The 53,750-nt window shown below is 68.2% G+C and carries 50 protein-coding genes and 2 tRNA genes (1 of these 52 only partly in view); 24 read left to right on the top strand and 28 right to left on the bottom strand.

The window, feature by feature from the left end; genetic code table 11:
• Window positions 1-216 (top strand): IS3 family transposase (locus tag CSC71_RS07335; RefSeq protein ID WP_162373230.1); only part of this gene is annotated, 216 nt, incomplete at its 5' end.
• Between the two features lie 700 nt (window positions 217-916).
• Here CSC71_RS07335 and CSC71_RS07330 read toward each other — a convergent pair.
• The 3 genes from CSC71_RS07330 to CSC71_RS07320 all read right to left on the bottom strand — a co-directional run bounded on the left by CSC71_RS07330 (window position 917) and on the right by CSC71_RS07320 (window position 4,242).
• Window positions 917-1,951: a copper resistance protein B gene (locus tag CSC71_RS07330; protein ID WP_162373706.1), complete on the bottom strand. Its 1,035-nt coding sequence runs from the start codon at window positions 1,949-1,951 to the stop codon at window positions 917-919.
• Window positions 1,952-1,956: 5 nt separating this feature from the next.
• Window positions 1,957-3,702, bottom strand: coding sequence for a copper resistance system multicopper oxidase (locus CSC71_RS07325; RefSeq protein ID WP_162373705.1), 1,746 nt, complete (start codon window positions 3,700-3,702; stop codon window positions 1,957-1,959).
• Between the two features lie 102 nt (window positions 3,703-3,804).
• The gene (locus CSC71_RS07320; RefSeq protein WP_162373704.1) at window positions 3,805-4,242 is read right to left on the bottom strand and encodes a CopL family metal-binding regulatory protein; all 438 of its coding nucleotides are present in this window, start codon (window positions 4,240-4,242) and stop codon (window positions 3,805-3,807) included.
• Window positions 4,243-4,392: 150 nt separating this feature from the next.
• Between CSC71_RS07320 and CSC71_RS07315 the strand changes: the two genes are divergently transcribed.
• From CSC71_RS07315 to CSC71_RS07285, 7 genes are all read left to right on the top strand, one after another.
• Window positions 4,393-5,205: a phytanoyl-CoA dioxygenase family protein gene (locus tag CSC71_RS07315; protein WP_162373703.1), complete on the top strand. Its 813-nt coding sequence runs from the start codon at window positions 4,393-4,395 to the stop codon at window positions 5,203-5,205.
• Window positions 5,202-6,320, top strand: a complete 1,119-nt coding sequence (locus CSC71_RS07310; protein WP_162373702.1) for a Zn-dependent alcohol dehydrogenase — start codon at window positions 5,202-5,204, stop codon at window positions 6,318-6,320. Before CSC71_RS07315 ends, CSC71_RS07310 begins: the two co-directional genes overlap by 4 nt.
• On the top strand, window positions 6,317-7,129 hold the full coding sequence (locus CSC71_RS07305) for an alpha/beta hydrolase (protein WP_162373701.1): 813 nt from the start codon (window positions 6,317-6,319) through the stop codon (window positions 7,127-7,129). The genes CSC71_RS07310 and CSC71_RS07305 overlap by 4 nt, the downstream gene beginning before the upstream one ends.
• Before the next feature lie 11 nt (window positions 7,130-7,140).
• Window positions 7,141-8,724 carry an alpha-amylase family glycosyl hydrolase gene (locus CSC71_RS07300; RefSeq protein WP_162373700.1) on the top strand — a complete coding sequence of 528 codons (1,584 nt, stop codon included), beginning with the start codon at window positions 7,141-7,143 and terminating at the stop codon, window positions 8,722-8,724.
• A 78-nt stretch (window positions 8,725-8,802) separates the two neighbouring features.
• Window positions 8,803-9,633, top strand: a complete 831-nt coding sequence (locus CSC71_RS07295) for a helix-turn-helix transcriptional regulator (protein WP_246192062.1) — start codon at window positions 8,803-8,805, stop codon at window positions 9,631-9,633.
• Window positions 9,634-9,711: 78 nt separating this feature from the next.
• Window positions 9,712-9,787 (top strand) — tRNA-Ala (locus tag CSC71_RS07290).
• A 44-nt stretch (window positions 9,788-9,831) separates the two neighbouring features.
• Window positions 9,832-9,907 (top strand) — tRNA-Glu (locus CSC71_RS07285).
• Between the two features lie 72 nt (window positions 9,908-9,979).
• Here the strand turns inward: CSC71_RS07285 and CSC71_RS07280 are convergent.
• Window positions 9,980-10,471 carry a DUF1249 domain-containing protein gene (locus CSC71_RS07280; RefSeq protein ID WP_162373698.1) on the bottom strand — a complete coding sequence of 164 codons (492 nt, stop codon included), beginning with the start codon at window positions 10,469-10,471 and terminating at the stop codon, window positions 9,980-9,982.
• 129 nt (window positions 10,472-10,600) lie between these two features.
• On the opposite strand from CSC71_RS07280, the gene CSC71_RS07275 reads away from it, so the two are divergent.
• On the top strand, window positions 10,601-10,981 hold the full coding sequence (locus CSC71_RS07275) for a VOC family protein (protein WP_162373697.1): 381 nt from the start codon (window positions 10,601-10,603) through the stop codon (window positions 10,979-10,981).
• Window positions 10,982-10,997: 16 nt separating this feature from the next.
• Here CSC71_RS07275 and ppsR read toward each other — a convergent pair whose 3' ends face one another.
• The gene (gene ppsR / locus CSC71_RS07270; RefSeq protein WP_425501925.1) at window positions 10,998-11,831 is read right to left on the bottom strand and encodes a posphoenolpyruvate synthetase regulatory kinase/phosphorylase PpsR; all 834 of its coding nucleotides are present in this window, start codon (window positions 11,829-11,831) and stop codon (window positions 10,998-11,000) included.
• A 149-nt stretch (window positions 11,832-11,980) separates the two neighbouring features.
• Here ppsR and ppsA point away from each other — a divergent pair, with 149 nt between their 5' ends.
• Both ppsA and CSC71_RS07260 read left to right on the top strand, forming a co-directional pair.
• Window positions 11,981-14,377, top strand: coding sequence for a phosphoenolpyruvate synthase (ppsA, locus tag CSC71_RS07265; RefSeq protein ID WP_162373696.1), 2,397 nt, complete (start codon window positions 11,981-11,983; stop codon window positions 14,375-14,377).
• 110 nt (window positions 14,378-14,487) lie between these two features.
• On the top strand, window positions 14,488-15,426 hold the full coding sequence (locus CSC71_RS07260; protein ID WP_246192060.1) for a mechanosensitive ion channel family protein: 939 nt from the start codon (window positions 14,488-14,490) through the stop codon (window positions 15,424-15,426).
• A gap of 57 nt (window positions 15,427-15,483) precedes the next feature.
• Here CSC71_RS07260 and CSC71_RS15785 read toward each other — a convergent pair whose 3' ends face one another.
• Together CSC71_RS15785 and orn are read right to left on the bottom strand one after the other, a co-directional pair.
• Window positions 15,484-15,915, bottom strand: a complete 432-nt coding sequence (locus CSC71_RS15785) for a GFA family protein (protein ID WP_162373695.1) — start codon at window positions 15,913-15,915, stop codon at window positions 15,484-15,486.
• 3 nt (window positions 15,916-15,918) lie between these two features.
• The gene (gene orn, locus CSC71_RS07250; RefSeq protein ID WP_162373694.1) at window positions 15,919-16,476 is read right to left on the bottom strand and encodes an oligoribonuclease; all 558 of its coding nucleotides are present in this window, start codon (window positions 16,474-16,476) and stop codon (window positions 15,919-15,921) included.
• Window positions 16,477-16,537: 61 nt separating this feature from the next.
• On the opposite strand from orn, the gene CSC71_RS07245 reads away from it, so the two are divergent.
• Window positions 16,538-17,017, top strand: coding sequence for a DUF2721 domain-containing protein (locus CSC71_RS07245; RefSeq protein WP_162373693.1), 480 nt, complete (start codon window positions 16,538-16,540; stop codon window positions 17,015-17,017).
• A gap of 4 nt (window positions 17,018-17,021) precedes the next feature.
• Here the strand turns inward: CSC71_RS07245 and tadA are convergent, their stop codons facing one another.
• The 17 genes from tadA to ndk all read right to left on the bottom strand — a co-directional run bounded on the left by tadA (window position 17,022) and on the right by ndk (window position 34,491).
• On the bottom strand, window positions 17,022-17,501 hold the full coding sequence (gene tadA / locus CSC71_RS07240) for a tRNA adenosine(34) deaminase TadA (protein WP_162373713.1): 480 nt from the start codon (window positions 17,499-17,501) through the stop codon (window positions 17,022-17,024).
• 5 nt (window positions 17,502-17,506) lie between these two features.
• Window positions 17,507-18,493, bottom strand: a complete 987-nt coding sequence (locus CSC71_RS07235) for an aldo/keto reductase (RefSeq protein ID WP_162373692.1) — start codon at window positions 18,491-18,493, stop codon at window positions 17,507-17,509.
• Window positions 18,494-18,657: 164 nt separating this feature from the next.
• Window positions 18,658-18,816 carry a hypothetical protein gene (locus CSC71_RS15400; protein ID WP_170295391.1) on the bottom strand — a complete coding sequence of 53 codons (159 nt, stop codon included), beginning with the start codon at window positions 18,814-18,816 and terminating at the stop codon, window positions 18,658-18,660.
• Window positions 18,817-18,828: 12 nt separating this feature from the next.
• Window positions 18,829-20,394 carry a glutamine-hydrolyzing GMP synthase gene (gene guaA, locus CSC71_RS07230; RefSeq protein WP_162373691.1) on the bottom strand — a complete coding sequence of 522 codons (1,566 nt, stop codon included), beginning with the start codon at window positions 20,392-20,394 and terminating at the stop codon, window positions 18,829-18,831.
• Window positions 20,394-20,756 carry a hypothetical protein gene (locus CSC71_RS07225; RefSeq protein ID WP_162373690.1) on the bottom strand — a complete coding sequence of 121 codons (363 nt, stop codon included), beginning with the start codon at window positions 20,754-20,756 and terminating at the stop codon, window positions 20,394-20,396. The genes guaA and CSC71_RS07225 overlap by 1 nt, the downstream gene beginning before the upstream one ends.
• 34 nt (window positions 20,757-20,790) lie before the next feature.
• Window positions 20,791-22,251: an IMP dehydrogenase gene (guaB, locus tag CSC71_RS07220; RefSeq protein ID WP_162373689.1), complete on the bottom strand. Its 1,461-nt coding sequence runs from the start codon at window positions 22,249-22,251 to the stop codon at window positions 20,791-20,793.
• A 180-nt stretch (window positions 22,252-22,431) separates the two neighbouring features.
• Window positions 22,432-23,289 carry a bifunctional methylenetetrahydrofolate dehydrogenase/methenyltetrahydrofolate cyclohydrolase FolD gene (folD, locus tag CSC71_RS07215; protein WP_162373688.1) on the bottom strand — a complete coding sequence of 286 codons (858 nt, stop codon included), beginning with the start codon at window positions 23,287-23,289 and terminating at the stop codon, window positions 22,432-22,434.
• Between the two features lie 64 nt (window positions 23,290-23,353).
• Window positions 23,354-25,186 (bottom strand): monovalent cation:proton antiporter-2 (CPA2) family protein, encoded by a 1,833-nt coding sequence (locus tag CSC71_RS07210; protein WP_162373687.1) that lies wholly within the window; start codon window positions 25,184-25,186, stop codon window positions 23,354-23,356.
• 46 nt (window positions 25,187-25,232) lie between these two features.
• Window positions 25,233-26,249, bottom strand: a complete 1,017-nt coding sequence (locus CSC71_RS07205; protein WP_162373686.1) for a DUF2272 domain-containing protein — start codon at window positions 26,247-26,249, stop codon at window positions 25,233-25,235.
• A 105-nt stretch (window positions 26,250-26,354) separates the two neighbouring features.
• Window positions 26,355-27,506 carry a molybdopterin-synthase adenylyltransferase MoeB gene (gene moeB, locus CSC71_RS07200; RefSeq protein WP_162373685.1) on the bottom strand — a complete coding sequence of 384 codons (1,152 nt, stop codon included), beginning with the start codon at window positions 27,504-27,506 and terminating at the stop codon, window positions 26,355-26,357.
• 58 nt (window positions 27,507-27,564) lie between these two features.
• The gene (der, locus tag CSC71_RS07195) at window positions 27,565-28,965 is read right to left on the bottom strand and encodes a ribosome biogenesis GTPase Der (protein WP_162373684.1); all 1,401 of its coding nucleotides are present in this window, start codon (window positions 28,963-28,965) and stop codon (window positions 27,565-27,567) included.
• A gap of 132 nt (window positions 28,966-29,097) precedes the next feature.
• Window positions 29,098-30,498, bottom strand: a complete 1,401-nt coding sequence (gene bamB, locus CSC71_RS07190; protein ID WP_162373683.1) for an outer membrane protein assembly factor BamB — start codon at window positions 30,496-30,498, stop codon at window positions 29,098-29,100.
• Window positions 30,498-31,139 (bottom strand): YfgM family protein, encoded by a 642-nt coding sequence (locus CSC71_RS07185; protein WP_162373682.1) that lies wholly within the window; start codon window positions 31,137-31,139, stop codon window positions 30,498-30,500. Before CSC71_RS07185 ends, bamB begins: the two co-directional genes overlap by 1 nt.
• Before the next feature lie 80 nt (window positions 31,140-31,219).
• Complete coding sequence (locus CSC71_RS07180; RefSeq protein ID WP_162373681.1) at window positions 31,220-32,023, bottom strand: helix-turn-helix domain-containing protein; 804 nt, start codon at window positions 32,021-32,023, stop codon at window positions 31,220-31,222.
• Window positions 32,020-32,847 (bottom strand): type IV pilus biogenesis/stability protein PilW, encoded by an 828-nt coding sequence (gene pilW, locus CSC71_RS07175; RefSeq protein ID WP_162373680.1) that lies wholly within the window; start codon window positions 32,845-32,847, stop codon window positions 32,020-32,022. The genes CSC71_RS07180 and pilW overlap by 4 nt, the downstream gene beginning before the upstream one ends.
• A complete protein-coding gene (gene rlmN / locus CSC71_RS07170) occupies window positions 32,834-34,030 on the bottom strand; it encodes a dual-specificity RNA methyltransferase RlmN (protein WP_425501928.1) in 1,197 nt (398 codons plus the stop codon). Before rlmN ends, pilW begins: the two co-directional genes overlap by 14 nt.
• A 35-nt stretch (window positions 34,031-34,065) precedes the next feature.
• On the bottom strand, window positions 34,066-34,491 hold the full coding sequence (ndk, locus tag CSC71_RS07165; protein WP_162373678.1) for a nucleoside-diphosphate kinase: 426 nt from the start codon (window positions 34,489-34,491) through the stop codon (window positions 34,066-34,068).
• A gap of 237 nt (window positions 34,492-34,728) precedes the next feature.
• Between ndk and CSC71_RS07160 the strand changes: the two genes are divergently transcribed.
• Genes CSC71_RS07160 through CSC71_RS07150 form a run of 3 tightly spaced genes read left to right on the top strand, consistent with a single transcriptional unit; the run spans window position 34,729 to window position 38,988 of the window.
• Window positions 34,729-35,349: a TetR/AcrR family transcriptional regulator gene (locus CSC71_RS07160; protein WP_162373677.1), complete on the top strand. Its 621-nt coding sequence runs from the start codon at window positions 34,729-34,731 to the stop codon at window positions 35,347-35,349.
• Between the two features lie 34 nt (window positions 35,350-35,383).
• Window positions 35,384-37,756, top strand: coding sequence for a 3-hydroxyacyl-CoA dehydrogenase/enoyl-CoA hydratase family protein (locus CSC71_RS07155; protein WP_162373676.1), 2,373 nt, complete (start codon window positions 35,384-35,386; stop codon window positions 37,754-37,756).
• A gap of 23 nt (window positions 37,757-37,779) precedes the next feature.
• Window positions 37,780-38,988 (top strand): acetyl-CoA C-acyltransferase, encoded by a 1,209-nt coding sequence (locus CSC71_RS07150; RefSeq protein ID WP_162373675.1) that lies wholly within the window; start codon window positions 37,780-37,782, stop codon window positions 38,986-38,988.
• Window positions 38,989-39,085: 97 nt separating this feature from the next.
• Here CSC71_RS07150 and CSC71_RS07145 read toward each other — a convergent pair whose 3' ends face one another.
• The gene (locus CSC71_RS07145) at window positions 39,086-41,002 is read right to left on the bottom strand and encodes a DUF3857 domain-containing transglutaminase family protein (protein ID WP_425501927.1); all 1,917 of its coding nucleotides are present in this window, start codon (window positions 41,000-41,002) and stop codon (window positions 39,086-39,088) included.
• Window positions 41,003-41,036: 34 nt separating this feature from the next.
• A complete protein-coding gene (locus CSC71_RS07140; RefSeq protein WP_162373673.1) occupies window positions 41,037-43,400 on the bottom strand; it encodes a DNA translocase FtsK in 2,364 nt (787 codons plus the stop codon).
• Between the two features lie 277 nt (window positions 43,401-43,677).
• On the opposite strand from CSC71_RS07140, the gene trxB reads away from it, so the two are divergent.
• From trxB to infA, 4 genes are all read left to right on the top strand, one after another.
• On the top strand, window positions 43,678-44,643 hold the full coding sequence (gene trxB / locus CSC71_RS07135; RefSeq protein ID WP_162373672.1) for a thioredoxin-disulfide reductase: 966 nt from the start codon (window positions 43,678-43,680) through the stop codon (window positions 44,641-44,643).
• Window positions 44,644-44,668: 25 nt separating this feature from the next.
• A complete protein-coding gene (locus CSC71_RS07130; RefSeq protein WP_162373671.1) occupies window positions 44,669-45,829 on the top strand; it encodes a GNAT family N-acetyltransferase in 1,161 nt (386 codons plus the stop codon).
• Window positions 45,830-45,898: 69 nt separating this feature from the next.
• Window positions 45,899-46,588 (top strand): leucyl/phenylalanyl-tRNA--protein transferase, encoded by a 690-nt coding sequence (gene aat / locus CSC71_RS07125; protein WP_211367926.1) that lies wholly within the window; start codon window positions 45,899-45,901, stop codon window positions 46,586-46,588.
• Between the two features lie 85 nt (window positions 46,589-46,673).
• On the top strand, window positions 46,674-46,892 hold the full coding sequence (gene infA, locus CSC71_RS07120) for a translation initiation factor IF-1 (RefSeq protein WP_162373669.1): 219 nt from the start codon (window positions 46,674-46,676) through the stop codon (window positions 46,890-46,892).
• Between the two features lie 103 nt (window positions 46,893-46,995).
• Here the strand turns inward: infA and clpA are convergent, their stop codons facing one another.
• On the bottom strand, window positions 46,996-49,275 hold the full coding sequence (gene clpA, locus CSC71_RS07115; RefSeq protein ID WP_162373668.1) for an ATP-dependent Clp protease ATP-binding subunit ClpA: 2,280 nt from the start codon (window positions 49,273-49,275) through the stop codon (window positions 46,996-46,998).
• A 123-nt stretch (window positions 49,276-49,398) separates the two neighbouring features.
• Entirely contained in the window at window positions 49,399-49,719 is a 321-nt protein-coding gene (gene clpS, locus CSC71_RS07110) for an ATP-dependent Clp protease adapter ClpS (RefSeq protein ID WP_162373667.1), read from the bottom strand.
• 98 nt (window positions 49,720-49,817) lie between these two features.
• Here clpS and CSC71_RS07105 point away from each other — a divergent pair, with 98 nt between their 5' ends.
• From CSC71_RS07105 to CSC71_RS07085, 5 genes are all read left to right on the top strand, one after another.
• Window positions 49,818-50,315 (top strand): hypothetical protein, encoded by a 498-nt coding sequence (locus CSC71_RS07105; protein ID WP_162373666.1) that lies wholly within the window; start codon window positions 49,818-49,820, stop codon window positions 50,313-50,315.
• Window positions 50,316-50,783, top strand: a complete 468-nt coding sequence (locus tag CSC71_RS07100; RefSeq protein ID WP_162373665.1) for an NUDIX hydrolase — start codon at window positions 50,316-50,318, stop codon at window positions 50,781-50,783.
• Window positions 50,780-51,901, top strand: coding sequence for a tRNA 2-thiouridine(34) synthase MnmA (mnmA, locus tag CSC71_RS07095; RefSeq protein WP_162373664.1), 1,122 nt, complete (start codon window positions 50,780-50,782; stop codon window positions 51,899-51,901). The genes CSC71_RS07100 and mnmA overlap by 4 nt, the downstream gene beginning before the upstream one ends.
• Window positions 51,898-52,509: a high frequency lysogenization protein HflD gene (gene hflD, locus CSC71_RS07090; protein WP_162373663.1), complete on the top strand. Its 612-nt coding sequence runs from the start codon at window positions 51,898-51,900 to the stop codon at window positions 52,507-52,509. The genes mnmA and hflD overlap by 4 nt, the downstream gene beginning before the upstream one ends.
• 241 nt (window positions 52,510-52,750) lie before the next feature.
• Window positions 52,751-53,750: the start of an N-acetylmuramidase domain-containing protein gene (locus tag CSC71_RS07085; protein ID WP_162373662.1), read on the top strand. It continues 1,661 nt past the right edge of the window; only the first 1,000 of its 2,661 coding nucleotides appear in the window; the start codon lies at window positions 52,751-52,753; its stop codon lies beyond the right edge, outside the window.

The following is a 53,750-nucleotide window of genomic DNA, read 5'->3' as shown; positions in this document are numbered from 1 at the left end:
GTGGGCCACTGCGGTGACAACGCCGCGTGCGAAGGCTTCTTCGGCCTGCTCAAGCGCGAGCGGGTCTACCGCATGACCTACCCAACGCTCGATGCCGCGAGGGCTGATGTGTTCGAATACATCGAGCGGTTCCACAACCCGAGGATGCGACGAAGGGTCGCCAGGCAAGACCAGAAGTTCTCAGCCCTTTTACAACCGTCCGTGATTTCGGGGTAGAACCCGAGTCCCTCAGATTGGAAACCGCGTGGTCGCCTTGGATTGGCATCAGGCAAAGAGGCTGTGGGCAGTGGAGCGCCGTCTACAGCATTCACTCGGACAGCCAATGGCTCGTGCGCCTTGGGATTGGCTTCACAAGAGTCGAGCCGAGTCCTCCGAGAATCGGCCGCCATACCGCTCCACGAAACCGATGTCCCCGAAATGGGAGGAGGGGTTTCGGGAGCGTGGTTTCAGCACTGGCCGAGCATTGGCCTGGAACGGGAGCCGCCAGGGCACGAGTGGAGCATTGCAGCCACTTGTCAGGAGGATGTCCTTGAGGCGTACATCATGTCGTGGCCATTTGGCCCGCTAGTGGACCCAGAACGCTGGCGTGGCAGGGCCGCATGGAATTACCAAGAGCGCCTGCGGGTCACCGTTGAAGCCATGAACTAGCGGCGAATCTATGGTGAATTGTGATGTTGGCACCGTATATAAGGCACATTCTGGTGATGAATTCGCTTTCCCAAGCGATTCAACGGTTAGCGTTCGTTTCTATGGGGAAATCGGATGCCGGAGTATGTGGAGATCAGCTGCCCAGCCAAAAACCGACGAAATACCAATGGTTTAGGTGATATATCTCAAGCTACTGCTTATCATTTACATAATATACATTATGCGAAATGTAACTACCATCAGCCCGTTAGTCCGCCTCCCCCCCCGATCAGAACCAGGTGCGCACGCCCACCACGATCCGGGTGTCGTCGACCGGCTGCGACGAGTCGCGGCGCAGATCGGCGGTGCCATCGAAAGCGCGCTCATGGACTACGCCGACATACGGCGCGAACTTGCGGGTGAATTCGTAGCGCAGGCGCAGTCCGATTTCGGCCGTGCCGAGTCCCGAGCCGATGCCGCGCGCCGGGTCGTCCTTGCCGAACGCCTCCAGCTCCAGGCGCGGTTGCAGGACCAGGCGATTGGTCAGCAACACCTCGTAACCGGTTTCCAGGCGAATGGCGCCTTGGCCGTGTTCGCCAAGGTAAGCCGTGGCTTCGACTTCGAATTTCTGCGGCGCCAGACCCTGCAGGCCGATCGCGACGAAATCCCGCGCATCGCCGTCGCCGGGGGCGAAATCGCGGCGCAGGCCGGCAACCACGTCCCACCACGGCGAGAAGCTGCGGCCATAGAGCAACTCCAGTTCCGCGGTCTCGCTGTGGCCGGAGACGCTCTCGCCGCTACTGCGCAACCACAACCGATCGAGGTCGGTGCCGATCCAGCCCCGTCCCGACCACGACCAGGCCGTTCCTTCGTCGCTGTCCCAGGCTTCCAGCCCGTCGATCAGCATGAAGCCGTGGACGCGGTTGTCGCCGGAGGGATGTCCATGGACGGGTGGAGTCGCTGCGGCGCGGTCGCTGTCGGTAAGCGGCGGTACCGGAGTGCGTGGCTGGTTCGGGGCATGGGCCGCGTGGTCCATGCGGTGGTGCCCGCCGGGCATCGACGACAGGTCGTGTTGCATGCCGGCATGTCCTTCCGCCATGTGCTCCATCTTCGAGTGGTCCATTCTCGAATGATCCATCGTCGAATGATCCATGCCTTGCATGGGCTCCGCGGCGTCCTGCCCGGTCGACGACGGCGTGTCGTGATGCCGGTGCGGGTCCGTCGCCTGCCCGCTGTCCTGTGCGAACAGGGAAGAAGCCGGCAGCAACAACGCGGCGAAAACGCCGAGCGCCAGACGGTGCCGGGTCGCGTGCGTGCGGTTCATGGCGTTCATTCCTCCACCCTCACCTGCCGCATCATTCCGGCTTCCATGTGGTAGAGAAGATGGCAGTGGTAGGCCCAGTTGCCGAGCGCATCGGCGCGCACGCGGTAGCTGCGCCTGCTGCCCGGCGGCATGTCGATGGTGTGCTTGCGCAGCATGAATCCGCCGTGGTCGTCCTCGACGTCGCTCCACATGCCGTGCAGGTGGATCGGATGGCTCATCATCGTGTCGTTGACCAGCACGATGCGCAGGCGTTCGCCGTAATTGAACTTCAGCGGCTCGGCGCCGGAGAACTTGATGCCGTCGAACGACCACGCGAACTTCTCCATGTGCCCGGTCAGGTGCAGTTGCACTTCCCTGCCCGGCTCGCGGCCGTCCGGATCGCCGAACAGGCTGCGCAGCTTCGAATAGCTGAGCACGTCGCGTCCGTTGCCGCGCAACCCGTTGCCCGGATCGTCCAGGCGCGAGGTCGGCGCCATCGCCTGGTTGTCGACCAGCGGATTGCCCGCTTCGCTGGCCGGATGCGATTGCATGCCGCCGCCTTGCGCCATGCCGCCCATGTCATGGCCGGCATGCGCATCGGCGGATTGGCCGTGGGTCATGCCCATGTCGGCCATCGTCAGGATCGGCCGGGGATCGAGCGCCGGCACCGGCGCGCGCAGGCCTTCGCGCACGGCCAGCGTGCCGCTGACGTAGCCGGTACGCGCGGAATCCTGCGCGAAGACGGTGAAGGCATCCTGCCCCGTCGGTTCGACGATCACGTCGAAGGTCTCGGCCGTGGCGATGCGGAATTCGTCCACCGTCACCGGATGCACGTACTGGCCGTCGACGGCGACCACGGTCATCTTCAGGCCGGGAATGCGCACGTCGAAATAAGTCATCGCCGCGCCATTGATGAAGCGCAGGCGGATCCTTTCGCCGGAACGGAACAGGCCGGTCCAGTTGCCCGGCGTCGTGGTGCCGTTGATCAGGTAGGTGTAGGTGCCGGCGTTGACGTCGGACAGGTCGGTCGGCGTCATCCGCATCCCGCCCCACATCCTGCGGTCCTGCAGCGTGGCCGACAGTCCGTCGCGCCGGACGTCGCGGAAGAAGTCGCCGGCGGTGCGCTTGTACCAATTGTCGTGGCCGGCCATCTTCTTCAGCCGCGAGAACAGCGCCGCGCCGCTGAGGTCGGTCCAGTCGCTCAGCATCACCACGTAGTCGCGGTCGTACGCGAAGGGTTCCGGGGCGAGTGGATCGATCACCAGCGGACCGTACAGGCCGGCCTGCTCCTGGAAACCGGAATGGCTGTGGTACCAGTAGGTACCGGCCTGGCGCACCTGGAAGCGGTACAGGTAGCTTTCGCCGGGATGGATGCCGTCGAAGCTCAGGCCGGGCACGCCGTCCATGTTCGCCGGCAGCACGATGCCGTGCCAGTGCAGCGAGGTTTCATGGCCGTGGATCGAGCCGTGCGGCAACGCGTTGCGCACGCGCAGTTCGACGGTGTCGCCTTCGCGCCAGCGCAGCAGCGGCGCAGGCAGCGAGCCGTTGACGGTGATCGCGCTGCGCATGCGGCCGGTGAAGTTCACCGGCGTCTCGCCGATGCTCAGGTCGAAATGCGTGCCCGACAGCACGTTCGCCTGGCCGGCGCCTTTCAGGGCCCACGCGGGCCTGGGAAACAGGCCCAGGCCGGCCAATGCGCCACCGGCGGCCAGGCCCTGCACGAAACGGCGGCGCGAGGGTCGCCGCGGCCCGTCGGATACATCGAATGACATGGAATCTCCAAAGCGTCTGCATGGGCCCGCCGGACGCGGGCCGAGTGCCGTGCACGCGCGCCCGGATTCGGGCAGGCACGACGACGATGGCGCCAAGGCGCCTCAGGACGCTTGGTCGATGGGAGGTCGTATCAGGTGCGGCAACGCCGGGCTGGCGTGGTCGATCGCGGGCACGCGTACGCCGGGGCCGTGCAACGGCGCGACGCCGGCGTGGAATTGCGCCGGCATAGCGAGCGCGGCCGACTGCACGCAGGCGCAGCGGCAGGCCTCGGATTTGCAGCAGTCGGGGGCTGCGGGCGAATCCGGTTTGCCGGCGTGGCCATCGTGCATCGCCGCATCCGCGGGTCGCGTGTCCGCGGATGCCAGTGCCTGTCCGTGTTCGTGGCAATGGTTTTCGCCTGCCGTTGCCATGGCCGGCATGGCGGTCGAATCCGATCCGGGCGCTTCGAACGCCATGGCGTGTACGGCCGCGGACGCCACCCCGTTGAACACGAGGGCGAAACACAGCGACAAGTGGAACAGCAGCGCGCGGACGGACATGCCGTTACTTTACACCGATGCCCGCGCCGCATGTCCGCGCGGGTGGTCATGAATCCGACAGACATCCGCGACGGTTCGACAAGTGGCATGGATGTGCCTGGCGCCACGGCCGCCTAGGATGCCTCGCATCGACACGGAGACCGCACAGGCATGGCCATCGACCTCGACCGCCCCTACCCGCTTTCGGAACGACAGCTGGCCGATTTCCGCCGCGATGGCTTCATCAAGCTGAAGGACGTGTTCAACGCCGAGGAACTGCGCCGCTACGGCGACGAGATCACCCGCCTGACCATCGCGCTGAACACGCAGACGCTGCCGATGGAACAGCGCAGCACCTACGACAAGGCCTTCCTGCAGGTGATGAACCTGTGGGAGGAAAGCGAGGTCGTCCGCGAGTTCGTGTTCGGCCGGCGCCTGGCCGGGCTCGCCGCCGCGCTGCTGGAGGTCGATGGCGTGCGCCTGTACCACGACCAGTCGCTGTACAAGGAGCCCGGCGGCGGCATCACCCCGGCGCACGCCGACCAGTACTACTGGCCGCTGGCCAGCGACCGTTGCATCACCGCGTGGGTGCCGCTGCAGGCGGTGCCGAAGGCGATGGGGCCGCTGGCGTTCTTCGCCGGCAGCCAGAGCGTGGAATTCGGCCGTGACCTCGGCATTTCGGACGACAGCGAGCGCGAGATCACCGCGAACATGGAAGCGCAGGGTTTCGAGGTGGTGGACGAACCGTTCGACCTTGGCGAGGTCAGCTTCCACCTGGGCTGGACCTTCCACCGCGCTGGCCCGAATCGCTCGGCCACGCCGCGTTCGGTGATGACGGTGATCTACATGGACAGCGCGATGCGGCTGAAGGCGCCGGACAACCACATGCAACAGGCCGACTGGGGCCGCTGGTGCCCGGGCGCGGCCGTCGGCGCGGTCATCGAAACGCCGAAGAATCCGGTGCTGTTCCAGAACGCGGCATGAGCGTCGGCGTGGTCAGCGGGCCGGCGGTGATCGCCGACGGCGACGGCAACTTCGTGGTCGACGACATCGAAGTCGAGCCGCCCGGCCCCGGCGAGGTCCGCGTGGCCATCGCCGCCGCCGGCGTCTGCCATACCGACCACGCCGCGTTGCGCTGGCCCGGACCACTGGTGCTGGGGCACGAAGGCGCCGGCCACGTCGAAGCGGTTGGCGAAGGCGTGCGCGGCCTGCAGGCGGGGCAGCCGGTGTTGCTGAACTGGGCGATCCCCTGCGGGCATTGCTTCCAATGCGTGCAGGGCGCGGCGTCGCTGTGCGAACGCACCCACGAACTCGACCAGCAGGGACCGGGCAACAGCCGCGCCCATCCCGGTGCCACGCGCTGGCGCGGCAAGCCGATCGAATGCGCCTTCCACCTCGGCACGTTCTCCCGCTACGCGCTGGTGCGCGCCGAAGCGCTCACGTCGCTGCCAACGCAACTGCCGCTGGACCAGGCGTGCATCCTCGGCTGCGCGGTGATGACCGGCGTGGGTTCGGCGGTCAACGTCGCCGCCATCGCGCCCGGCGACACGGTGGCGGTGCTGGGCTGCGGCGGCGTCGGCCTGAACGTGATCCAGGGCGCGCGCATCGCCGGCGCCGGCACGATCGTCGCCATCGACCGCGTGCCGTCGCGGCTGGCCCTCGCACGCGAATTCGGCGCCACGCACGCCATCGAAACGCGCGACGACGACGCGCAACACGCGCGGCTGGTCGCCGAAGTGAAGTCGCTCACCGGTGGCCGCGGTGCCGACCACGCCTTCGAGGCCACCGGCGCCCCCGCCCTCGCCTTCCTGCCGCTGCGGCTGGCCCGCAACGGTGGCAACGCGTTGCAGGTCAGCGGCGCGCACGGGGCCGGCACGCTGCAACTGACCGACCTGTTCTGGAACAAGCGCTACCTTGCGCCGCTCTATGGCGGTTGCGTGCCGGAGCGGGATTTCCCGCGGCTGCTCGACTGGGTGGCGCAAGGGAAACTGGAACTGGCCGCGCTGGTCAGCCACCGCTATCCGCTGGACCGGCTCGCGGACGCCTTCGACGACATGCTGGCCGGGCGCAGCAGCAAGGGAGTCCTCCGGGTCGCATGAACGGCACGCGTTTCCGCACCATCGAAACTTCCGATCCGGCCATCTCCGCCACAGGGCTCGAATTCGTCACGGTCAAGAGCCGCGCGCTCGGCCGCCGCGCCGACGTGACGCTGTACGTTCCGCCCGCCGCGCAAGGCGCGGGCGACCTGCCCATCGTGGTGTTGCTGCACGGCGTCTACGGCTCGCACTGGGCATGGGCGCTGAAGGGCCGCGCGCATCTCACCGCCGCGCGCCTGATCGATGAAGGCGCATTGCCGCCGGTGGCCTTGCTGATGCCGTCGGATGGCCTGTGGGGCGACGGTTCCGGCTACGTGGATGCCGCCGAGAGCTGGATCGTCGACGAAGTCCCTGCCCTCGCCCGCGAACTGGTGGCGGGCTGCAGCGAGCGCTCGCCTCTGATGGTCGTCGGCCTGAGCATGGGCGGTTTCGGCGCGCTGCGCCTGGCCGGCAAGTATCCGCACCGCATCGCCGCGGCCGCGGCGCATTCGGCGATCACCGAGGCCGCGCATCTCGACGGCCTGATCGAGGAAAACCGCGACGCGTGGAGCCGGGCGCCCGCCGACACCGGCGTGCTGGCCGCGCTCGCCCGCGCCGCGGCCACGCTGGCGTTGCCGCCGCTGTACTTCGACTGCGGCCGCGACGACCCGCTGCTGGAGGCCAACCGCGCGCTGCACCGCGACCTGCAACGCGCCGGCATCGCGCACGAATATGCCGAGCGCGACGGCGGCCACGACTGGGACTACTGGGCGGATGCGCTGGCCGAGAGCCTGCGCTTCCTTGGCGAAGCATGGCGGGAGGGCCGCCAATGAGGAGTCGGACGATGCAGAAGAGGATTTCGTTGCCCGCGCGTTGCGCGCTTGCGCTGTTCGGCGCCTGGCTGGCGGCGTTTGCCCAGGCCGGCACGCCGGCCGCGCCGGCGAAGGCGAAAGCCGGCGAGGAAGTGTTCTACCACGTGTTCATGCGCAGTTTCCGCGACAGCGACGGCGACCGCATCGGCGACCTGAAGGGACTCGCCTCGCGGCTCGATTACCTGAAGCAGCTGGGCATCACCTCGATCCTGCTGACGCCCTTGCAGCCTTCGCCGTACTACCACAACTACTTCGCCACGTCGTTCAAGGCGATCGATCCGGCCTACGGCAGCATGGACGACTACTTCGCCTTCGTCCGCGGCGCGCACGAGCGCGGGCTGAAGGTGTACCTGGACGAGGAATTCCAGTACGTCGCCGAAGGCCATCCGTGGTGGAGCGGTTCCGTCGGCAAGCCCGATGCGCCCTACGCCGACTACCTGCTCTGGCGCGATCCGCAGCACCGCGAAGCGGAGCCCTTCCTCGACCAGCCGCGCTGGATGGGCTACGACGGCCGCTGGATCGGCATCGCCATGGTCGACCTGCAGCGGCCCGAAGTGAAGCGCTATTTCGAGGACCTGCTGCTGTACTGGGCCGACCCGCACGGCGACGGCAGCGGCCGCGACGGCGTCGACGGTTTCCGCATCGACCACATGATGGACGACCTGGACAACAAGGGGCTGGCGAAGAACCTGTTCGCCGACTTCTGGACGCCGATGTTCGAGGCGCTGAAGGCGCGCCGCCCCGGGTTGCGCATCATCGCCGAGCAGGCCGACTGGGGTTACGGCAAGGACTGGCTGACCCGCGGCAACACCGATCTGGTGTTCGCGTTCCCGATCCGCGGCTCGCTGGTGGACCTGGACAAGCGGCTGATCGTCAATGCATTGCGCGAGACCGAGGCGATCACGCCGCCCGGCAAGGGCCAACTGGTCTTCCTCGAGAACCACGACATGGACCGCTACGCATCGGCGGTGGGCGAAGACATGGCGCGCATCCGCGCCGGCGCCGCCATCGCGCTGACCCTGCGCGGCGAACCGCTGATCTACTACGGCCAGGAACTGGGCATGCGCGGCCAGGTGCTGAAGGACCTGCCGGTTTCCGACGGATTGCACATCCCGTTGCGCGAAGCGTTCCGCTGGAACGCCGATCTGACCGCGCCGGGTTCGGCGATCTGGTACCGGAGCGACCAGCCGTGGTGGACGCGGCACCGCAACCGTTCCAACGACGGCGTTTCGCTGGAGGAAGAGCAGGCGCAGCCCGATTCGCTGTACCACTGGTACCGGCAGCTGTTTGCGCTGCGCAACGCGCGCCCCGAATTGCGCGCAGGCGACCAGCGCATCCTGTGCGACGACGATTCGTCCGTGCTGTGCATCCTGCGCCGGCACGGCGCGCAGCGCAGCCTGCTGCTGGTGAACCTGGGCAAGGCCGAAGCGCGTCCGGTGCTGGGCACGGACGAGCTGGACGGCGTGCGCTGGATCGACCTGCTCGGCGGCGGCGAGGCGCCGTCGCCGGGCGCACCGCTGCAGCCGCTGCAGGTGCGCCTGCTCGGCACGCCCTGAACGGGGCCCGGCGGCACACGGCCGGGCTACCATTCCGGCATGGTGCCGCCCCATCTCGAGCGTCCGATCTGCGAGCCCGTGGAACTGCCTCCCGGCGCCCCGCTGCGCGTGGAGCGCGTGCGCCACGGGCGCGGCGCGGCGGCGTCGGAACCGTTCGTGCATTTCCACGACGTGCACGAACTGGTGCTGTTCGGCAAGGTCGGCGGCCATTTCGACGCCGACGACCGGCGCCACGCCCTGGCGCCGCGCTGCGTCGCCTTCGTGCCGTCGATGCACCACCACGACTACGCGCTGGCCGCGGGGCCGCGCGACTGGGTGCTGGTGCAGATCGAGGCGATCGCCGGGGAAGCGCTGGTGCGCCAGCCCGGACTGGAACGGCTGGCGCAACCGTTCTGCGCGCGGCCCGACCCGGCGTCGCACCAGCGGATGATGCAACTGGCGGACTGGCTGCTCGGACTGGACGCCGCCGATCCGCTGGCGCTGCCACTGGCCGAACTGCTGTTGCGCATGGCGCTGCGCGCGCCGCGGGTGCCGGCGCGCCGGCTCGAGAACGGCGTCGGCGGGGTGCAGCGGCTGCGCCCGGCCATCGATCGCCTGCGCCGCGATCCCGCGCAGGCGCCGAACGCGGAACAGGCCGCCGCGCTGTGCGCGCTCTCCCCCGCCTACTTCAGTCGCCGCTTCAAGCAGCAGGTCGGCATGAGCTGGAGCGATTACGTGCGCACGTACCGCTTGCACCTGGCCAGCCGGCGCCTGCTCGAGACCGGGCACAGCGTGGCCAGCATCGCCTACGACCTCGGTTTCTCCACGCCGTCGCATTTCGGTGAACTGTTCCTGCGCCGCTTCGGGCTGACGCCGGGGGATTACCGCAGGATCGGCCAGGCGCGCCTGAATGCTGGCGAATCCGCGTGAGCCGGGATCGTCGCGGACCGATCGCGATGCTTGCGCAGGCCATGCGGGGCCGCTAGAATGGCGCGCTTTCCAGCATGTGGGGCCATAGCTCAGCTGGGAGAGCGCTTGCATGGCATGCAAGAGGTCGCCGGTTCGATCCCGGCTGGCTCCACCAACTCCGGACACCAGGCCTGTCCCGGACGGAAAAAACCTTGCCGCGTCCCCATCGTCTAGAGGCCTAGGACATTACCCTTTCACGGTAGCGACCGGGGTTCGAATCCCCGTGGGGACGCCACTTTTCGAAGGAACAGGCCCGCGCAAGCGGGCCTGTTTCGTTTCGTGCGCCGGGTTCGGCCCGCGGGGCGTTTCAGGCCGTCGCTTCGCAGTCCAGTTCGACCGCGGTCGGATGTAGCGTGGCCACGCCATGCCCCTGCTCGGCCAGGTATTCCAGCCATTTTCCGAGGAAAGTGTTCATGCGCACGCGGTGGCCGATCAGCTCGGCCGGCGGCGGGAACATGCCGATCACGTCCTGCCAGCGACGGCCGACGTAGCAGTGCGTGGCCTCGGCCTGGCGCGCGTCGCGGTACAGGCGCACGAAGGCCGACGGGTCGGGTTCGCCGGTGACCGGATCGACGATGCCGTAGGTCAGGCGCAGTTCCACCGTGTAGCGGTGGGTTTCGATCACGTCGACGTACAGGTCGAGGCCGTCGCCGACCGACGAGACGTAACGCCCCGGCGCGAGGTCGCCCGGCGCGAACAGCCGCACCAGGTGCGCGTAGTTCTCCGCATACAGCGCCATCAGCCAGCCGAAACGGCTCAGTTTCGGGATGTGCGCGACGGTGGAGATCGCTTGTGCCATAGGGGCGATGCTACACGCTGGAAACGCATCGCGGCAGCATTGACGCAAGCGGTAATGCGGACTAAGTTGGCTTACTGTGTGGCACGTCGCCATGCGAACACGGCCCGTTCCTGTCGGCAGGATTCCTGAATGAAGCGAGTCACCGGCATCGGCGGCATCTTCTTCTCGGCGCGCGATCCCGCGGCGCTGCGCGACTGGTACCGCAAGCACCTCGGCATCGACGTCCAGGACTGGGGCGGCACGGCGTTCGCGTGGACCGATGCCGACGGCAAGCCGGCCGGGGGCACGACGGTCTGGTCGGTCGGCAACGGCGAAAACTTCAAGCCGGGCACCGCCCCGTTCATGGTGAACTACCGCGTCGCCGACCTGCATGCATTGGTCGCGGCGCTGAAGGACGAAGGCTGCAACGTCCTCGACAAGGTCGACGAATCCGAATTCGGCAAGTTCGCCTGGGTCATGGATCCCGAGGGCAACAAGGTCGAGTTGTGGGAACCGCCGCCGGGACAGTGATGGCCCCCGCCCCGCCCTAGAACATCTCCCGGTGCAGGCCCAGCGTGGCCATCACCTTGCTGGCGATTTCCTCGATCGACGTATGCGTGGTGCTCAGCACCGGCAGGCGTTCGACCCTGAACATCGCCTCGGCCGCGGCGACCTCGCGGCGGCAGGTATCGAGCTGCGCGTAGCGCGAATTCGGCCGCCGTTCCTGGCGGATCTGCGCCAGCTTCTCGGGGTCGATGGTCAGCGCGAACAGCTTGCGCCGGTACGCGCGCAGCCGCGGCGGCAGGCGGTCGGTTTCCAGGTCCTGGTCGGTCAGCGGGTAGTTCGCCGCCTTGATGCCGAAATGCAGCGCCAGGTAGACGCAGGTCGGGGTCTTGCCGGCGCGCGACACCGCGACCAGCACCACGTCGGCTTCGTCGTAGTTGACCGCGATGCCGTCGTCGTGGGTCAGCGCGAAGTTCATCGCGTTGATGCGGCGGTGGTAGGTCTCGAAGTTGGCGACGCCGTGCGCCTGGCCCACCCGCGACTGGCGCTGCGTGCCCAGTTCCTTCTCCATCGGGTCGATGAACGGCGCGAACACGTCCAGCATCAGCGCGCCGCTGTCGGCCAGCAGCGCGCCGACTTCCGGGTTGACGATGGTGTGGACGACGATGGGCCGCGTGCCGTGCTGTTCGCCGGCCGCGCGGATGCGCTCGGCGGCGTCCCGGGCCTTGTCGACGTCGTCGACGAAGGAAATGCGGTCGGTGACGAACTGGTAGCTGGGGAACTGGGTCAGCAGGCTATGGCCGATGGTTTCGACGGTGATGCCGGTGCCATCGGACACGTAGAACACCGGTCGGGTCTGCAATCCTGCCTCGATCATTTCCCCTCCTTGTCCGAACACCAAATCCCGGGCGAAATCAAGCTTGTCTGCAATTGGTATGCTGCTGCATCATAACGCTTTCTCCCCCATGGATACGCCCTCGCCGGCGGTTCCCGGCGCGGCAGTCCCCGAGACTACGGAGCTTGCGCTTGAGCCAGAACATCCTGTGGTTGCACGAGTTGCGCCTGTCCGACCTGGCCCGGGTCGGCGGCAAGAATTCCTCGCTCGGCGAGATGATCGGCAACCTGGCCGGGCTGGGGGTGTCGGTGCCGGGCGGCTTCGCCACCACCGCCGAGGCGTTCAAGGCCTTCATCGTCCACAACGACCTGTCCAAGCGCATCTTCGACAAGCTGGCCACGCTCGATGTCGAGGACGTGCCGGCGCTGGCCGCGGCCGGCAAGGAAATCCGCGGCTGGGTCATCGACGCGCCGCTGCAGCCGGAACTGGACGCGGAAATCCGTACGGCCTACGCGAAGCTCGCCTCCGAAAACGGCGGCGGCGACATCGCCGTCGCGGTGCGTTCCTCCGCCACCGCCGAGGACCTGCCGGACGCTTCGTTCGCCGGCCAGCAGGAGACCTTCCTCAACGTGACCGGCGCCGACGACGTCGTGCACAAGGTCAAGGAAGTGTTCGCCTCGCTGTACAACGACCGCGCCATCGCCTACCGCGTGCACCACGGCTTCAAGCACGAGGACGTGTTCCTGTCCGCCGGCGTGCAGCTGATGGTGCGCTCGGACGTGGGCGCCTCCGGCGTGCTGTTCACCCTCGACACCGAGTCCGGCTTCCGCGACGTGGTCTTCGTGACCTCCAGCTACGGCCTGGGCGAGATGGTCGTGCAGGGCGCGGTGAACCCGGACGAGTTCTACGTCTACAAGCCCACGCTCAAGGCCGGCAAGCCGGCGATCCTGCGCCGCACGCTGGGCGCCAAGGCGATCCGCATGGTCTATTCGGACCGGCCCGGCGAGCGCGTGCGCACCGAGGACACCCCGGCCGAACTGCGCGCGAGGTTCTCGATTTCCGACGAAGACGTGCAGGCGCTGTCGCGGCAGGCCTTGACCATCGAGCAGCACTACGGCCGGCCGATGGACATCGAATGGGCGAAGGACGGCGTCACCGGCAAGCTGTTCATCGTCCAGGCGCGCCCGGAGACGGTGAAATCGCGCGCCAAGGCGACGCAGATCGAGCGCTACCACCTGCAGCGGCGCGGCGAAGTGGTCGCCGAGGGCCGCGCGATCGGCCAGAAGATCGGCAGCGGCGTCGCCCGCGTGGTACGTTCGCTCGACGACATGAACCGGGTGCAGCCCGGCGACGTGCTGGTCGCCGACATGACCGACCCCGACTGGGAGCCGGTGATGAAGCGCGCCAGCGCCATCGTCACCAACCGCGGCGGCCGCACCTGCCACGCGGCGATCATCGCCCGCGAGCTCGGCGTGCCCGCCGTGGTCGGCACCGGCAACGCGCTGGATGCGATCGAGGACGGCAGCGAGGTCACGGTCAGCTGCGCCGAGGGCGACACCGGCTACATCTACGCCGGCGCCCTGCCCTTCGAGCGCACCACCACCGACCTGGGCAACATGCCGGCCGCGCCGCTGAAGATCATGATGAACGTGGCCAACCCGGAGCGCGCCTTCGACTTCGGCCAGTTGCCGAACGCCGGCATCGGCCTGGCGCGGCTGGAGATGATCATCGCCAGCCACATCGGCGTGCATCCGCTGGCGCTGCTCGAATACGACCGCCAGGACGCGGACACGCGCAAGAAGATCGACGCGCGCATCGCCGGCTACCCCGGCCCGGTCGATTTCTACGTCGACCGCCTCGCCGAGGGCATCGCCACGATCACCGCCTCGGTCGCGCCGAACCCGGTGATCGTGCGCCTGTCCGACTTCAAGTCGAACGAGTACGCCAACCTGATCGGCGGGCAGAAGTACGAGCCGCACGAGGAGAACCCGATGATCGGCTTCCGCGGCGCCAGCCGCTACGTCGATCCGTCGTTCGAGCCGGCCTTCGCGCTGGAGTGCCAGGCGGTCAAGCGCGTGCGCGAGGAGATGGGCCTCGACAACCTGTGGGTGATGATCCCGTTCGTGCGCACGCTGGAGGAAGGCCGCAAGGTCGTCGAGGTGCTGGCCCGCCACGGCCTGAAGCAGGGCGAGAACGGCCTGAAGGTCATCATGATGTGCGAGGTGCCGAGCAACGCGTTGCTGGCCGAGGAATTCCTCGACATCTTCGACGGCTTCTCGATCGGTTCCAACGACATGACCCAGCTGACCCTGGGCCTGGACCGCGACTCGAGCATCGTCGCCGGCCTGTTCGACGAGCGCAATCCGGCGGTGAAGAAGATGTTGTCGATGGCCATTGCCGCCGCGAAGAAGAAGAACAAGTACGTCGGCATCTGCGGCCAGGGGCCGAGCGACCACCCGGACCTTGCCGAGTGGCTGTATCGCGAGGGCATCGAGTCGGTGTCGCTGAACCCGGACACCGTGGTCGACACCTGGTTGCGGCTGGCCAAGCTCAAGCCCGCCCCGGGTTCCGTCGCGGGAGCCGCCTGAGCGCCGGGGCGCCGCATGAAGCCTGCGCTCATCCGGCGCTTGCTAGACTTCGCCCAAGGCATCGGAAGCCCCGCACCCGCGGGGCTTCTTGTTGACGACGGAGGAATCGCGTGGACTGGTTGAAATCTTTCCGGGAAGGAGCGTGGTGGGAGCTGGCGGTTGCGGCCGGCATCAAGATCGCGATCGCCCTGATTGCGCTTTACCTGGGCAGCCATCTGGCGAAGTGGCTGGCGCGGATGCTGCAGCGCGCGTTGACCAGGGCGCAGGTCGAAACCACCGCGGCGCAATTCCTGTACAGGGTCTGCTACACCATCCTGCTGGCGGTGGTGGTGCTGGGCATCCTGCAGATGGTGTTCGGCGTGGCCCCGAACTCGTTGATCGCGGTGGTCGGCGCGGCCGGCCTGGCGATCGGTCTGGCGTTGAAGGATTCGCTGTCCAATGTCGCTTCGGGCGTGATGCTGGTGTCGCTGAAGCCATTCAGGGTCGGCGACATCGTCACCGTCGCCGGCCAGACCGGCAAGGTCGAGCAGGTCAGCATCTTCCAGACCCGGCTGCGCGGCGCGGACAACCAGACCATCGTGCTGCCGAACAGCCTGATCACCGCCGATTCGATCATCAACCTGACGCCGGACTACAGGCGCCGGATCGAACTGGTCATCGGCATCAGCTACGACTCGCGCATCGACGTGGCCCGCGCCGAGGTCCTGCGGATCATGGCCGCGGATCCGCGCGTGCTGGCCGATCCGCCCGCCGACGTGCTGGTCTACGAGCTGGCCGACAACAGCGTCAACCTGGGCATCCGCTGCCACGTCAGGAACGAGGACTGGTTCGCCACCAAGTGCGAATTGACCGAGCGGATCAAGCTGGCGTTCGACGCCGCCGGCATCGGCATCCCGTTCCCGCAGCGCGACGTGCACATGTACCACTACGCGGTGCCGGCGAACGGCGACGCGCCGATCCCCGCCACCGCCAGGGCGCAGCTGGCGACGCCCGCGCGGGGCGCGTCGCCGGAGTCCGGCGCGCACGAGCCAGGGGCCGGTCAGGAATAGGATTCGTCACAGGTCGGGCCCCGACCCGCATCGCCCGCCCTTGCGGGACCGGGTCCCTCAGCCGATGTCGAGGCCGACGTCGGCGAACCACAATGCCTTCCAGCGCTCGGTCTTCTGCCCGGCGCCGAGTTGCTTCGGCGAAGCCGGCTGCTCGGCGCCGAACGCGGCGCGGTCCGCCAGCGCCCGCGCATTGACCGCGCCGTAGGCACGGTCGCCGTCCTGCCAGCGCACGACAAGCAGCGTCCCGCACGCCTGGCAGGAAAGGAACTCGGCTTGCAGCGAGCCTTGCCGCTCGATCCGCACGTCGGCCGGGGAACGCGCACGCATGCGCAAGCGGCCGGCGGGATCCGACACGTAGGCTGCCTCGCGTTCCCGGCAGAAGTCGCAATCGCAGGCCCGCGGGTGGCAGGAACCCGGCTCGCGGGACAGTTCGACCTGCAGCGATACGGCGCCGCAACGACAGCCGCCGAGGAGCCGGTGGGGCGCCATGCCCTACCCGGCCAGTTCGCCCAAGTGTTTGCGGTAATGGCGCAATTCCTCGATCGAATCGCGCACGTCGCTCAGCGCGGTGTGCTTCGAATCCTTGTTGACCCCGGCCAGCACCTGCGGTGCCCAGCGTCGCGCCAGTTCCTTCAGCGTGCTGACGTCGAGGTTGCGGTAATGGAAGTACTTCTCCAGCCGCGGCATCAGCCGGTGCAGGAAGCGCCGGTCCTGGCAGATCGAGTTGCCGCACATCGGCGAGGCGTTGGGCGGCACCCATTCGTGCAGGAAGGCCACCGTCGCCGCCTCCGCCTGCGCCAGCGTCGTCGTGCTGTCCAGCACCCGCTGCCACAGCCCGGAACGGGTGTGCTGGTTGCGGTTCCAATCGTCCATTGCCTGCAGCGTTTCCAGCGGGTGCGAAATCGCGAATTCCGGCCCCTCGGCCAGGAGGTTGAGCTGCGAATCGGTCACCACGGTGGCGATTTCGATGATCGAATCCCGGGTCGTGTCCAGGCCGGTCATCTCCAGGTCGATCCAGATCAGGCGGTCGCTTCGGTTCGCTTCGTTCATGGGCTTATCATAGCCGAGGCCGGCCCGGATCCCGTCGCCGGCGCCGTTACACGGAGCCCCGATGCCCGCCGATGCCAACCACTACAGCATCCTCACCGCGATGCTGGCGCCCGCGTTCTTCCTGACCGCCACCGCCTCGCTGATACTGTCCGCCAACAACCGCCTCGCCCGCGTGGTCGACCGCTTGCGCGCGCTGATGCGCGAGATCGAGCAGCCGCACGATGCCGAGTACCTGGCCGCGCTGGAGCACAACATCAGCGTCCAGCGCGAGCGCAGCACGCGCATCATGCAGGCCGGGCGCCTGCTGTACGTCGCGATCAGCTGCTTCGTCGCCACCAGCCTGTTCGTGGCCATCGATGCCTTCCTGCAGTACCGGCTGGACGTGCTGCCGACGGTTTCGGCCGTGCTCGGCGTGATGTGCCTGTTCGGCGCCAGCCTGCTGCTGGCGCGCGAATCGGCGCTGGCGGTGGCCGCGGTCAACGAGGAGATGGACCAGGCCCACGCCCGTGCCCGGCAGCGGCGCGCGCGAATGGGCCAGTGACGGTTCAGTCCAGCGGCGGCTTGCCGCGCTTCGCGCGGAAATAGTTGGACAGGCGACGGCCGGCTTCGTCGGCCAGCACCCCGCCCCGCACCTCGACGCGGTGGTTGTGGCGGGGATCGGCGAGCAGGTCGAACACGCTGCCGGCGGCGCCGGTCTTCGGGTCGCTGGCGGCGAAGACGGCGCGGGCCACGCGCGCGTGCACCATCGCCATCGCGCACATCGCGCAGGGTTCCAGCGTCACGTACAGCGTGCTGCCGACGAGGCGGTGGTTGCCGAGCTTCCTGCCGGCGGCGCGCATCGCGACGATCTCGGCGTGCGCGCTGGGGTCGTGGTCGCCGATGTTGCGGTTCCAGCCTTCGCCGAGCACTTCGCCTTGCGCCGACACCAGCACCGCGCCGACCGGGATTTCGTCTTCCTCGCGCTCGGCGCGTTCCGCCAGCGCGAGGGCGTGCTTCATCCAGGTTTCGTCGTCGGCCACGGACATGCGGCTCACCAGCACTGGTGGACGTGCGGCTTGATGTCCTCGGCGTAGATCCGGGCCACCGCGTCCATGGCTTCGCGCGACAGCGGCGGCAGCGAGGCCGCGCCGATGTTGGCCAGCGCCTGCCGCGGGTTCTTCGCGCCGGGGATGGCCACGGTCACCGCGTCGTCCATCAGGATCCAGCGCAGCGCGAACTGCGCCAGCGTCGCGTCGCCCCGCACCAGCGGGCGCAGCTTCTCGACCGCGGCCAGGCCCACGTCGTAGGGCACGCCGGAGAAGGTTTCGCCGACGTCGAAGGCTTCGCCGTGGCGGTTGAACTGGCGGTGGTCGTCGGCTTCGAATTTCGTATCGCCCCCGAACTTGCCGCTGAGCAGGCCGCTGGCCAGCGGCACGCGGGCGATGACCGCCACGTTGCGGCGCTGCGCTTCCCTGAAGAACAGCTCGGCCGGGCGGTGGCGGAAGGCGTTGTAGATGATCTGCACGCTGGCGACGTTCGGGTATTCGATCGCCTTCAACGCTTCCTCGACGCGCTCGACGCTGACGCCGTAGTGGCGGATCTTGCCCTGTTCGACCAGCCGGTCCATCCGTTCGAAGATTTCCGGGTGGTAGTAGGCGTCGGTCGGCGGGCAGTGCAACTGCACCAGGTCGAGCGCATCGACCTCGAGATTTCCCAGGCTGCGCTCGATCCAGCCCTGCAGGTTCTCCGCGCTGTAGCCCTCCACCGTCTGCTTCGGCAGCCGGCGCCCGGCTTTCGTCGCGACGAACGGACGCTCGCCGCCGCGTTCCTTCAGCACCCTGGCGATCAGCTTTTCGGAATGGCCGTCGCCGTAGACGTCGGCGGTATCGATGAAATCCAGCCCGGCGTCGAGCGCCGCATGCAGCGCGGCGATGGATTCGCCGTCGTCCACCGTGCCCCAGGCGGCGCCGATGGCCCAGGCGCCGAAGCCGATCTCGCCGACGTGGCGGCCGGTACGGCCGAAAGCTCTTGAACGCACGGGGGCTGCTCCTGTTGCGGGGGAAGTGGCGACGACCACCTCGGCCATCGCTGTCTAGTATCGCCCAGCCCCGTGGAACGATGCAGCCGCCCGCATGCGGCGCCCATGGCCCCGTGGCTTCGGCACCGGCCGTGACGCCGTGCCCGGACGGAACCGGGCAAGGGTTATTCCGGGACCTTGGGTGTCTGTTCGGAGCGCACCGACGGCTTGGCGGAGGCCTTGGCACGCTTCCCCTTGTCGTAATGCCACTTGATGGCGAAGAACATGCCGACGCCGAGCAGCGCGAGCTTGAACACGATGAAAACCACCGGGAACCAGTCCATCGACACGCGCAATCACTCCCACTCGATGGTGGCGGGCGGCTTGCCGCTGATGTCGTAAACTACGCGAGAAACACCACGCAACTCATTGATTATGCGGTTTGAAACCGTGCCAAGCAGGTCGTAGGGCAGGTGTGCCCAGTGCGCGGTCATGAAGTCGATGGTCTCGACCGCACGCAGGGCGATCACCCATTCGTAGGCGCGGGCATCGCCGACCACGCCGACCGACTTGACCGGCAGGAACACGGCGAAGGCCTGCGAGGTCTTGTCGTACCAGCCGGACTTGCGCAGTTCGTCGATGAAGATGGCGTCGGCCTTGGCGAGGAGCTCGGCGTACTCCGCCTTCACTTCGCCCAGGATGCGCACGCCCAGGCCGGGGCCCGGGAACGGATGGCGGTAGACCATCTCGCGCGGCAGGCCGAGTTCGACGCCGAGGCGGCGCACTTCGTCCTTGAACAGCTCGCGCAGCGGCTCGACCAGCTTGAGCTTCATGTCCTCGGGCAGGCCGCCGACGTTGTGGTGCGACTTGATGACGTGGGCCTTGCCGGTCTTGCTGCCGGCCGACTCGATCACGTCCGGGTAGATCGTGCCCTGCGCCAGCCACCTGGCGTTCTTCAGCTTGGCCGACTCCTCGTCGAAGATCTCGACGAACAGGTTGCCGATGATCTTGCGCTTGGCTTCCGGGTCGGCCACGCCTTCCAGCGCCTTGAAGTAGCGGTCACGGGCGTTGACGCGGACGACCTTGACGCCCATGTGCTCGGCCATCGTCGCCATCACCTGGTCGCCTTCCTGCCAGCGCAGCAGGCCGGTGTCGACGAACACGCAGGTCAGCTGGTCGCCGATGGCCTTGTGCAGCAGCGCGGCGACCACCGAGGAATCGACGCCGCCGGACAGGCCCAGGATCACTTCGTCGGAACCGACCTGCTCGCGCACGCGGGCGATCTGGTCCTCGATGATGTTGGCCGAAGTCCACAGCGTCCGGCAGCCGCAGATGTCGACGACGAAGCGGCGCAGCAGCTCCTGGCCCTGCTTGGTGTGGGTGACTTCCGGGTGGAATTGCACGCCGTACCACTTCTTCGCTTCGTTGCTCATCGCCGCGACCGGGATGCGGTCGGTGATCGCGGTGACCGTGAAGCCGGGCGGCGCCTTGGCGACGTGGTCGCCGTGGCTCATCCACACGTCGATGCTGGGCTGGCCAGCGTGGTCGGAAAGGCCGGAGAACAGCCGGTCGGCGGCGACGATCTCGACTTCGGCGTGGCCGAATTCGCGCTGGTCGGCCGCTTCGGTTGCGCCGCCAAGCTGCGCGGCCAGGGTCTGCATGCCGTAGCAGATGCCGAGCAGCGGCAGGCCGCAATCGAACACGTTCTGCGGCGCGGCCGGCGCGCCCTGCTCCGTCGTCGATTCGGGGCCGCCGGAGAGGATGATGCCCTTGGCGCCGAACTTCTCGATCTCGGCCGGGTCGTGGTCCCAGGCCCAGATTTCGCAGTAGACGCCGATCTCGCGGATGCGGCGCGCGATCAGCTGCGTGTACTGCGCGCCGAAGTCGAGGATGAGGATTTTGTCGCTGTGGAGATCGGTCATCATGGAGTTGGTGCGTAGCCGGCTGGATTCTTGAAAATCAGTTCGATGACAATCGAAATGATGAAGCAGATGACCGCTCCCCCAATCGCTGGTATCCAGAACGGTTGGATGACTGCATCCAGCATCCTGGTACCCGGAGGTGCGGTGAATATGGCGCAGTAGATTGCCGAGTAAAGCGCCGCTCCCAATACAACGTTGCCGATGACCCTCGCCAGTCGCCAAGCGAAAGTTCGGCGAAGCAGCCAAACCAACAAGAACGCTGGCAGGCAAAAGACCACGAGGAGCGCCATCCCTCCGAAGATCAGGCCATATGCTTCAGGAAAGATGAATAACAGCCCCGACATCAGGACGAGGGTGAGCAACAACGAATGGACCCACACTCGTCTGAATGCCATATCAGCCCATCCGGTAATTCGGCGGTTCCTTCGTGATCTGCACATCGTGGACATGCGACTCACGCTGCCCCGCACCCGTGATTTTCACGAACTTCGGCTTAACCCGCATTTCCTCGATGGTTGCGCAACCCACGTAGCCCATCGTGGCGCGCAGGCCGCCGACCAACTGGTGGATGATGTTGCCGACCGGGCCGCGGTACGGCACGCGGCCTTCGATGCCTTCCGGCACCAGCTTGTCCGCATCGCTCGCATCCTGGAAATAACGGTCCTTGGACCCCTTCTCCATCGCGCCCAGCGAACCCATGCCGCGGTAGCTCTTGTAGCTGCGGCCCTGGAACAATTCGACTTCGCCCGGGGCTTCCTCGGTGCCGGCGAACAGGCCACCGATCATCACCGTCGATGCGCCGGCGACGATCGCCTTGCCGAGGTCGCCGGAATAGCGGATGCCGCCGTCGGCGATCAGCGGGATGCGGTCCTGCAGCGCCTCGGCGACCATGTCGACCGCGGTGACCTGCGGCACGCCGACGCCGGCGACCATGCGCGTGGTGCAGATCGAGCCCGGGCCGACGCCAACCTTGACCGCGTCCGCACCGGCGTCGAACAGCGCCAGCGCCGCGTCGCCGGTGACGATGTTGCCGCCGATCACCTGCAGGTCCGGGAAGTGCTTCTTCGCCCAGGCCACGCGATCGATGACGCCCTGCGAATGGCCGTGCGCGGTGTCGACGATGACCACGTCGACGCCCGCCGCGACCAGCGCTTCGATGCGCTGGTCGGTATCGCCGCCGACGCCGACCGCGGCGCCGACCATCAGCCGGCTCGACGCGTCCTTCGCGGCGTTCGGATTGTCGGTCTTCTTCTGGATGTCCTTGACCGTGATCAGTCCACGCAGCTCGAAGCCGTCGTTGACCACCAGCACCTTCTCGATGCGGTGCTTGTGCAGCAGGTCGAGCACTTCCTCGTCGCTGGCGCCTTCCCTGACCGTGACCAGCCGGTCCTTCTTGGTCATGATGTGGCGGACCGGATCGTCCAGCTTCTTCTCGAAGCGCATGTCGCGGCTGGTGACGATGCCGACCAGCTGGCCGCCTTCGTCGACCACCGGCACGCCGGAGATGTTGCGCGCCCGGGTCAGCTTGAGCACGTCGCCGATGGTGGTGTTGGGACCGACGGTGAACGGGTCCTTGATCACGCCTGCCTCGAACTTCTTGACCTTGGCCACTTCGGCGGCCTGCTGTTCGACGGTCAGGTTCTTGTGGATGATGCCGATGCCGCCGAGCTGGGCCATCGCGATGGCGAGGCGGGCCTCGGTGACCGTGTCCATCGCCGCGGAAACGATCGGCAGCTTCAGGCGCAGGCCGCGGGTCAGGCGCGTCTCCAGCGAGACGTCCTTGGGCAGCACGGTGGAATGGGCGGGGACGAGGGAAACGTCGTCGTAAGTGAGTGCTTCGGCCTGGATGCGGAGCATCGGCGGGTCCCGGGAGAGTTGGGGAAGCACGTAATTGTATCCTGTTCCCGCGCCTTCTCCCAACGGGAAAAGGCGCCCGGAAGGCGGATCAGGGGCGAACGGAGTGTTGCAGGAGAACGGCCGTTCACCTTCCGGTCTTCGTTCGCCCCCTCGCCCCGACACTCCGCCGCGGGAAAGGGGTCAGGCCGCGGCTTCCGCCGCCTCGATGGTGTTCTGCATCAGCGTGGCCACGGTCATCGGCCCTACCCCGCCCGGCACCGGGGTGATCCAGCTGGCCTTTTCGGCGGCCGCGGCATAGCCGACATCGCCGACCAGGCGACCGTCGTCGAGGCGGTTGATGCCCACGTCGATGACCACGGCGCCCGGCTTGACCCACTCGCCCGGCACGATGCCGGGCCGGCCCACCGCGACCACCAGGATGTCGGCGTCGCGGACCCGGGCCTCCAGCACCTCGCGCGGGGTGAACTTGTGGCAACTGGTCACCGTGCAGCCGGCGATCAGCAGCTCCAGCGCCATCGGCCGGCCGACATGGTTGCTGACGCCGACGATGGTGGCGTTGCGGCCGCGCACCGGCTGGTCGGTATGGGCCAGCAGGGTCACGATGCCGCGCGGGGTGCACGGACGCAGGCCGAACTGGCGCAAGGCCAGGTGGCCGACATTGGCCGGGTGGAAGCCGTCGACGTCCTTGCGCGGGTCGATGCGTTCGATCAGGCGGCTGGCGTCGGGAATGCCCGGCAGCGGCAGCTGGACGAGGATGCCGTGGATCTTCGGGTCGGCGTTCAGGCCGTCGATCAGCGCCAGCAGTTCGGCCTCGGTGGTGCCTTCCGGCAGGTCGTAGTCGAAGGCCTCGATGCCGACCTTCTCCGCCGCGCGGCGCTTGTTGCGCACGTACACGGCCGAAGCCGGATCGCCGCCGACCAGCCCCACCGCCAGCCCCGGCCGCGACTTGCCGGCCGCCAGCCGCGCGTCGACCCGGGTCTTCAGTTCGTCGAGCAGGTCTTCGGCGATGCGGCGGCCATCTAGGATGCGGGCGGTCATGGGGGATTTCGCGGGGGCAATGCGCGTATTTTCCCCGATTCGCGCCGGCGCGTGTAGCGCGGACTCACGCATCCCCGTCGCGGATCGCGTCCTCGGCCTCGCGGTTCAGCGCCTTGCCCTCGCGCCTGGGCCGGGTGAACGGCGTCGGCGTGGCCGGGGCGGTGTTGCCGATGATCAGGGGGCGCCCGGCGCGCACGTCGCCGGCGGCGGTTTCCAGCTCGAAGCGTTCCCGGTCCAGTTCGCGCACCTGTTCGGCGATGCCGTCCGCCTCGTTCTCCGGCACGCCCAGTTCCAGCAGCGCGGCGCGGCCGAACTCCACCGCCGATTCGAAGGTCTCGCGGATCTGGAAGTCGACGCCGGCGTCGACCAGCTTCAGCGAGTGCTCGCGGTCGTAAGAGCGCGCCAGCAGCTTGGCCTGCGGGAATTCGAGCTTCGCCAGTTCGACGATGCGGTCGGTGGCCTCGCGGTCGTCCGCGCAGATCGCGATCGCCCGCGCGCTGCCCGCTCCCGATGCGTGCAGCACGTCCAGCCGCGTGCCGTCGCCGTAGTAGACCTTGAAGCCGAATTCGGCGGCGCTCTGGATCATCTCGATGTCGGTGTCGATGATGGTCACGTCGACGTCGCGCGCCAGCAACGACTGGCTCATCACCTGGCCGAAGCGGCCGAAGCCGATGATCAGCACGCTGCCGGTCTGGCCATCGGCCGCCTCCACGCCCTCCAGCGGTTGCGCCGCCTTCGGCGCGAGGCCGCGCGTCGCCAGGACCAGCAACGGCGTCAGCACCATCGACAGCACCACGATCGCGGTCAGGTTGGCGCCGGTTTCGGCGTCGATCACCCGCCCCGCCGTGGCCGCGGCGAACAGCACGAAGGCGAACTCGCCGCCCTGCGCCATCAGCACCGCGCGGTCCAGCGCATCGGAATGCGCGCTGCGCGTCAGCCGCGCCACCGCGTACACGCACAGCGCCTTTACCAGCATCATCGCCAGCACGCTGACGCCGATCAGCTGCCAGTTGCGCGCCACCACGCCCAGGTCCAGCGACATGCCCACGCCGAGGAAGAACAGGCCCAGGAGGATGCCGCGGAACGGTTCGATGTCGGCCTCGATCTGGTGGCGGAACACCGATTCGGACAACAGCACGCCGGCGAGGAACGCACCCATCGCCATCGACAGCCCGCCGACCTGCATCAGCAACGCCGCGCCCAGCACCACCAGCAGCGCGGCGGCGGTCATCACTTCGCGCGCCTTGGCCGCGGCCAGCACGCGGAACAGCGGATTCAGCAGCCAGATGCCGGCGGCGACCAGCGCGGCCAGCGTCGCCGCGCCGATCCCCAGCTTGCCCCACGCCGCGTCGCCGTCGCCCGCCACCACCGGCGACAGCAGCGCCACGATCGCCAGCAGCGGCACGATCAGCAGGTCCTCGAACAGCAGGATCGCCACGATCTTCTGCCCGCGCGGCAGGGCGATGTCGCCGCGCTCGCCGAGCAGCTGCATCACGATCGCGGTCGAGGTGAGCACGAAGCCGGCCGAACCGATGAACGCCACCGGCAGCGGGAACCCGAACGCCAGCCAGCCGGTCGCGGTCAGCGCCAGCGTGCACGCGGCGATCTGCAGCGCGCCCAGGCCGAAGATCTGCCGGCGCATGCCCCACAGGTGCGACGGGCGCATTTCCAGGCCGATCACGAACAGGTACATCACCACGCCGAGTTCGGCCACGTGCAGGATCGCCTCGGGCTCGGAGAACCAGCCCAGCCCGAACGGGCCGATCAACAGGCCGGCCGTCAGGTAGCCGAGCACCGAGCCCAGGCCCAGCCGGCGGAAAATCGGGACCATCCCCACCGCCGCGCCGAGCAGCGCGACGACTTTGACCAGTTGACTGCTGTCGGCGTCGACGCTCATGCGGCGATTCTAAACGCGCGTCGCGGCCCGGTTGCCTGCCCCGGCGTCATGGGGAAGTCTGCGCGGGTTCCGCGGGCGTGGAGGCCGGCGAAGAGCAGACCTGCATGCCGCCGCCGACTTCGACGCAGCGCTGCGGCGCCTGCGGTTGCGCCCCCTGCGCGGTAACGGGCGGCGGCGGCGCCAGCCGCGCCAGGTCGACCGCCGGCCTGAGCTTCAGCATCACCGCCCAGTCCTGCCGGTTCGAATCGCAGTTGGCCGGCATGTCGGGACTGCACGCGAGGTCGGCCAGCGTCCGCGACGGCAGGCTGGCGAAATAGCCGTTCGCATCCAGCTTCAGCATGCGCAGGGTCACCGCGTTCTGCACGTTGCCACCGACCAGATAGGCCAGCCCGCCGGGCCCGGCGCCGACCACGATGTCGCAATGCATCGCCAGGCCGCCGCTGTCGGCAACGCTCAGCAGCGTGGCGAGGTCGCCGAAGCCGAACAGCCGCGACGCGTTGCGCACCGAGCACAGCAGGTCGCCCGGCGCCGGTTTCGCGCTTTGCGGCGCCTGCACCAGGTACGGGCTCCGCGCCGGGTTGCGGTAGGCCTCGCGCACGTAGTCGATGTGGCTGGCCGAGGCGCGGAATCCCGGCAGACCGGCACGACGCATCACCCACGAGACGAAAGCGCCCGACCACGGGGTGTCGATGACGAAGGTGCGGCAAGCCGGCGAAACGTATCGCGCCGTCGGTGCATAGGCGCATTCGCTGGCGCCGCTGCGGCCGTAGACGCTGCCGAGCAGACCACTCTCGATCCAGTACGTGGCGACCTTGCGCCACGCCTCGGCGCCATCGGCCAGCGGGCCGTTCTCGGCCTCGTACACGGTCAGGCCGCCACTGCGGCCATCCGCATCGATGAAGGGGCGGAACCAGTTCTGGTGTTCCTTGCAGGCATAGGCCGCGATGCGGGTCGCGGTGTCGGCCGAGGCGACCTGGGTGCGCAGCAACGGGCAGGGATCGGCGGCGAGCGCCGGCGCGGCGAACAGCCACGAGGTCAGGCACAGAAGCAACAGGCGGAGCATCCAGCTTCTCCTTGTCACCGGATGCACGGGGGAATGCATCCTTCTTCTCCGGCGGACAGGGTATATCGAAATCCGCGACGGCCGCACCCTCGCGATGCGGCGCCGTCAGCTTCCGGCCGGGGAAGCGCCGCTGCAGAACGCCGCGTAGTCGATGTAGCCGGGGAATTCGCGGCCCGGCGCGCAGACGGCGCATTCCGGATCGGGGGGCAGCCGGATCTCGCGGAAGCGCGCCGCCAGCGCGTCGAAATGCAGCAGGCGGCCGGCCAGCGGTTCGCCGATGCCGAGCAGCAGCTTGATCACCTCGTTGGCCTGCAGCAGGCCGATCACGCCCGGCAGCACGCCGAGCACGCCGGCCTCGGCGCAGTTCGGCGCGAACTCTGGCGGCGGCGGTTCCGGGAACAGGCAGCGATAGCACGGCGCCTGTCCGCGATGGCGGCCGGCGTCGAACACGCCGACCTGCCCTGCGAAGCGTTGCACCGCGCCATACACCAGCGGCTTGCCCAGCTTCACGCAGGCGTCGTTGAGCAGGTATCGCACGGGGAAGTTGTCCGCGCCGTCGACGACCACGTCGACGCCGTCGAGCAGGCGTTCGACATTGCCCGACGTGATGCGCTCGGCGACGGCCTCGACTTGCGTCCGCGGGTTCAGCGCCGACAGCGCCTGCGCCGCCGACGCGACCTTGGCTTCGCCGATGCGCGCGTCGGTGTGCAGGATCTGCCGTTGCAGGTTGCTGCGGTCGACCACGTCGTCGTCGGCGATGCGGATGTGCCCCACTCCGGCGGCGGCGAGGTAAAACGCGGCCGGCGAACCGAGGCCGCCGGCACCGACCAGCAGCACCCGCGATGCCTCCAGCCTGCGCTGTCCTTCGACGCCGATCTCCGGTAGCAGCAGGTGGCGCGAATAGCGCTCGTTGAAGTCGCGCGTGTCGGCATCGGCCTGCGGGACCTCCACCGGCAGGCCCTCGGCGATCCAGCGCGTGGTGCCGCCCTCCACCGAATGCACGTGGGCATAGCCGGCGGCGCGCAGTTTCTCGGCGCACTCGGCCGAACGCTTGCCGGCCTGGCAGATCAGCAGGATTTCGGCGTCGTGCCGCGGCAGGAAATCGTCGGGATGCGATTCGAGTTCGCCGCGCGCCACGCCGAGCGCGCCCTCGGCCTGGCCGCCGGCGCGTTCGTGGGTTTCGCGCACGTCGACCAGCGTCGCGCCGCGGGCGAGCCGGCGCAGCGCTTCGAGCGGGGGGATTTCGAGACCGGCCATGGCGGCATTATCGCGCCATCGGCGCACGCGTGGCGGCCGCGTGCCGGAACGCAGCGGATTACTTGCCGCGCTTCACGTGCCGCATCAGCCGGCGCTTGCGCGCGACCTGGCGCTCGGTCAAGGCGTTCTTGCGGCCTTCGTACGGGTTCACGCCTTCCTTGAACACGAACTGCACCGGGGTGCCGACCAGCTTGAAACGCTTGCGGAAGAAGTTCTCCAGGTAGCGCTTGTACGACTCCGGCAACGCCTTCAGGCGGGTGCCGTGGACGACGAAGGTCGGCGGGTTGCTGCCGCCGGGATGCACGAAGCGCAGCTTGGAGACGTGGCCGCGGATGCTCGGCGGCGGGTTCGATTCGACGGCGATTTCCAGCGCCTTGTTGACTTCGCTGGTGCCGAATTCCCTGGTCGCCGAGGCGTGCGCGCGGTGGATGGCGCGGAACAGCTCGCGCAGGCCGGAGCCGTGCTTGGCGGAGATCTGCACCGCCTCGGCCCAGTTGACGAAGCCCAGCTTCAGCGACAGCAGGTTCAACGCCTGCTCGCGCTGGTAGGCGGTCAGCCCGTCCCACTTGTTCACCGCGACCACCAGCGCGCGGCCGGCGTCGAGGATCGCGCCGAGCACGCTGGCGTCCTGGTCGGTGACGCCCTCGCTGGCGTCGAGCAGCAGCACCGCGACCTGGCACTGCTCGATCGCCTGCAGGGTCTTGACGATCGAGAACTTCTCCACCGCCTCGTCCACCTTCGACTTGCGGCGCAGGCCGGCGGTGTCGACCAGCCGGTACTTGCGGCCGTCGCGCTCGAGGTCGACGGCGATCGAATCGCGCGTCGTGCCCGGCACTTCCGAGGCGATCATCCGTTCCTCGCCGAGCAGGCGGTTGACCAGCGTCGACTTGCCGACGTTCGGGCGGCCGACGAAGGCGATGCGCATCCGCGACGGATCCTCGTCGAGGACTTCGGCCTCGCCCTCTTCCGGCAGGCGCTGCAGCGCCGCGGCGAGCAGTTCGTCGATGCCCTGCCGGTGCGCCGCGGAGACGGCGAGCATGTCGGCGAAGCCGTAACGGGCGAAATCGGCGCGCACGGCGGTTTCGTTCATGCCGTCGATCTTGTTGATCACCAGCAGCGTCGGCCGCGATGCCTTGCGCAGCCAGCGCAGGATGTCGTCGTCCAGCGCCGAGGCGCCTTCCCTGCCGTCGACGACGAACAGCACCAGGTCGGCCTCCTCGGCCGCGGCGCGGGCCTGGCGCGCGGTGGCGCCGGCCAGCCCCTGCTCCTGCTCGGCGATGCCGCCGGTGTCGACGCCGACGAAGTGCCGGTCCGGCTGCAGCCGGCAGACGCCGTAGTTGCGGTCGCGGGTCACGCCCGGCTGGTCGTGCACCAGCGCGTCGCGGCTGCGGGTCAGCGCGTTGAACAGCGTCGATTTGCCGACGTTGGGGCGGCCGACGAGGGCGACGAGGGGAAGCATGGGAAGGGTTCGGGTCGGAATGGAAATTCGGCAAAGCGTAACCGCTTTTCGCCGCGGGGTTCGCCCGGCGCCGAAAGGCGCAGAGCCGGGCGGACCCGGCTCTGCGCGCTGCGACCGTCGGCGACGATGAGGTTATTGCAGGCGGAACGCGGTCACTTCGCCTTCGGTGTTCTGCACCAGCAACAGGTCGCCGGCCAGCACCGGCTTGGCCCGTACCGGGTCGCCGCCGACGCGCTCGCGCGCGGCGAACTCGCCGTTGTCCAGGCGCAGCCAGTGCACGTAGCCATCGTAATCGCCGACCACGGCGTAGTCGCCCTGCACCGTCGGCGCGGTCAGCGAACGCCGCGCCAGGTTCGGGTTCGACCACAATGCGCCGCCGCTGTTGCGGTCCAGCGCCCAGACCACGCCACCCGGGTCGGACACCACCACGCTGCCGGGGGACAGGCCCAGGCCGCCGGCACCGCCGGTGTCGCGCACCCACAGCGGACGCCCGCTGGGGCCGTCGATGGCCAGGGTTTCCTTCTTGTAGCTGGTCGCGTAGATCGTGGTGCCGTCGAGCACCGGGGCGCCGTCGACGTCGGCCATGCGTTCCAGTTCGGTGCGGCCTTCCGGCACGCCCACGGGCTGTTCCCACAGCGGCCGCCCGTCGCGCAGGCTCATCGCGCTGATGGTGCCGTCGTCGTTGCCGGAAAACACGATGCCCGGGCCGAGGGTCAGCGAGGCATTGCCGCGCACGGTCAGGCTGGGCAGCTCGCGCTGCGAGAACCAGCGGCGTTCGCCGCTGGCGGCATCGAAGGCGGTAACGGTGCCGTCGTTGCTGCGCACCAGCACGTAGCCCTGGCCGACTGCGGGCGCGGCGATGACTTCGTTGGAAACCTTGGCGCGCCACTTCTCGGCGCCGGTGGCCGCGTCCAGCGCGATCACCTGGCCGTCGAGCGTGCCGACCGCGACCAGGCCGTCGCCGGCGCCGGGGCCGCCGGTGAAGAACCAGTCGAGTTTTTCCTTGGCCATGCGCTTGGCCAGCTGCTTGGCCAGCTTGCGCTCCTGCTTGGCCGCCTTCAGCTGCTGCTTGGTGCGCTGCTTGTCGGCCTCGGTCTGCTCGCCCGCGTCACTTTCGAAATCGGGCAGTTGTTCTTCCGACGCCAGCAGCTTGGCTTCCTCGGCCTCGCTGAGCTTGCGGCGCTTTTCCGGCTTGTAGCGCCACAGTTCGCGGCCGGTCTGCAGGTCCAGCGCGAACACGCTGCCTTCGGCGGCGGCGGCGTAGACGCGACCGTCGGCGACCGCCGGGGCCTGGCCCAGGCCCAGGTGTTTCTCGCCTTCGCCGACATTGGCGCTCCAGACTTTGGAGACATGCGCGGTCGGGGTGAAATCGGACAGCTCGACCGGCTCGGCGGCCTTCTTCGCCTGCGCCTTCTCGCTGTTGCCGCCGAACCAGCCCTTGACCGTGCTGCACGAGGACAGGGCGATGGCGAGCAACAGCAACGAAGCCGCACGGGCAAGGGTGCCCGAAAAGGAACGGGAAGCGGTTTTCATCAGACGGACTCCGCGGGCTTGGGCGGGGTGCCGCCGACGTCGGTGAGCTTGAGTTCGAGCAGGCGGCGCTCCGGCGCGGCCACGTCGATGCCGGTCAGGGCCTTGAGGTAGGCGTCGCGCGCCTCGTCGCGCTTGCCGGCGGCCAGCAACGCGTCGCCGCGTGCCTCCAGCGACGCCGGATCCTGCGCAACGAGCAGCTTCAGCGCCTCGTCGGGCTTGCCGGTCTCGGTCAGCAGGCGCGCCAAGCGCAGGTTCACCAGGCCCTGCAGCGAAGGATCGGGCTGGATCGCGCGCAGCGTGGCGATGGCGGCATCGGCCTGCCCGGCATCCACTTGCGCACGCGCCAGCTGCAGCGCCGCCAGCCCGGCATAGACGCCGTCGCCGAGCTTGGCCACGGCGGCTTGCGCCTGCTTGGTGTCGACGGGCTTGCCGCCCTGCGGGCGCAGCGCTTCGACGGCGCCCTGGTAGTCGTGGTAGGCCTGTTCGTGCTGTTGCTGCTGGCGCTTCTGCCACCATTGCCAGCCGAAGATCAGCGCCAGGCCCAGTGCTATGCCGCCGAGCAAGCCGGCGCCGTTGTTCCTGAGCCAGTTGCGGACGCGTTCGCCTTGTTCGTGTTCGTCGAGCAGTTCGTCGATCGCCATGCGTTCTCTGTGCCCCGTTCCGACGGGGTCTTGGTTCCGGTTGAGTTCGTCGGCCCCTGGCGCAGGCCGGACGACTCGGGTCAGTCGGCGACCGGGGACAGGGAACCGTCAGAGGATACCGTAAAGCGGGCGACGTTCGCTCGCTGGTACGGCGTCATGTCCACCGTACTACCGGATTGCTGAACCTCGACCTCGGTGACGTTGCCGATCACCATGCGGGCCACTTGACCGGTGGCGAAGCTGCGCTGTTCGCCGGCCTTGACCAGGCCCTGCTCGATCGTGCTGCCGTCGGCGGCGACGATCTGCACCCAGCTTTCGCCGTTGAAGCGCAGGCTCAGCGCGGGCGCGGCGGGACGCGGCAGCGGCGCCAGCGAAGCGGCGATCGGGTCGGACGGCGCGACGGCCGCCGGGCCGGCGGGGACCACATCCAGCGGCGCGGTCGCCTGCGGCCGGCTCTCGACGTGCGGCCGCGTCGCCAGCCACACCGGGATGGCGAAGAAACACAGGGTGAGCACCACGTACAGCGAGCGGCGGCCGACGTTCTCGAGCAGGCGCTGGTACGGCGGGGTGTGGCTGTGGCTGACCAGTTCGGCCGGGCGCGGCGCCTGGGCCTGGAACTGCTGCAAGAAGGGTTCGATGTCGACCTTCAGCAACTTGGCGTAGCTGCGCAGCTGGCCACGGATGAAGACCGGCGCGCTGAGCTGCTCCCAGCGCTCGTGCTCCAGCGATTCCAGCACGCGGACCTGCATCTTCAGGCTCTGGCTGACTTCCTGCAGGCTCAGGCCGCTGCGTTCGCGGGCTTCGCGCAACAGCGCGCCGACGCCCAGGCCGGCGCCTTCCGGCGCACTGCCCTGGCGAAACTCGTTCGGCAAATCAGCAGTCATGGCTCGGATGCCCTCCCCGGGGCGTTGGTCGTGGTGTTCGCGGCATCCGGGAACTCCGTCCGCAACCGCTGTTCGTATCGACTGGCGGCAACCCTGTCGCCGAGCGCATTCTCTATATTACGCGCGAGTTGTAGCACGTCGGCGTTCGCCGGTGCAGCGGCAAGTCTCCGTTCTGTGAACGCCCTCGCTTCCAAATAGCGACCCTGCCTGAATTCGCCTTCCGCCATCGAGGCCAGCGCATAGGCATTGACCGGGTCGAGCTCCAGCGCCTTGCGCAGGTCGCGTTCACCGCGCTCGTACTGCCCGCTTTTCAGTGCGCAGCCGCCGGCGTTGGCCAGCGCCGCTGCCGGGGTGGCGTAATTCGGCGCGGCCAGGGCGCGGTCGAACCAGACCAGCGCTTCGGCCGGGTAGCCGTTGCCGCACAGCCACGCGCCGTAATTGTTCAGCACGCCACCATCGGCCGGGGCCAGTTCGGCCGCCTGCCGGTAGTGGGCGCCGGCGGCTTCCTGCTGGCCGCGGCTCTGCTCGATGATGGCCAGCAGGGTGTGCGCCCCGGCCGAGTCCGGGTTCCGCTTCAGCGCCAGTCGCGCCTGGCGCTCGGCGGTGGCGATGTCGCCGGCCTGCAGGCGTTGCGAGGCCAGTTGCAGGCGTTCCTGCGCGGCCAGCCGGCGCTTGGTCTGTTCGCTGTCGTGGACGCTGTACGCGGGCGCCGCCGGCTCGTAGCGTTCGATCTTGGAGGCGGGGCGGATGAAGGTCAGGCGCGAGCAGGCCGTCGCGGACAGCGCAAGGACGAGGAGCGGCACGAGCGCCTCACGCAGCCGCATCGTTCACTCCCTGTGCCTGCAACTTGCGCTTGAACTCGGCCTGGCGGCGAGTCCGGTCCATCACCTGCCCCTTCAGCTGGCCGCAGGCGGCGTCGATGTCGTCGCCGCGGGTGCGCCTGACCATGGTCAGCACGTGCGCATCCAGCAGGATCTTCTGGAACGCGCGGATGTCTTCCTCCGGCGCGCGCTCGTAGCGGGTGCCGGGGAACGGGTTGAACGGGATCAGGTTGACCTTGGCCGCATCCTTCAGTTGCGCGGCATTGCCGAACTTGCGCATCAGCTGCGCCAGCTGGCGCGCGTGCTCCGGCTGGTCGTTGACGCCCTTCATCAGCGTGTATTCGAAGGTCACCGAGTCGCGCTTCTTGTTGTGCCTGAGCCAGCGCACGCACGAGGCCATCAGTTCGGCGATCGGGTACTTCCTGTTCAGCGGCACCAGTTGCTCGCGCAGCGCGTCGTTCGGTGCGTGCAGCGACACCGCCAGCGACACGTCGGTCTCGGTCGACAGGCGGTCGATCATCGGCACCAGGCCGGAGGTGGACAGCGTCACCCGCTTGCTGGCCAGGCCGTAGCCGAGGTCGTCGCGCATGATGTTCATCGCGCGCACGACGTTGTCGAAGTTCAGCAACGGCTCGCCCATGCCCATCATCACCACGTTGGTGAGGCGGCGGTTCTGCGCCGGCACGTTGCCGAGGTCGCGCGCGGTGATCCAGACCTGGCCGATGATCTCGGCGGTGCTCAGGTTGCGGTTGAAGCCCTGGGTGGCGGTCGAACAGAACGTGCAGTTCAGGCCGCAGCCGACCTGCGACGACACGCACAGCGTGCCGCGGCCCTTGTCGGGGATATAGACGGTTTCGACGGCGTTCTTGCCGTCGACGCCCATGCCGAGCAGCCACTTGTGCGTGCCGTCGGCGGAAGGCTTGTCGAAGACGACGTTGGGGACGACGACCTCGGCGTGCTCCTGCAGCTTGGCGCGCAAGGCCTTGCCGAGGTCGGTCATCCGGTCGAAGTCGGTGACGTAGCGGTGGTGGATCCACTTCATCACCTGGTGGGCGCGGAACTTCTGTTCGCCGAGGGTTTCGACGAAGAACTTCTCCATGCCCTCGCGGTCGAGGTCGAGCAGGTTCTGCTTCGCGGGCACGGGCGCGGCGGCGGACGGGGCGTCCGCCGCCAGCTTCAATTCGATCGGTGCGAACCCGTGGCCGCTCACGACTGCATCACTCAGCGCGAAAACACTTCGGTCGCGGCGAAGAAGTACGCGATCTCGATGTTCGCGTTCTCGACCGAGTCCGAACCGTGCGCGGCGTTGGCGTCGATGCTGTCGGCGAAGTCGGCGCGGATCGTGCCCGGCGCGGCCTCCTTCGGGTTGGTGGCGCCGAGGATCTCGCGATGCTTGAGCACGGCGTTCTCGCCTTCCAGCACCTGGATCGCGACCGGGCCGCTGGTCATGAATTCGACCAGCGCGTTGAAGAACGGACGCTCCTTGTGCACGGCGTAGAAGCCTTCGGCTTCGCGGCGCGACAGGTGCTTCATCTTCGCGGCGACGATCTTCAGACCGGCCTTTTCGAAACGGGCATAGATTTCGCCGATGACGTTCTTGGCGACGGCATCGGGCTTGACGATCGACAGGGTGCGCTCCAGCGCCATGGACTTGGTCTCCGTTGGGCGGGCCACTCGAGGTGAAGCCCGCAGGTTAGCAATGAAAAAAACCCGCGTCAAAACGCGGGCTTAGACGAAACTGCGTAGACGAAATTGTAACCGGCCAAAGCCGCCATTGGAATGCCCGGCCACACGGTTTTGCTGCAGAGCAGCATGACAAAGTCGCGGCCCGCACCCACAATCAAACAAGCGTTTGATTCAGGCCCTGCCCGGCCCTCTACCGACATGTCCCACGCCAGCCACTTCTCGACCAAGGACCGCATCCTCGGTGCGGCCGAGGAACTGTTCGCCCAGCACGGCTTCGCCGGCACCTCGCTGCGCCAGGTCACCAGCCGCGCCGACGTCAACATCGCCGCGGTCAACTACCACTTCGGCAGCAAGGAAAACCTGGTCAACGAGGTGTTCCGCCGACGCATGGACGAGATGACCGAGCTGCGCCTGCGCAGCCTGCGCGAGGCGAAGGAAAAGCACCCCGGCGAACTGGAGCCGGTCCTCGCCGCCTTCATCGAGCCGGCGCTGGCCATGGCCCAGGACCGCCACGGCGGCGGCGCCTTCGTGCGGGTGATCGCCCGCGCCTACGCCGAGAAGAACGACAGCCTGCGCCGTTTCCTGTCCGAACACTACGGCCACGTGCTGCGCGAGTTCGCCAAGGCCATCGCCGCCTGCGTGCCGGCGCTGAGCAAGGAGCAGTTGTACTGGCGGCTGGACTTCATCGCCGGCGCGCTGACCTACGCCATGGCCGATTTCGGGATGATCCGCCGTCCCGATGGCGTCACCGAGAAGGCGCACCGCGAGCGCGCCGCGCGCGAACTGATCCATTTCGCGGCCGCCGGGCTGAATAGCTGATTTTATTTCCTTTAATTACAAAGGGTTGACGAAAATGTCTCAGAAACTACTTGTCCGACGGGCAGCCGTGCTCGGCGCCGGCGTGATGGGCGCGCAGATCGCCGCCCACCTGACCAATGCGGGCGTCGACACCGTGCTGTTCGACTTGCCGGCGAAGGAAGGCGATCCCAACGGCATCGTGCTGAAGGCGATCGCCAACCTGGGCAAGCTCAGCCCCGCCCCGCTGGCCAGCAAGGCGCTGGCCGAGGCCATCACTCCCGCCAACTATGATTCGGGCGCCGAGTTGCTGAAGGATTGCGACCTGATCGTCGAGGCGATCGCCGAGCGGATGGACTGGAAGCAGGACCTGTATAGGAAGATCGCCCCGTTCGTGCCGGCGCACGCGGTGCTGGCCAGCAACACCTCCGGTCTGGGCATCAACAAGCTGGCCGAGGTGCTGCCGGAGGAACTGCGCCACCGCTTCTGCGGCGTGCACTTCTTCAACCCGCCGCGCTACATGCACCTGGCCGAGCTGATCCCGGCCCGCACCACCGACGCGGCGGTGCTCGAAGGCCTCGAGACCTTCCTGACCAGCACCCTCGGCAAGGGCGTGGTCTACGCCAAGGACACGCCGAATTTCATCGGCAACCGCATCGGCGTGTTCTCGATCCTCGCCACCGCGCACCACACCGCCGAGTTCAAGCTCGGCTTCGACGAGGTCGACGCGCTCACCGGCCCGCTGATCGGCCGGCCGAAGTCGGCGACCTACCGCACCTCGGACGTGGTCGGGCTGGACACCATGGCCCACGTCATCAAGACCATGGCCGACACCCTGCCCGACGACCCGTGGCACAAGTACTTCAAGTCGCCGGCGTGGCTGGATGCGCTGATCGCCAAGGGCGCGCTGGGCCAGAAGACCGGCGCCGGCATCTTCCGCAAGGTCGGCAAGGACATCGTCGTGCTCGACCTGGAGAAGCAGGACTATCGCGCCTCCGACCGCGTCGCCGCGCCGGAAGTGGTCGAGATCCTGAAGCTCAGGAACCCGGCCGAGAAGTTCGCCAGGCTGCGCGAAAGCCGGCATCCGCAGGCGCAGTTCCTGTGGGCGGTGTTCCGCGACCTGTTCCATTATTCGGCCTACCACCTGGCCGACATCGCCGACACCGCGCGCGACGTCGACCTGGCGATCCGCTGGGGCTACGGCTGGAGCCTGGGCCCGTTCGAGACCTGGCAGGCCGCCGGCTGGAAGCAGGTGGCGCAGTGGATCGCCGACGACATCGTCGCCGGCAAGGCGATGAGCAGTGCCGCGCTGCCGAACTGGGTGTTCGACGGCCGCGAAGGCGTGCACACCGCGGAAGGCAGCTACAGCCCGGCGAAGAACGCCAAGCTGCCGCGCTCCGCCCTGCCCGTCTACCAGCGCCAGCGTTTCCCCAATCCGCTGCTGGGCGAGGCCTTCAGCAAGGGCGAAACCGTGTTCGAGAACGACGGCGTGCGCCTGTGGACCGACGGCGACGACATCGGCGTGGTCTCGTTCAAGACCAAGATGAACACCGTTTCCGACGCGGTGCTCGACGGCCTGCAGGAAGCGGTCGGCATCGCCGAAGGCAAGTTCAAGGGCCTGGTGCTCTGGCAGGACAAGGAGCCGTTCTCCGCCGGCGCCGACCTGGCCGGTGCGCTCGGCGCGCTGCAAGCCGGCAGGATCGCCGAGTTCGAGGCGATGGTCGCCAACTTCCAGCGCACCAGCCAGCGCATCAAGTACGCGTTGGTGCCGGTGGTCGCGGCGGTGCGCGGCCTCGCCCTCGGCGGCGGCTGCGAGTTCCAGATGCACTCGGCGCGCACGGTCGCGTCGCTGGAAAGCTACATCGGCCTGGTCGAGGCCGGCGTCGGCCTGTTGCCCGCGGGCGGCGGCCTGAAGGAACTGGCGGTGCGCGCTTCCGCGGCGGCCGGCCCGGGCGGCGACGTGTTCGCCGAGCTGAAGAAGACCTTCGAAACCGTGGCGATGGCCAAGGTCTCGACCTCGGCGCTGGAAGCGAAGGAGCTGGGCCTGATGCGCGCCGGCGACAAGGTCGCGTTCAACGCCTACGAACTGCTGTACATCGCGAAGAAGGAAGCGCTGGCGCTGGCCGAGACCGGCTACCGCCCGCCGCTGCCGGCGCGACGCGTGCGGGTCGCCGGCGACGTCGGCATCGCCACCTTCAAGATGCTGCTGGTCAACATGCTGGAAGGCCGTTTCATCAGCGAATACGACTACGAGATCGCCAGCCGCATCGCCACCGTGGTCTGCGGCGGCGAAGTGGACCGCGGCTCGATCGTCGACGAGGAGTGGCTGCTGAAGCTGGAGCGCAAGCACTTCGTCGAACTGGCGCAGCAGCCGAAGACGCAGGCGCGCATCGAGCACATGCTCAAGACCGGCAAGCCGCTCCGCAACTGATTCGACGACAAGGACATACTGAAATGAGCAAGCAAATCCAGGACGCCTACATCGTCGCCGCCACGCGCACCCCGGTGGGCAAGGCCCCGAAGGGCGTGTTCCGCAATACCCGCCCCGACGAACTGCTGGCGCACGTGCTGAAGTCGGTCGTCGCGCAGGCGCCGGGCATCGACGTCTCGCGCATCGACGACGCCGTGATCGGCTGCGCGATGCCCGAGGGCGAGCAAGGCATGAACGTGGCGCGCATCGGCCTGCTGCTGGCCGGGTTGCCGAACACCATCGCCGCGCAGACCATCAACCGTTTCTGTTCGTCGGGCGTGCAGGCCGTGGCGCTGGCGGCCAACGAAATCCGCCTGGGCAACGCCGACCTGATGCTGGCCGGCGGCACCGAGTCGATGTCGATGGTGCCGATGATGGGCAACAAGGTGGCGCTGTCGCCGCAGGTGTTCGCGAAGAACGAGAACGTCGCCATCGCCTACGGCATGGGCATCACCGCCGAGAAGGTGGCCGAGGAATGGAAGGTCAGCCGCGAGGACCAGGACGCCTTCGCCCTCGCCTCGCACCAGAAGGCGATCGCCGCGATCCAGGCCGGCGAGTTCAAGCAGGAAATCAGCCCGTACGAGGTGCTGTCGCACCTGCCCGACCTGGCCGGCAACACGATCCAGCTGAAGAAGAAGCTGGTCGACACCGACGAAGGCCCGCGCCCGGACACCACGCTGGAAGGCCTGGCCAAGCTGCGCACCGTTTTCCGCAACCAGCAGTTCGGTGGCAGCGTCACGGCCGGCAACTCGTCGCAGATGAGCGACGGCGCCGGTGCGGTGCTGTTGGCTTCGGAACAGGCGGTCAAGGACTACGGCCTGACGCCGCTGGCCCGCTTCGTCAGTTTCTCGGTCGCCGGCGTGCGCCCGGAAGTGATGGGCATCGGCCCGATCGCGGCGATCCCGAAGGCGCTGAAGCAGGCCGGCTTGACGAAGGACCAGCTCGACTGGATCGAGTTGAACGAAGCCTTCGCCGCGCAGTCGCTGGCGGTGATCCGGGATTGCGAGCTCGACCCGTCCAAGGTCAACCCGCTGGGCGGCGCCATCGCGCTTGGCCACCCGCTGGGCGCCACCGGCGCGATCCGCACCGCGACGATAGTCCACGGCCTGCGTCGCCATCAGAAGAAGTACGGCATGGTGACGATGTGCATCGGCACCGGCATGGGTGCAGCGGGGATTTTCGAGGCGCTTTGATCGCTGGATTCGGGAAACGAGAAAGGGCAGCTTCGGCTGCCCTTTCTTGTGCCCGAGGTTTCCGCAGGCTGGAGTCGTGCGCGCAGGCCTGCAAAAGCTATTTCGCGTCGCCAGCGACCTGGACCGTCTTCAGGTCGCCATAGACGATCTGCCCGCGGAAGCCGCGGCGCACCTGCTGGAACAACTCGCGGAAGGCGGCGTAATCGCCCGGTTGGCACAGCTTGTCGTCGCCGTGGATCGCATTGAGGTGCAGGCGGTGGGTTGCCGTCACCACCTGCCCTTCCCGCTTCCATTCCACGTCGTACTCGCCGGCGGCGTTGCGGTAACGCTCGCTCTTCGGGATGGCGATGATCGGCACGTCCGCCGGGAACGCGAGCTCGTACGTCTCCTCACGCAGGCTTTCGGTGCAATAGAACGGCGTCAGGTTGGTTTCGCTGGATGCGGAGGCATAGATGTCGCGCATCGAATCGGCGCCGGGCATGTCCGGCAGGACCATGCCGCCGACCGAGCCGAAATCGACGTAGTCGCGGGCGGTGAATGCATAGGCGTAGCCGAACGGCCGGCCCAGGTCGTGCGGGTCGCCCAGGACATCGAGCCTGCCGCTGCCGTTGAAGCCGGAACTGGCGATGATCGATTCCTCGATGCGGCTGCGGTTCTGCGCGGTCAGTTGGGCGAAATTGGCGCGCAGGCCGATTTCCGAACTGGCGCCGTTGTCCAGCGTGGTCCGGCCGGTCACGTCGCCGTTGCCGGAGAAAGCGAACGACACGGTGGCGCGAAGCGCGTTCACCGACGGATTGTTCGGCGGCGTGCGCGCGATCTTCCCGTCCGCGGTGTGCACCACCGGCGCGCCGAGGTCGTTGCCGGGCAATTGCCCGAAGCGCGCGTAGGGGCTGGTCGAATCCAGGTACAGGTCGAATTCCGGCACGTAGGTGATCGCGTGGTTGAAGCGCCCCAGCACCGCGACCGCCGGCAGGGTCGGTCCGCCGCCGGCGCCGATCAGCACCGGCGTGCTGGCGATGCCCTTGGCCGCGAGCAGCGCCTCGAGGACCACGGTGTGGTCCTTGCAGTCGCCGTAGCGGTTGGCGAGGATGCTGCCGGCCGAATTCGGTTCCAGCCCGCCGTTGCCCAGGTACACGGCGACGTAGCGGATGTTCTTCGCCACCCATTCGTAGATCGCCGCCGCCTGCGCGCGGCGGTCGGCGATGCCGCGGGTGATCTCGTCGGCGCGCGCCTGCACCGCCGCCGTGACCTTCGCCGCCTCGCCGGCCTTCAGCTGGTAGGCACGGCCCATCGCCGAATAATCCGCGTAGGTGCTGGCCATGATCGTCGGGCTGAACTCCCACGCCGCGGCGCTCCAGTGCTGCACCTTCATCGGCGTCGGGTTGCTGAAGGTCCATGTCCAGCGCGCGATCCCGTCCTTCACCGCCGGCCGGTCGCCACCCTGCACGTCGCGCACGAAGACGTGCATGGGCAGGTCCGCCGGCGCGGTCAGGGTGACGCGGGCATCGGCGTATTCGGTCAGGCGGCTGAAGGTCTCCCACAGGCTGAAATAACCGGGGAAGTACGGGATGTTCTGGGTCTTGCGGAACGAATAGACCAGCCGCGTGCCCGGCGACAGGTTCGGGAACACGATGACCTTGACCTTGCGGTCGGCGTACATCGCGGCCGAGGCGCTGGAATAGCTTTCCTGGTTGTAGATCTTGTCGGCCGGCACGTCGTGGCGCCGGCCGTCCGGCGTCAGCGTGTACGCGGAAAGGACTTCCAGCGCCTCCATCTTCTCGCTGTAGCTCAGCCGCACCTGGCTCCAGTCGTCGACGCCGGCCTTGGTCTTGATCAGGATTTCGTACTCGTCGATCTCGACGCTGGTGGCGTCGGCGCGTACCTCGTAGTCGGCGCGGTAGCGGACGAAGCTGGAGTTGTTGGCGGCTTCCTGGGCGGCGGGCTGCTGCGCGTCCGCGACCTCGTCCGCAAACGCGACCGGAGCCGCGAATGCGGCCAGCAGGAACAACACGATCAGTCGCATCCGGTACTCCCCGCGAAAAAGCAAATCAGCGCGGCGGCGGCGCCAGCACCGTGCGGTCGCCGTTGTGCTCCGGCGGCGAGACCACCCCGGCCGCTTCCATCGCCTCGATCAGCCGCGCCGCGCGGTTGTAACCGATCTTGAGCCGACGCTGCACGCCGGAGATCGACGCGCGGCGGCTTTCGGTGACGATCTTCACCGCCTCGTCGTACAGCGGGTCGCTTTCCGGATCGCTCGCCGCGGCCGACTCCGGCAGGCCGGTCGCGCCGACGACCACGCCGTCGCCCATCCCCTGCACTTCCTCCAGCACGCCTTCGATGTAGTTGGTCGGCGCGCTGGCCTTGATGTGCTCGACCACGCGGTGCACCTCTTCGTCGCTGACGAAGGCGCCGTGGATGCGTTCCGGCATCGCCGTGCCCGGCGGCAGGTACAGCATGTCGCCGTTGCCGAGCAGCGTTTCCGCGCCGCTCTGGTCGAGGATGGTGCGGCTGTCGATCTTGCTCGATACCTGGAATGCGATGCGGGTCGGCACGTTGGCCTTGATCAGGCCGGTGATCACGTCGACCGATGGCCGCTGCGTGGCCAGGATCAGGTGGATGCCGGCGGCGCGCGCCTTCTGCGCCAGGCGCGCGATCAGTTCCTCGACCTTCTTGCCGACGATCATCATCATGTCGGCGAATTCGTCGATGAAGATGACGATGAAGGGCAGTTCTTCCAGCGCCGGCGGCGCTTCGGCCAGTTCCGGGTTCGGCTTGAACAGCGGGTCGAGCAGCGGCTGGCCGGCGTCCTTGGCGTCCTTCACCTTCTTGTTGAAGCCGGCCAGGTTGCGCACGCCGACCGCGCTCATCAGCTTGTAGCGGCGCTCCATCTCGGCCACGCACCAGCGCAGGCCGTTGGCCGCTTCCTTCATGTCGGTGACGACCGGCGCCAGCAGGTGCGGAATGCCCTGGTAGACGCTGAGTTCCAGCATCTTCGGGTCGATCATCAGCATCCGCAGGTCCTGCGGCGTGGCCTTGTACAGCAGGCTCAGCACCATCGCGTTGACCGCGACCGACTTGCCGGAGCCGGTGGTGCCGGCGACCAGCAGGTGCGGCATGCGCGCCAGGTCGGCCACGGTCGGGCGGCCGGCGATGTCCTTGCCCAGCGCCAGCGTCAGCGGACTGGCGGACTTGTCGTATTCCTTCGAACGCAGCAGTTCGCTGAGGTAGATCATCTCGCGGCTGGTGTTCGGGATCTCCAGGCCGATCACCGACTTGCCGGGGATCACGTCGACCACGCGCACCGACTTGACGCTGAGGCCGCGCGCGATGTCCTTGTCCAGCGAACTGATCGAACTGACCTTGATGCCGGGCGCCGGCTCGATCTCGAAGCGGGTGATCACCGGCCCCGGATAGGCGCCGACCACCTGCGCGTCGATGCGGAAGTCCTTGAGCTTGAATTCGATCTGCCGCGACAGGGTTTCCAGGGTTTCCTCGGAATAGCCCTTGGCCTGCGGCTTGGGATCGTCGAGCAGGGCCAGCGGCGGCAGGCCGGAGCCGTCGCCGCCGGTGCCGTGGAACAGCGGGATCTGCTGCTCGCGCTTGGCGCGGTCGCTCTTCCCCACCCCCGCCGGCGCCGGCGGCTCGATCTTCACCGGCTCGCGGCGCAGGCGCTGCACGGCATCGACCTTGCGCACTTCCTCGCGTTCCTCGCGCAGCGCGCGGGTCTGCTGCCACTGTTCGGCCTGCTGGGTGCCGCGGCGCCACAGCAAGGGCAGCTGCATCACCCAGCCGCCGATGCGTTCCATCACCGCGAACCACGACAGGCCGGTGGCCAGCGTGACCGACACCAGGAACAGCGCCAGCAGGAACAGGTTGCCGCCGAGGCTGCCGAACAGCGAATTCAGCGAACCGCCGACCAGCCTGCCGAGGATGCCGCCCGGCCCGGCCGAGAAATGTTCCGCCGACACCCCGCGCATGAACAGCAGGCCCGTGGCGGAGATCAGGAAACCGACCATGCCCACCAGGCGCAGCGCCGGGCCGAGGTCGGCATCGCCGTCGCCGTCGCTGTCCATGCCGAACAGCGCGATCCAGGCGATCGCGCCGAGGATCACCGGCAGCAGGAAGGCGACATAGCCGCACAGGTACAGCAGCACGTCGGCCAGCCAAGCGCCGACCCGGCCGCCGAGGTTGTGGATGGGGCTCAGCAGGCTGCCGGTCGACTGCGACCAGCCCGGGTCGTCGGGCGAATAGGTGAAAAGGCAGGCCAGCAGGTACAGCAGGAATGGCGCGATGAGGATCAGCGCGATGTCGCGCCACAGGCGTTGGCGGCGCGGGTTCGGTGGCGATGACGACTTGCGGGCAGCCGCCTTGGCGCCCTTCCCCGCTGCACGTTCCGGAAGCTGTTTTGCCACCTTTTTTCCGAACCTTAGGATTGTTCCGTTAGTGTTTGATAATAAACGAATCTGCGAGGCTTTCCAGCCCGGGTTCCCGGCTGCCGTCGCCACAAAAAAAGCCGCGGCCCCGGCGCAGCTTGTCGACGCTGGCGGGCTTCGCATCGCATCGGCGCATTCCATTCTTGCGCCTTGATTCGACTTGCCCGCACCGCCACTCTATGCGCATCGGCATCGCGCATGCAGCTCCTTTCCGCATGCCCGACAGCACCTGTTTCCAACCTCAATCCGAGTATACATGAGCGCTTCCACCCCTTCGCCGAAGCATGCCCGCCTTTTGATCCTGGGTTCCGGCCCCGCCGGCTGGACCGCCGCCGTCTATGCCGCCCGCGCCAACCTCAACCCGGTGCTGATCACCGGCCTGCAGCAGGGCGGCCAGCTGATGACCACCACCGAGGTCGAGAACTGGCCCGGCGGCCCGCACGACCTGCAGGGCCCGGGGCTGATGGCGCAGATGCAGGAGCATGCCGAGCGCTTCAACACCGAGGTCATCTTCGACCACATCCATACCGCCGACCTGTCGAAGCGTCCGTTCACCCTGGTCGGCGACAGCGGCACCTACACCGCCGACGCGCTGGTCATCGCCACCGGCGCGACCGCCAAGTACCTGGGCATCGAATCGGAGGAGAAGTTCAAGGGCCGCGGCGTGTCCGCCTGCGCGACCTGCGACGGCTTCTTCTACCGCGGCCAGGAAGTGGCGGTGATAGGCGGCGGCAACACCGCGGTCGAGGAAGCGCTGTACCTGGCGAACATCGCCAGCAAGGTCTACCTGGTGCATCGCCGCGACACCCTGCGTTCGGAAAAGATCCTGCAGGACCGCCTGTTCGCCAAGGAGAAGGAAGGCAAGGTGGAGTTCGTCTGGCACCACGTGGTCGACGAAGTGCTGGGCGACGAGGCCGGCGTGACCGGCGTGCGCGTGAAGTCGGTGCAGGACGGCAGCACCCGCGACATCCCCGTGCACGGTTTCTTCGTCGCGATCGGCCATACCCCGAACACCAGCCTGTTCGAGGGCCAGCTGGAGATGGAGAACGGCTACCTGAAGATCAGGTCCGGCCTCAACGGCAACGCCACCGCGACCAACATCCCCGGCGTATTCGCCGCCGGCGACGTCACCGACCAGCACTACCGCCAGGCGATCACCTCGGCGGGCTTCGGCTGCATGGCGGCGCTGGATGCCGAGCGGTTCCTGGACAAGGGCGGCTGACCCCTGACGTCGGCGAGCAGGCCGAATGCCCCGAATCCGCATCCTCGAAAACCTCGCCGACCTCCCCGCTTCCGTCTGGGACGCCCTGCACGACGGCCGCAACCCCTTCGTCGCCCACGCCTTCCTGTCGGGCCTGGAGGAAACCGGCTGCCTGCGCGAGGACTGGGGCTGGAAACCGCATCACGTCACGCTGTGGGAAGGCGGCGAACTCGCCGCCGCCGCGCCGGGCTACCTGAAGACCAATTCGCACGGCGAATTCGTCTTCGACCATGCATGGGCGCATGCCTATGCGCGGCATGGGCGTGATCCGCGGAATGGCCTTGGCCATTCCGCAAAGGCGGACTACTACCCGAAATGGCTCGGTGCCGTGCCCTACTCGCCCGTGACCGGCCCGCGCCTGCTGACGCGCGACGCGGGATCGCGCGCCGGGCTGCTCGACGCCATCGTCGATGAAACCCGCCGCCTCGGCCTTTCGTCGGCACACGTCAATTTCCATCCCCGGAGCGAGGACGGCGTATTCGGCGACGGCTGGCTCGCGCGGACCGACGTGCAATACCACTGGCGCAACGAAGCCGGCTGGCGGTCGTTCGACGATTTCCTTGCCGCGATGGACCACAAGCACCGCAAGAACATCCGCCAGGAACGCGCCAAGGTACGGCGCGCCGGCGTGGCGTTCCGCGTGCTGCACGGCGACGAGGCCGGCGATGGCGATCTCGCCGCGATGTTCGGCTTCTACCTGCAGACCTTCGCTGAATACGGCAACTCGCCGGCGCTGACCTTCGATTTCCTGCGCCACCTGGCGAAGGCGATGCCGCGGCAACTGGTGCTGTTCCTCGCCGACCACGAGGGCGAGCCGGTCGCTGGCGCCCTGTGCCTGCGCGGCGGCGACACCCTGTACGGCCGCTACTGGGGCGCGCGCGCGATCCTGCCCGGCCTGCATTTCGAAACCTGCTACTACCAGGGCATCGAATACTGCCTGCGGGAAGGCCTTGCCCGCTTCGAACCCGGCGCGCAGGGCGAACACAAGATCGCGCGCGGCTTCCTGCCGGCCTTCGTGCACAGCCGGCACTGGATCGCCGACCCGGTCTTCGCCGCGGCGCTGCGCCGCTGGTGCGACGACGAATCCGCTTCGGTGCGCAGCTACGCACGGGCGCTGGCCGCGCATTCCCCGTTCCGCGCCACCTAGAATGCGCGCGTGAGCCAGCGCCCGTTCCTGCTGTCGCCCGACCCGGCCGCGCCGTTCCCGCCGGCCGGAATGGCGCTGCGCCAGCCCGACGGCCTGCTTGCGATCGGCGGCGACCTGGCGCCGCAGCGCCTGCTCAACGCCTACCGGCACGGCATCTTCCCGTGGTTCTCCGAAGGCCAGCCGATCCTGTGGTGGTCGCCGGACCCGCGCACGGTGTTCCGGACCGACGGCGTACGCCTGTCGTCGCGTTTCCGTCGTTCGCTGCGGCATTCGGACTGGCGCATCCGGGCCGACACCCGCTTCGCCGACGTGATCGCCGCCTGCGCCAGCGTGCCGCGGCCCGGCCAGGACGGCACCTGGATCACCGCGGGCATGCAGGCGGCCTACGTCGAACTGCACCGGCTGGGCCACGCGCATTCGGTCGAGGTCTTCGACGGCGACCGTCTGGTCGGCGGGATCTACGGCGTCGCCATCGGCCGGATGTTCTTCGGCGAAAGCATGTTCAGCGGCGAATCCGGCGGATCCAAGGTCGCCCTGGCCGCCCTGGCCTGGCGCCTGCGCGAATGGGGCTGGCCGTTGATCGACGCCCAGGTCGAGAACGAGCACCTGCTGGGCCTCGGCGCGGACAGCTGGCCGCGCGGGCGCTTCCTGCGGGCCGTGGTCGAACAGGCCGCCTTGCCGGAGGCGCCAGGCCCGTGGACGGCGCGGTTCGGCACCTTGCTCGCCCGTGCCCTGGCGGGCAGCCGGCCCCCCGTTTAACCGGATTTTTGCGCGGACCCGCCGGGAGGCGTAAAATGCCGGACTTTCGCGGCCCGTGCCGCCCCCGTTCACCCTTCAGGTTTACATGTCGAAAGACGATTCGATCGAATTCGAAGGCACCGTCACCGAGACGCTGCCCAACACCATGTTCCGGGTCAAGCTGGAAAATGGCCACGAGATCATCGCCCACATCTCCGGGCGCATGCGCAAGAACTACATCCGCATCCTGACCGGCGACAAGGTCAAAGTGGAGATGACCCCGTACGACCTGAGCAAGGGTCGGATCACCTACCGCCAGCGCTGAGTTCGCGCATGGCGCAGGAAAAAGGCGGCCATTGGCCGCCTTTTTCGTTCTCGGTTGCTGGTTCCTGGTCGTTGGCCAAAAACCAACAGCCAGGAACCGGTGCTCACACCGTCGCCGGAAGCAACCGCTCCGGTTCCGACTGCGCCTCGACCACCAGTTCGCCGTCGCGCACGTCGATGCCGACCCGGCCGCCGTTGACCAGCTTGCCGAACAGCAGTTCGTCGGCCAGCGGGCGCTTGATCCTGTCCTGGATCAGCCGCGCCATCGGCCGTGCGCCCATCAGCGGGTCGAAGCCGTTCTGCGCCAGCCAGTCGCGCGCCGCCGGCGTGGCCGACAGGCTGACGTTCTTCTCGTGCAGTTGCGCTTCCAGTTCGATCAGGAACTTGTCGACCACGCGCAGGATGTGCTCGAAGCCCAGCGCCTGGAACTGCACCACCGCGTCGAGGCGGTTGCGGAATTCCGGGGTGAAGCTGCGGCGGATCACCTCCATCGCGTCGGTCGAGTTGTCCTGCCTGGTGAAGCCGATGCTGCGCCGCGAAGCCTGCGCCGCGCCGGCATTGGTCGTCATCACCAGGATCACGTTCTTGAAGTTCGCTTCGCGGCCGTTGGTGTCGGTCAGGATGCCGCGGTCCATCACCTGCAGCAGGATGTTGAAGATGTCCGGGTGCGCCTTCTCCACCTCGTCCAGCAGCAGCACGCAATGCGGCGTCTTGACGATCTTCTCGGTCAGCAGGCCGCCCTGGTCGAAGCCGACGTAGCCCGGGGGGGCGCCGATCAGGCGGCTGACCGAATGCGGCTCCATGTATTCGCTCATGTCGAAGCGGACCAGTTCGATGCCCAGCTGCAGCGCCAGCTGCTTGGTCACCTCGGTCTTGCCGACGCCGGTCGGGCCGGCGAACAGGAAGCTGCCGATCGGCTTGTCCGGGTTGCCCAGGCCGCTGCGCGCCAGCTTGATCGCCGACGACAGCGTCTCGATCGCCGGGTCCTGGCCGAAGATCACCATTTTCAGGTTGCGCTCCAGGTGCTGCAGCACGTCCTTGTCGGTGGCGCTGACCTGCTTGGCCGGGATCCGCGCCATCTTGGCGACGATGGTCTCGATTTCCTCGATGTCGATCAGCTCTTTGCGCTGGTCGAGCGGCAGCAACCGCTGGCGCGCGCCGGCCTCGTCGATCACGTCGATGGCCTTGTCCGGCAGCAGGCGGTCGCCGATGTGCTTCACCGACAGGTCGACCGCCGCCTGCAGCGCCTCGTCGAGATAGGTGACGCTGTGGTGCGCCTCGTACTTCGGCTTCAGGCCCTGCAGGATCTCGTAGGTCTCGCCGACGGTCGGCTCGACCACGTCGATCTTCTGGAAGCGCCGCGCCAGCGCGCGGTCCTTCTCGAAGATGCCGCGGTATTCCTGGAAGGTGGTCGAACCGATGCAGCGCAGCTCGCCCGAGGCCAGCGCCGGCTTGATCAGGTTCGATGCGTCCATCGTGCCGCCCGATGCCGAGCCGGCGCCGATGATGGTGTGGATCTCGTCGATGAACAGCACCGCGTTCGGGATCTTCTTCAGCGCCGCCAGCACCGCCTTCAGGCGCTTTTCGAAATCGCCGCGGTACTTGGTGCCGGCGACCAGCGCGCCGAGGTCGAGCGAGTAGATCGTCGCCTCTTCCAGCACCGCGGGCACGTTGCCCTCGACGATGCGCTTGGCCAGCCCTTCGGCCAGCGCGGTCTTGCCGACGCCGGCCTCGCCGACGTACAGCGGGTTGTTCTTGCGCCGGCGGCACAGCACCTGGATGGTGCGCTCGATCTCCTCGGCACGGCCGACCAGCGGGTCGATCTTGCCCTGGCGGGCGAGCTCGTTGAGGTTGCTGGCGTACTCGGCCAGCGCGTCGCCCTTGCCCTCGCCGCCCTCGCCTTCGCCCCGGCCCTCGCCCTCGGACGAGGGCTGCGGCTCGGCGCCCTCGCCCTGCTTGGCGATGCCGTGCGACAGGTAGTTGACCACGTCGAGGCGGGTCACGTCCTGTTGGGTCAGGAAATATACGGCGTGCGAGTCCTTTTCGCCGAAGATCGCCACCAGCACGTTGGCGCCGGTGACCTCCTTCTTGCCCGAGGACTGCACGTGGTAGACCGCGCGCTGCAGCACGCGCTGGAAGCCCAGCGTCGGCTGGGTGTCGCGCGGGTCGTCGGCGGCCAGCTTCGAGACCGGGGCCTCGATGGCCTGCTCCAGGTCCTCGCGCAGGCGGTCGGCGGCGGCGCCGGTGGCCTTCAGCACCGCCTGCGCCGAGGGGTTGTCCAGCAGTGCAAGCAGCAGGTGCTCGACCGTCATGAACTCGTGCCGCGCCTCACGGGCCCGCTTGTAGCACTGGCCGATGGTTTGCTCTAGATCTTTGCTGAACATGGGAAACTCCTGCTACTGACGCGCACAATATGCGGCCTGGCCGGAGGATTTCCACAACGCTGGCGGTCCACAGCGTTCAGGAACCGTTGCCCAGTCCCCGCCCGCCGGCGGCACCCCGCCCGGTCAGGATTTTTCCATCGTACACAACAGCGGGTGCTGGTTCATCCGCGAATATTCGTTGACCTGGGCGACCTTGGATTCGGCCACCTCGCGGGTATAGACCCCGCAGACGCCGCGGCCGCGGGTATGCACGTGCAGCATCACCTGGGTGGCCTTCTCCAGGTCCATCGCGAAGAACTGCTGCAGCACGCCGACCACGAAGTCCATCGGCGTGTAGTCGTCGTTCAGCAACAGCACCTGGTACAGCGGCGGCGGCGCGACCTCGGGCTTGCCGGTTTCCACCAGCACGCCATGCTCGAGTTCCTGTTCGGTTTTGCGGGACATGCCCCAATTATACGAAAGTGCCGTCGTGGCCGGGCCGAATGGACGGACGGCGCCGTGGCCCGCACAATTCCCGCAAACCCCTTTCCGGAAGCCATCCGATGAACCACGCGCTGTTGCTTGGCTGCATCCTCGCCCTGTTGTCGCCGGCCCTGCGCGCGCAGGACGCGGCAACGGCGAAGAACCCCGCCGATCCGGGCATCCGCGCCCAGCTGGACAAGCTGGACTACCAGTACGAAGTGGACGAGGACAACGACTACAAACTGGTCTTCGAGCTCGAGGGCGATCCCGCCCGCACCCAGCTGGTCTACGTGCGCTCGCCGGTCGAGGAATTCGGCGAGCACCGGGTCCGCGAGATCTGGTCGCCGGCCTGGCGCACCGAGGCCGACGCGTTCCCCGCCGAAGTCGCCAACCGCCTGCTGGAGGCGTCGCACAACAGCAAGCTCGGCGCCTGGGTCAAACAGGGGAATTTGGCGGTGTTCGTGGTCAAGCTCCCGGCGGACGCGGGCGAGCAGATGCTCAGCGACGCGATCGACGCAGCGATCCGCAGCGCGGACGAGATGGAGATCGAGCTGAGCGACGGCAAGGACGAGTTCTGAATGAGCAGGATCGACGGCAGCTGCTGGCAGCCCGACGTGACCGTGGCCACCGTGGTGGTCCGCGACGGCCGGCTGCTGATGGTCGAGGAATACGCCGGCGGCGACCGCCTGGTGCTGAACCAGCCGGCCGGCCACCTGGAACCGGACGAGAGCCTGGCGCAGGCCGCGTTGCGCGAGACGCGCGAGGAAACCGGCTGGGACGTCGAGCTGACCGCGTTCATCGGCGCCTACCAGTGGAAGGTGCCGGACAACGGCAGGCATTACCTGCGCTTCGCCTTCGCCGCCGCCCCGTTGCGGCACGATCCGGGCGTGCGGCTCGACGACGGCATCGAGCGCGCGATCTGGCTGACGCCGGACGAGCTGCAGGCCGAGCGCGCCCGCTGGCGCAGCCCGATGGTCTGGCAGGTGGCGAGCGACTTCCTCGCCGGCCGTCGTTATCCGCTTTCGTTGCTGCAGCACGTCGCATGAGCACGCCGCGCGTCATCGTTGGCGTTTCCGGCGGCGTCGATTCGTCGGTGGCCGCGCTGCGCCTGGTCCGGGCCGGCGAAGCGGTCGCCGGTCTGTTCATGCAGAACTGGGCCGACGACGGCAGCGGCGAATGCCGCGCCGAGGACGACCGCCGCGACGCGGTCGCGGTGTGCGGGCGGCTGGGCATTCCCTTCCATTTCCGCGATTTCTCCTCGGAATACTGGGCCGGCGTGTTCGAGCACTTCCTCGCCGAATATGCCGCCGGCCGCACGCCGAACCCCGACGTGCTGTGCAACCGCGAAGTCAAGTTCAAGCACTTCCTCGACGCCGCGCGGGACCTCGGCGCGGAGAAGATCGCCACCGGCCACTACGCGCGCGTCGCCGAGGACGGCGGCACGTGGAAGCTGCTGCGCGGCGTCGACCGCGGCAAGGACCAGAGCTATTTCCTGCACCAGCTGGGGCAGGAACAGCTCTCGGCGACGCTGTTCCCGATCGGCGACATGCAGAAGCCCGACCTGCGCCGCGTGGCGAAGGAGGCCGGCCTGCCGACCCACGACAAGAAGGATTCCACCGGCATCTGTTTCATCGGCGAGCGCGACTTCCGCGAATTCCTGGGCCGCTACCTGCCGGCGAAACAGGGCGAGATGCGCGATCCGCAGGGCCACGTCATCGGCACGCACCCGGGCGTGTTCTATTTCACCCTCGGCCAGCGCGAAGGCCTGAACATCGGCGGCGTGCGCGGCCGCGCCGCGGCGCCGTGGTACGTGGTCGGCAAGGACGTGGCCAACAACGTGCTGTATGTCGACCAGGACACCGCCAGCCCCTACCTGCAGTCGACGAAGCTGTGGTCGGAAGCCGCGCACTGGGTCGGCGGCCATCCGCCGGCGCGGCGGTTCGACTGCGCCGCGCAGACCCGCTACCGGCAGCCGGACGAAGCATGCCGCGTCAGCGTGCAGGACGACGGCACGCTGGAAGTCGCCTTCGCCCGCCCGCAGCGCGCGGTGACGCCGGGGCAATCGCTGGTGCTGTACGACGGCGACGTCTGCCTCGGCGGCGCGGTGATCGCGCGCACCGACGCACCGCTCGAACGACGCCTAGACGCGGAGCGCGCGGCATGAGCGACGCCATCCGCGACCGCGTGCTCGCACTGGCCGGGGTGATCCAGGCGCTGGCGCAGGTGCGCCGCATCGCCGATACCGGGCAGGCGGACGCGGCGATCGTGCAGACCGCGCTCGACAGCGTGTTCCGCATCGACGCCGACTCCGCCGAAGCCGTGTACGGCGACGCCTTGGCGTTGCGCGCCGGGCTGCGCATCCTCGGCGAGCACCTCGGCCGGCAGCAACTGCACGACGCCGCGCTGTTCAAGCTGGTGATGGCGGTGCTGCAGCTGGAACGGCGCTTCGGCAAGGAAACCCATACCGCCGGCGCGGTGCACAACGGCCTGCTCGAGATCGCGCCGAAGGCCGCGGAACTGGGCAGCAGCCACCCCGACGTGCTGTCGGCGCTCGGCGGCCTGTATGCCGATACGCTCAGTCACTTGCGGCCGCGGGTGATGGTGCAAGGCAATCCGCATTACCTGGCGCAGCCCGGCGTGGTCGCCGAGATCCGCGCGATCCTGCTGGCCGCGGTGCGTTCGGCGGTGCTGTGGCGGCAGCTCGGCGGCAGTTACTGGGATTTCGCGTTCTCGCGCCGACGCATGCTGCAGGCCGTCGAATCCTGGCTCTGACCCCCGCGCGGTTCCCGCCGCGCCCTTCCTTTCGTCGGCGCATCCGGCGCCGCTTGGCCGGACCATCGCCAGCCGCGCGTTGAACCCTGCGGAACGCCATCGATCATCGCCCCCGCGATGCGGCGCGCGCCCGTCCCCTGCGGGCCCCCGATCACGATGCCTTTCCCGGCCGCGCGGGAAACTGCCGCCTGCACGCCGATGGAAATCCCCCCGGCTTCGACCCTGGCAATGGAGCGACCCGATGAGCAACGACAAGCGAACCGTTTCCGCGGAAACCTGGAAGGAACTGGCCCTGCGCCTGCAAGTGGAGGAAGCGGCGCTGCGCGCGGTCGCCGAAGTGGAATCGGCCGGCAGCGGCTTCCTGCCAGCGTCGGACGGACGCCCGAAGATCCTGTTCGAAGGGCACATCTTCCACCGCCTCACCGCGGGCCGCTACAGCGGCGGGCACCCCAACATCAGCTATCCGAAATGGGACCGCCGCCAGTACTCCGGCAGCCTCGCCGGCGAATGGCGGCGGCTGGACAAGGCCGCGGCGCTGGACGAGGAAGCCGCGTTGCAGTCGGCCAGCTGGGGCGCGTTCCAGATCATGGGCTTCAACTACGCGCTGTGCGGCTACGACAACGTCGGTCGCTTCGTCGACCGCCAGTCGGTCGATGCGAACGGACAGGTCGAGGCCTTCGCGAACTTCCTCGCCCGCCCCGGCTCGCCGTTGATCGTGCCGCTGCGGCGCAAGGACTGGGCCCGCTTCGCGCGCCTGTACAACGGGCCGGGCTACCGGCAGAACCGCTACGACGAGAAGCTGGCCGCGGCCTACGCCCGGTTCGGCGGGACGGCGGCGCGCGCCGGCCGTTCGCGCAAGGCGGCACGGCCGCGCCGCGGCTCGCTCTGCGCGCCCGGCCGGCCGGAGGTCGCGCCGCTGGAACTGCTGGAGGCCAGCGCACCGCGCAGGAAGCGGCAACGCGCCACGCGCGTGCTCAATGTGCGTCCGGACAGCGTCGACCTGCGCGACTGGGAGTACCAGCCACCGGTGTCGTCCGCGCCGAAGGACGTCAGCTACCCGGGCGACGTGCGCCCGATCCTCGACCAGGGCCTGACCAGCGCCTGCACCGGCTATTCGCTGGCGATCGTCATCGAATACCTGCTGGTGCGCGCCGGGCGCCACGTCGAACCGATCTCGCCGCACATGCTCTACAGCATGGCGCGCCGCTACGACGAGTGGGCCGAAAACGACGACGGCGGCG

Origin of the sequence: Pseudoxanthomonas sangjuensis, from assembly GCF_010211755.1 — a bacterium.
Classification (GTDB): Bacteria; Pseudomonadota; Gammaproteobacteria; order Xanthomonadales; family Xanthomonadaceae; genus Pseudoxanthomonas_A; species Pseudoxanthomonas_A sangjuensis.
This window is presented reverse-complemented; position numbering and strand designations above follow the sequence as displayed.

Excerpts from the sequence above, each read along its gene's own strand:
- ndk (WP_162373678.1), bottom strand. The coding sequence starts at position 34,491 with ATGGCGCTGGAGCGCACCCTGTCGATCGTCAAGCCCGATGCCGTCGCC.
- CSC71_RS07305 (WP_162373701.1), top strand. The coding sequence starts at position 6,317 with ATGAACGGCACGCGTTTCCGCACCATCGAAACTTCCGATCCGGCCATC.
- folD (WP_162373688.1), bottom strand. The coding sequence starts at position 23,289 with ATGACCGCCCGCATCCTAGATGGCCGCCGCATCGCCGAAGACCTGCTC.
- CSC71_RS07180 (WP_162373681.1), bottom strand. The coding sequence starts at position 32,023 with ATGACTGCTGATTTGCCGAACGAGTTTCGCCAGGGCAGTGCGCCGGAA.
- CSC71_RS15785 (WP_162373695.1), bottom strand. The coding sequence starts at position 15,915 with ATGGCGCCCCACCGGCTCCTCGGCGGCTGTCGTTGCGGCGCCGTATCG.
- mnmA (WP_162373664.1), top strand. The coding sequence starts at position 50,780 with ATGAGCACGCCGCGCGTCATCGTTGGCGTTTCCGGCGGCGTCGATTCG.
- CSC71_RS07160 (WP_162373677.1), top strand. The coding sequence starts at position 34,729 with ATGTCCCACGCCAGCCACTTCTCGACCAAGGACCGCATCCTCGGTGCG.
- CSC71_RS07245 (WP_162373693.1), top strand. The coding sequence starts at position 16,538 with ATGCCCGCCGATGCCAACCACTACAGCATCCTCACCGCGATGCTGGCG.
- clpA (WP_162373668.1), bottom strand. The coding sequence starts at position 49,275 with ATGTTCAGCAAAGATCTAGAGCAAACCATCGGCCAGTGCTACAAGCGG.
- guaB (WP_162373689.1), bottom strand. The coding sequence starts at position 22,251 with ATGCTCCGCATCCAGGCCGAAGCACTCACTTACGACGACGTTTCCCTC.
- ppsR (WP_425501925.1), bottom strand. The coding sequence starts at position 11,831 with ATGATCGAGGCAGGATTGCAGACCCGACCGGTGTTCTACGTGTCCGAT.
- CSC71_RS07105 (WP_162373666.1), top strand. The coding sequence starts at position 49,818 with ATGAACCACGCGCTGTTGCTTGGCTGCATCCTCGCCCTGTTGTCGCCG.
- CSC71_RS07205 (WP_162373686.1), bottom strand. The coding sequence starts at position 26,249 with ATGCTCCGCCTGTTGCTTCTGTGCCTGACCTCGTGGCTGTTCGCCGCG.
- guaA (WP_162373691.1), bottom strand. The coding sequence starts at position 20,394 with ATGACCGATCTCCACAGCGACAAAATCCTCATCCTCGACTTCGGCGCG.
- CSC71_RS07325 (WP_162373705.1), bottom strand. The coding sequence starts at position 3,702 with ATGTCATTCGATGTATCCGACGGGCCGCGGCGACCCTCGCGCCGCCGT.
- CSC71_RS07100 (WP_162373665.1), top strand. The coding sequence starts at position 50,316 with ATGAGCAGGATCGACGGCAGCTGCTGGCAGCCCGACGTGACCGTGGCC.
- CSC71_RS07300 (WP_162373700.1), top strand. The coding sequence starts at position 7,141 with ATGCAGAAGAGGATTTCGTTGCCCGCGCGTTGCGCGCTTGCGCTGTTC.
- moeB (WP_162373685.1), bottom strand. The coding sequence starts at position 27,506 with ATGGCCGGTCTCGAAATCCCCCCGCTCGAAGCGCTGCGCCGGCTCGCC.
- CSC71_RS07275 (WP_162373697.1), top strand. The coding sequence starts at position 10,601 with ATGAAGCGAGTCACCGGCATCGGCGGCATCTTCTTCTCGGCGCGCGAT.
- CSC71_RS07315 (WP_162373703.1), top strand. The coding sequence starts at position 4,393 with ATGGCCATCGACCTCGACCGCCCCTACCCGCTTTCGGAACGACAGCTG.
- der (WP_162373684.1), bottom strand. The coding sequence starts at position 28,965 with ATGCTTCCCCTCGTCGCCCTCGTCGGCCGCCCCAACGTCGGCAAATCG.
- hflD (WP_162373663.1), top strand. The coding sequence starts at position 51,898 with ATGAGCGACGCCATCCGCGACCGCGTGCTCGCACTGGCCGGGGTGATC.
- CSC71_RS07185 (WP_162373682.1), bottom strand. The coding sequence starts at position 31,139 with ATGGCGATCGACGAACTGCTCGACGAACACGAACAAGGCGAACGCGTC.
- CSC71_RS07210 (WP_162373687.1), bottom strand. The coding sequence starts at position 25,186 with ATGAGCGTCGACGCCGACAGCAGTCAACTGGTCAAAGTCGTCGCGCTG.
- CSC71_RS07310 (WP_162373702.1), top strand. The coding sequence starts at position 5,202 with ATGAGCGTCGGCGTGGTCAGCGGGCCGGCGGTGATCGCCGACGGCGAC.
- pilW (WP_162373680.1), bottom strand. The coding sequence starts at position 32,847 with ATGCGGCTGCGTGAGGCGCTCGTGCCGCTCCTCGTCCTTGCGCTGTCC.
- CSC71_RS07330 (WP_162373706.1), bottom strand. The coding sequence starts at position 1,951 with ATGAACCGCACGCACGCGACCCGGCACCGTCTGGCGCTCGGCGTTTTC.
- tadA (WP_162373713.1), bottom strand. The coding sequence starts at position 17,501 with ATGTCCGTGGCCGACGACGAAACCTGGATGAAGCACGCCCTCGCGCTG.
- aat (WP_211367926.1), top strand. The coding sequence starts at position 45,899 with ATGGCGCTGCGCCAGCCCGACGGCCTGCTTGCGATCGGCGGCGACCTG.
- CSC71_RS07150 (WP_162373675.1), top strand. The coding sequence starts at position 37,780 with ATGAGCAAGCAAATCCAGGACGCCTACATCGTCGCCGCCACGCGCACC.
- CSC71_RS07155 (WP_162373676.1), top strand. The coding sequence starts at position 35,384 with ATGTCTCAGAAACTACTTGTCCGACGGGCAGCCGTGCTCGGCGCCGGC.
- clpS (WP_162373667.1), bottom strand. The coding sequence starts at position 49,719 with ATGTCCCGCAAAACCGAACAGGAACTCGAGCATGGCGTGCTGGTGGAA.
- infA (WP_162373669.1), top strand. The coding sequence starts at position 46,674 with ATGTCGAAAGACGATTCGATCGAATTCGAAGGCACCGTCACCGAGACG.
- CSC71_RS07130 (WP_162373671.1), top strand. The coding sequence starts at position 44,669 with ATGCCCCGAATCCGCATCCTCGAAAACCTCGCCGACCTCCCCGCTTCC.
- bamB (WP_162373683.1), bottom strand. The coding sequence starts at position 30,498 with ATGAAAACCGCTTCCCGTTCCTTTTCGGGCACCCTTGCCCGTGCGGCT.
- orn (WP_162373694.1), bottom strand. The coding sequence starts at position 16,476 with ATGAACGAAGCGAACCGAAGCGACCGCCTGATCTGGATCGACCTGGAG.
- CSC71_RS07280 (WP_162373698.1), bottom strand. The coding sequence starts at position 10,471 with ATGGCACAAGCGATCTCCACCGTCGCGCACATCCCGAAACTGAGCCGT.
- trxB (WP_162373672.1), top strand. The coding sequence starts at position 43,678 with ATGAGCGCTTCCACCCCTTCGCCGAAGCATGCCCGCCTTTTGATCCTG.
- CSC71_RS07320 (WP_162373704.1), bottom strand. The coding sequence starts at position 4,242 with ATGTCCGTCCGCGCGCTGCTGTTCCACTTGTCGCTGTGTTTCGCCCTC.
- CSC71_RS15400 (WP_170295391.1), bottom strand. The coding sequence starts at position 18,816 with ATGGACTGGTTCCCGGTGGTTTTCATCGTGTTCAAGCTCGCGCTGCTC.